Annotated in this window: 48 protein-coding genes (1 of these 48 cut by a window edge); 21 read left to right on the forward strand and 27 right to left on the reverse strand. The window is 72.4% G+C overall.

What is annotated here, in order from left to right; translation table 11 throughout:
- Positions 1–119: 119 nt before the first annotated feature.
- Positions 120–866, forward strand: coding sequence for an SDR family NAD(P)-dependent oxidoreductase (locus F0L46_RS04140; protein ID WP_149815774.1), 747 nt, complete (start codon positions 120–122; stop codon positions 864–866).
- A gap of 9 nt (positions 867–875) precedes the next feature.
- Here the strand turns inward: F0L46_RS04140 and ppc are convergent, their stop codons facing one another.
- On the reverse strand, positions 876–3,692 hold the full coding sequence (gene ppc / locus F0L46_RS04145) for a phosphoenolpyruvate carboxylase (RefSeq protein WP_149815775.1): 2,817 nt from the start codon (positions 3,690–3,692) through the stop codon (positions 876–878).
- Between the two features lie 231 nt (positions 3,693–3,923).
- Between ppc and F0L46_RS04150 the strand changes: the two genes are divergently transcribed.
- From F0L46_RS04150 to F0L46_RS04160, 3 genes are read left to right on the forward strand one after another with little or no spacing between them, the layout of a single operon-like run.
- Positions 3,924–4,946, forward strand: a complete 1,023-nt coding sequence (locus F0L46_RS04150) for a zinc-binding dehydrogenase (protein ID WP_149815776.1) — start codon at positions 3,924–3,926, stop codon at positions 4,944–4,946.
- Between the two features lie 10 nt (positions 4,947–4,956).
- Complete coding sequence (locus tag F0L46_RS04155) at positions 4,957–5,901, forward strand: lipid A biosynthesis lauroyl acyltransferase (protein ID WP_276315504.1); 945 nt, start codon at positions 4,957–4,959, stop codon at positions 5,899–5,901.
- A 36-nt stretch (positions 5,902–5,937) separates the two neighbouring features.
- Entirely contained in the window at positions 5,938–6,660 is a 723-nt protein-coding gene (locus F0L46_RS04160) for a DUF1223 domain-containing protein (RefSeq protein ID WP_188311844.1), read from the forward strand.
- Positions 6,661–6,952: 292 nt separating this feature from the next.
- On the opposite strand, the gene F0L46_RS04165 is transcribed toward F0L46_RS04160, so the two are convergent.
- From F0L46_RS04165 to F0L46_RS04175, 3 genes are read right to left on the reverse strand one after another with little or no spacing between them, the layout of a single operon-like run.
- Positions 6,953–7,561 (reverse strand): TPM domain-containing protein, encoded by a 609-nt coding sequence (locus F0L46_RS04165; RefSeq protein ID WP_149815778.1) that lies wholly within the window; start codon positions 7,559–7,561, stop codon positions 6,953–6,955.
- Between the two features lie 28 nt (positions 7,562–7,589).
- Positions 7,590–8,138 (reverse strand): lipocalin family protein, encoded by a 549-nt coding sequence (locus tag F0L46_RS04170; protein WP_149815779.1) that lies wholly within the window; start codon positions 8,136–8,138, stop codon positions 7,590–7,592.
- Between the two features lie 55 nt (positions 8,139–8,193).
- Positions 8,194–8,496 carry a 4a-hydroxytetrahydrobiopterin dehydratase gene (locus F0L46_RS04175; protein ID WP_149815780.1) on the reverse strand — a complete coding sequence of 101 codons (303 nt, stop codon included), beginning with the start codon at positions 8,494–8,496 and terminating at the stop codon, positions 8,194–8,196.
- Between the two features lie 177 nt (positions 8,497–8,673).
- On the opposite strand from F0L46_RS04175, the gene F0L46_RS04180 reads away from it, so the two are divergent.
- The 4 genes from F0L46_RS04180 (at position 8,674) to purH (ending at position 12,787) form a co-directional block, all read left to right on the forward strand.
- Positions 8,674–9,042: a hypothetical protein gene (locus F0L46_RS04180; protein ID WP_149815781.1), complete on the forward strand. Its 369-nt coding sequence runs from the start codon at positions 8,674–8,676 to the stop codon at positions 9,040–9,042.
- Positions 9,043–9,148: 106 nt separating this feature from the next.
- The gene (locus F0L46_RS04185; RefSeq protein WP_149815782.1) at positions 9,149–9,403 is read left to right on the forward strand and encodes a hypothetical protein; all 255 of its coding nucleotides are present in this window, start codon (positions 9,149–9,151) and stop codon (positions 9,401–9,403) included.
- 98 nt (positions 9,404–9,501) lie between these two features.
- A complete protein-coding gene (locus F0L46_RS04190) occupies positions 9,502–10,869 on the forward strand; it encodes an ABC1 kinase family protein (RefSeq protein ID WP_149815783.1) in 1,368 nt (455 codons plus the stop codon).
- A gap of 325 nt (positions 10,870–11,194) precedes the next feature.
- Positions 11,195–12,787, forward strand: a complete 1,593-nt coding sequence (gene purH, locus F0L46_RS04195; RefSeq protein WP_149815784.1) for a bifunctional phosphoribosylaminoimidazolecarboxamide formyltransferase/IMP cyclohydrolase — start codon at positions 11,195–11,197, stop codon at positions 12,785–12,787.
- Between the two features lie 208 nt (positions 12,788–12,995).
- Here the strand turns inward: purH and F0L46_RS04200 are convergent, their stop codons facing one another.
- The 4 genes from F0L46_RS04200 to F0L46_RS04215 all read right to left on the reverse strand — a co-directional run bounded on the left by F0L46_RS04200 (position 12,996) and on the right by F0L46_RS04215 (position 17,815).
- Positions 12,996–13,379: a response regulator gene (locus F0L46_RS04200; RefSeq protein WP_188311845.1), complete on the reverse strand. Its 384-nt coding sequence runs from the start codon at positions 13,377–13,379 to the stop codon at positions 12,996–12,998.
- Between the two features lie 142 nt (positions 13,380–13,521).
- The gene (locus tag F0L46_RS04205; RefSeq protein WP_149815786.1) at positions 13,522–14,811 is read right to left on the reverse strand and encodes a c-type cytochrome; all 1,290 of its coding nucleotides are present in this window, start codon (positions 14,809–14,811) and stop codon (positions 13,522–13,524) included.
- 14 nt (positions 14,812–14,825) lie between these two features.
- Positions 14,826–16,748 carry a molybdopterin biosynthesis protein gene (locus tag F0L46_RS04210; RefSeq protein ID WP_149815787.1) on the reverse strand — a complete coding sequence of 641 codons (1,923 nt, stop codon included), beginning with the start codon at positions 16,746–16,748 and terminating at the stop codon, positions 14,826–14,828.
- Entirely contained in the window at positions 16,745–17,815 is a 1,071-nt protein-coding gene (locus F0L46_RS04215) for a molybdopterin-binding domain-containing protein (RefSeq protein ID WP_188311846.1), read from the reverse strand. The genes F0L46_RS04210 and F0L46_RS04215 overlap by 4 nt, the downstream gene beginning before the upstream one ends.
- Before the next feature lie 68 nt (positions 17,816–17,883).
- On the opposite strand from F0L46_RS04215, the gene F0L46_RS04220 reads away from it, so the two are divergent.
- Complete coding sequence (locus F0L46_RS04220; RefSeq protein ID WP_149815789.1) at positions 17,884–18,108, forward strand: sulfurtransferase TusA family protein; 225 nt, start codon at positions 17,884–17,886, stop codon at positions 18,106–18,108.
- A 51-nt stretch (positions 18,109–18,159) separates the two neighbouring features.
- Here the strand turns inward: F0L46_RS04220 and F0L46_RS04225 are convergent, their stop codons facing one another.
- Positions 18,160–18,336, reverse strand: a complete 177-nt coding sequence (locus tag F0L46_RS04225) for a CsbD family protein (protein ID WP_149815790.1) — start codon at positions 18,334–18,336, stop codon at positions 18,160–18,162.
- A 124-nt stretch (positions 18,337–18,460) separates the two neighbouring features.
- On the opposite strand from F0L46_RS04225, the gene F0L46_RS04230 reads away from it, so the two are divergent.
- Positions 18,461–18,982 carry a 2'-5' RNA ligase family protein gene (locus F0L46_RS04230; protein WP_149815791.1) on the forward strand — a complete coding sequence of 174 codons (522 nt, stop codon included), beginning with the start codon at positions 18,461–18,463 and terminating at the stop codon, positions 18,980–18,982.
- Here the strand turns inward: F0L46_RS04230 and F0L46_RS04235 are convergent.
- Both F0L46_RS04235 and F0L46_RS04240 read right to left on the reverse strand, forming a co-directional pair.
- The gene (locus tag F0L46_RS04235; protein WP_149815792.1) at positions 18,931–22,275 is read right to left on the reverse strand and encodes a TRCF domain-containing protein; all 3,345 of its coding nucleotides are present in this window, start codon (positions 22,273–22,275) and stop codon (positions 18,931–18,933) included. The two genes, F0L46_RS04230 and F0L46_RS04235, sit on opposite strands and share 52 nt — an antisense overlap.
- A 76-nt stretch (positions 22,276–22,351) precedes the next feature.
- Positions 22,352–22,996: a hypothetical protein gene (locus tag F0L46_RS04240; RefSeq protein WP_149815793.1), complete on the reverse strand. Its 645-nt coding sequence runs from the start codon at positions 22,994–22,996 to the stop codon at positions 22,352–22,354.
- 138 nt (positions 22,997–23,134) lie between these two features.
- Between F0L46_RS04240 and F0L46_RS04245 the strand changes: the two genes are divergently transcribed.
- Positions 23,135–25,831: a DUF2339 domain-containing protein gene (locus tag F0L46_RS04245; protein WP_149815794.1), complete on the forward strand. Its 2,697-nt coding sequence runs from the start codon at positions 23,135–23,137 to the stop codon at positions 25,829–25,831.
- Positions 25,832–25,959: 128 nt separating this feature from the next.
- Positions 25,960–26,208, forward strand: coding sequence for an exodeoxyribonuclease VII small subunit (locus F0L46_RS04250; RefSeq protein ID WP_149815795.1), 249 nt, complete (start codon positions 25,960–25,962; stop codon positions 26,206–26,208).
- A 228-nt stretch (positions 26,209–26,436) separates the two neighbouring features.
- Here F0L46_RS04250 and F0L46_RS04255 read toward each other — a convergent pair whose 3' ends face one another.
- Positions 26,437–29,217 (reverse strand): [protein-PII] uridylyltransferase, encoded by a 2,781-nt coding sequence (locus tag F0L46_RS04255; protein ID WP_149815796.1) that lies wholly within the window; start codon positions 29,215–29,217, stop codon positions 26,437–26,439.
- Between the two features lie 252 nt (positions 29,218–29,469).
- On the opposite strand from F0L46_RS04255, the gene F0L46_RS04260 reads away from it, so the two are divergent.
- The 4 genes from F0L46_RS04260 to F0L46_RS04275 all read left to right on the forward strand — a co-directional run bounded on the left by F0L46_RS04260 (position 29,470) and on the right by F0L46_RS04275 (position 32,792).
- Positions 29,470–30,444, forward strand: coding sequence for an aliphatic sulfonate ABC transporter substrate-binding protein (locus tag F0L46_RS04260; protein ID WP_149815797.1), 975 nt, complete (start codon positions 29,470–29,472; stop codon positions 30,442–30,444).
- Between the two features lie 176 nt (positions 30,445–30,620).
- A complete protein-coding gene (locus tag F0L46_RS04265; RefSeq protein ID WP_149815798.1) occupies positions 30,621–31,439 on the forward strand; it encodes an ABC transporter permease in 819 nt (272 codons plus the stop codon).
- Between the two features lie 11 nt (positions 31,440–31,450).
- Complete coding sequence (locus F0L46_RS04270) at positions 31,451–32,233, forward strand: ABC transporter ATP-binding protein (RefSeq protein WP_149815799.1); 783 nt, start codon at positions 31,451–31,453, stop codon at positions 32,231–32,233.
- Between the two features lie 49 nt (positions 32,234–32,282).
- The gene (locus tag F0L46_RS04275; protein ID WP_149815800.1) at positions 32,283–32,792 is read left to right on the forward strand and encodes an OsmC family protein; all 510 of its coding nucleotides are present in this window, start codon (positions 32,283–32,285) and stop codon (positions 32,790–32,792) included.
- Positions 32,793–33,215: 423 nt separating this feature from the next.
- Here F0L46_RS04275 and ccrA read toward each other — a convergent pair whose 3' ends face one another.
- Complete coding sequence (gene ccrA, locus F0L46_RS04280) at positions 33,216–34,490, reverse strand: crotonyl-CoA carboxylase/reductase (protein ID WP_149815801.1); 1,275 nt, start codon at positions 34,488–34,490, stop codon at positions 33,216–33,218.
- Between the two features lie 249 nt (positions 34,491–34,739).
- Between ccrA and F0L46_RS04285 the strand changes: the two genes are divergently transcribed.
- Positions 34,740–36,791: a protein meaA gene (locus F0L46_RS04285; protein WP_149815802.1), complete on the forward strand. Its 2,052-nt coding sequence runs from the start codon at positions 34,740–34,742 to the stop codon at positions 36,789–36,791.
- Between the two features lie 66 nt (positions 36,792–36,857).
- On the opposite strand, the gene F0L46_RS04290 is transcribed toward F0L46_RS04285, so the two are convergent.
- The 4 genes from F0L46_RS04290 to F0L46_RS04305 all read right to left on the reverse strand — a co-directional run bounded on the left by F0L46_RS04290 (position 36,858) and on the right by F0L46_RS04305 (position 40,676).
- Complete coding sequence (locus F0L46_RS04290; RefSeq protein ID WP_149815803.1) at positions 36,858–37,439, reverse strand: DUF4142 domain-containing protein; 582 nt, start codon at positions 37,437–37,439, stop codon at positions 36,858–36,860.
- Between the two features lie 149 nt (positions 37,440–37,588).
- Positions 37,589–38,470, reverse strand: coding sequence for a DMT family transporter (locus F0L46_RS04295; protein ID WP_240539864.1), 882 nt, complete (start codon positions 38,468–38,470; stop codon positions 37,589–37,591).
- Positions 38,467–39,450 (reverse strand): Gfo/Idh/MocA family protein, encoded by a 984-nt coding sequence (locus tag F0L46_RS04300; RefSeq protein ID WP_149815804.1) that lies wholly within the window; start codon positions 39,448–39,450, stop codon positions 38,467–38,469. Before F0L46_RS04300 ends, F0L46_RS04295 begins: the two co-directional genes overlap by 4 nt.
- Before the next feature lie 98 nt (positions 39,451–39,548).
- Complete coding sequence (locus tag F0L46_RS04305) at positions 39,549–40,676, reverse strand: lytic transglycosylase domain-containing protein (RefSeq protein ID WP_149815805.1); 1,128 nt, start codon at positions 40,674–40,676, stop codon at positions 39,549–39,551.
- Between the two features lie 570 nt (positions 40,677–41,246).
- Here F0L46_RS04305 and F0L46_RS04310 point away from each other — a divergent pair.
- Positions 41,247–42,938 (forward strand): methyl-accepting chemotaxis protein, encoded by a 1,692-nt coding sequence (locus tag F0L46_RS04310; protein ID WP_188311847.1) that lies wholly within the window; start codon positions 41,247–41,249, stop codon positions 42,936–42,938.
- 9 nt (positions 42,939–42,947) lie between these two features.
- On the opposite strand, the gene F0L46_RS04315 is transcribed toward F0L46_RS04310, so the two are convergent.
- Both F0L46_RS04315 and F0L46_RS04320 read right to left on the reverse strand, forming a co-directional pair.
- A complete protein-coding gene (locus tag F0L46_RS04315; RefSeq protein WP_210247598.1) occupies positions 42,948–44,132 on the reverse strand; it encodes an amidase in 1,185 nt (394 codons plus the stop codon).
- 92 nt (positions 44,133–44,224) lie between these two features.
- Complete coding sequence (locus F0L46_RS04320) at positions 44,225–44,476, reverse strand: hypothetical protein (RefSeq protein WP_149815807.1); 252 nt, start codon at positions 44,474–44,476, stop codon at positions 44,225–44,227.
- A 182-nt stretch (positions 44,477–44,658) separates the two neighbouring features.
- On the opposite strand from F0L46_RS04320, the gene F0L46_RS04325 reads away from it, so the two are divergent.
- Positions 44,659–46,383, forward strand: a complete 1,725-nt coding sequence (locus tag F0L46_RS04325; RefSeq protein ID WP_149815808.1) for an EAL domain-containing protein — start codon at positions 44,659–44,661, stop codon at positions 46,381–46,383.
- An 8-nt stretch (positions 46,384–46,391) separates the two neighbouring features.
- On the opposite strand, the gene rcdA is transcribed toward F0L46_RS04325, so the two are convergent.
- The gene (rcdA, locus tag F0L46_RS04330) at positions 46,392–46,916 is read right to left on the reverse strand and encodes a protease adaptor protein RcdA (protein ID WP_149815809.1); all 525 of its coding nucleotides are present in this window, start codon (positions 46,914–46,916) and stop codon (positions 46,392–46,394) included.
- Between the two features lie 195 nt (positions 46,917–47,111).
- On the opposite strand from rcdA, the gene F0L46_RS04335 reads away from it, so the two are divergent.
- Complete coding sequence (locus tag F0L46_RS04335; RefSeq protein WP_149815810.1) at positions 47,112–47,309, forward strand: DUF1192 domain-containing protein; 198 nt, start codon at positions 47,112–47,114, stop codon at positions 47,307–47,309.
- 6 nt (positions 47,310–47,315) lie between these two features.
- Here the strand turns inward: F0L46_RS04335 and F0L46_RS04340 are convergent, their stop codons facing one another.
- The 5 genes from F0L46_RS04340 to F0L46_RS04360 all read right to left on the reverse strand — a co-directional run bounded on the left by F0L46_RS04340 (position 47,316) and on the right by F0L46_RS04360 (position 51,406).
- Positions 47,316–47,747: an acyl-CoA thioesterase gene (locus F0L46_RS04340; protein WP_149815811.1), complete on the reverse strand. Its 432-nt coding sequence runs from the start codon at positions 47,745–47,747 to the stop codon at positions 47,316–47,318.
- Positions 47,744–49,423, reverse strand: coding sequence for a thiamine pyrophosphate-binding protein (locus F0L46_RS04345; protein ID WP_149815812.1), 1,680 nt, complete (start codon positions 49,421–49,423; stop codon positions 47,744–47,746). Before F0L46_RS04345 ends, F0L46_RS04340 begins: the two co-directional genes overlap by 4 nt.
- 278 nt (positions 49,424–49,701) lie before the next feature.
- Positions 49,702–50,064 carry a DUF427 domain-containing protein gene (locus F0L46_RS04350; RefSeq protein WP_149815813.1) on the reverse strand — a complete coding sequence of 121 codons (363 nt, stop codon included), beginning with the start codon at positions 50,062–50,064 and terminating at the stop codon, positions 49,702–49,704.
- A 36-nt stretch (positions 50,065–50,100) separates the two neighbouring features.
- Complete coding sequence (locus tag F0L46_RS04355; protein WP_149815814.1) at positions 50,101–50,997, reverse strand: methyltransferase domain-containing protein; 897 nt, start codon at positions 50,995–50,997, stop codon at positions 50,101–50,103.
- A gap of 76 nt (positions 50,998–51,073) precedes the next feature.
- On the reverse strand, positions 51,074–51,406 hold the full coding sequence (locus F0L46_RS04360; RefSeq protein WP_149815815.1) for a hypothetical protein: 333 nt from the start codon (positions 51,404–51,406) through the stop codon (positions 51,074–51,076).
- 182 nt (positions 51,407–51,588) lie between these two features.
- Here F0L46_RS04360 and F0L46_RS04365 point away from each other — a divergent pair, with 182 nt between their 5' ends.
- Positions 51,589–53,190, forward strand: a complete 1,602-nt coding sequence (locus tag F0L46_RS04365) for a peptide chain release factor 3 (protein ID WP_149815816.1) — start codon at positions 51,589–51,591, stop codon at positions 53,188–53,190.
- Positions 53,191–53,402: 212 nt separating this feature from the next.
- On the opposite strand, the gene F0L46_RS04370 is transcribed toward F0L46_RS04365, so the two are convergent.
- Both F0L46_RS04370 and F0L46_RS04375 read right to left on the reverse strand, forming a co-directional pair.
- Positions 53,403–54,371, reverse strand: coding sequence for an alpha/beta fold hydrolase (locus tag F0L46_RS04370; RefSeq protein WP_149815817.1), 969 nt, complete (start codon positions 54,369–54,371; stop codon positions 53,403–53,405).
- A protein-coding gene (locus F0L46_RS04375) for a tetratricopeptide repeat protein (protein ID WP_149815818.1) crosses the window boundary here: on the reverse strand, positions 54,371–54,733 show its 3' portion. It continues 258 nt past the right edge of the window; 363 of the gene's 621 nt are visible here — the last part of the coding sequence; its start codon lies beyond the right edge, outside the window; the stop codon is at positions 54,371–54,373. Before F0L46_RS04375 ends, F0L46_RS04370 begins: the two co-directional genes overlap by 1 nt.

Below are 54,733 nucleotides of genomic sequence, written 5' to 3' on the forward strand. Positions count from 1 at the left end.
CCGCCCTCTCCCCGCAGGCGGGGAGAGGAGGCCACCCCACCCCGGGCCTACGGCCCGACCCTCCCCCTCCAGGGGAGGGTGGCCGCAGCGCGGCCATCCATGACACGAGGTGAAACCCCATGAGCAAACGCGTCCTTGTCACGGGTGGAGCCAAAGGCGTCGGCGCGGCGATCGTGCGGGCGCTGGCGCAGGCCGGCTACGACGTCGACTTCACCTACCGCGCCTCGGGCGAGGCGGCCCTGACGCTCGCCGACGAGCTGTCCTCCGCCTATCCCCAGGCGATCCGGGCCCATTCGGTGGATCTGTCCGAGAAGGGCTCCCTCGACATCTTCTGCGAGGCGCTCCAAGACGAGACCTTCTACGGGCTCATCCACAATGCCGGCCAGTCCTACGACGTGCTCGCCGCCATGATGGCCCAGGACAAGGCCGAGGCCGCCATGCAGGTGAACTTCTGGTCCTTCACCCGCATCGCCAAGACGATCATGCGCGGCATGATCCGGGCCCGCAACGGCCGCATCGTCGCCATCGGCTCGGTGGCCGCCATCCAAGCCAATGCCGGCAACGCGGCCTACGCCGCCTCGAAGGGCGCGCTGATCTCCTATGCCCGCACGCTCGCCATCGAGACCGCCAAGCGCGGCGTCACCGTGAACGTGATCGCGCCGGGCTTCATCGACACCGACATGATGGCGCCCTACGCCGCCTACCGGGCCACGATGGAGGGCCAGATCCCGTCGGGCCGCTTCGCCAAGCCCGAGGAGATCGCCGGCGTCGCCGCCTTCCTCATGAGCCCGCCCGCCGCCTACATCACCGGCGCGACGCTCCCCGTCGACGGGGGTCTCACCGCCATGATGGGCATCCACCGCTAGGGCGCCGCCTCAGCCGCTGTTGCGCAGGCCCGCGGCGATGCCGTTGATCGTGAGGTGGATCCCCTCCACCACGCGCTCGTCCGTGTCGCCGCCGCGGTGGCGGCGCAGGAGCTCCACCTGGAGGTGGTTCAGCGGGTCGATATAGGGGAAGCGGTTGCGGATGGAACGGGCGAGCAGCGGGTTGCGCTCCAGGAGCCGCTCCTGCCCCGTCACCGCGAGCACCGCCCGGATCGAGGCCTCCCACTCCCCGCGCAGGCGCCCGAAGATGGCCTCGCGCAGGGCCTTGTCCTCGACGAGCTCGGCGTAGCGCGAGGCGATGGCGATGTCGCTCTTGGACAGCACCATGTCCATGTTGGACAGGAGCGTGCGGAAGAACGGCCAATCGCGCGCCATCTCCTGCAGGAGCGCAAGCCCCGCCTCGCCGCGCTCCGCCTGGAACGCCTCCACCGCCGCGCCGAAGCCATACCAGCCCGGCAGCATGAGCCGGCACTGCGCCCAGCCGAACACCCAGGGGATCGCCCGCAGGTCCTCGATCCGCCGCGAGTTCGTGCGCGAGGCCGGGCGGCTGCCGATGTTGAGGTTCGCGATCTCGCTGATGACCGTGGACTGCCAGAAATATTGCTCGAAGCCCGGCGTCTCGTAGACCAAGCCCCGGAAGGCCCGGTACGCGCTCGCCGAGAGCGCCTCCATGGCTTCCAGGTAGACGGGCCGGGGCGCGGGCTCGCCCGAGTGCAGGAGCGTGGCCTCGAGGGTCGCGGCGGCGAGCGTCTCCAGGTTGCGCCGCCCGAGATCCGGATTGCCGTATTTCGCGGCGATGACCTCGCCCTGCTCCGTGATGCGGATGGCGCCCTGCACGGCCCCGCCGGGCTGCGCCAGGATCGCCTGGTAGCTCGGCCCGCCCCCGCGCCCCACCGACCCGCCGCGGCCGTGGAAGAGGCGCAGGCGAAGCCCGTGGCGGCGGAACACCTCCATGAGCCCGATCTCGGCCTTGTAGAGCTCCCAGCCCGAGGTGAGGAAGCCGCCGTCCTTGTTGCTGTCCGAATAGCCGAGCATCACCTCCTGGGTGCGCCCGCGCCCGTCCAGGAGGCGCGCGTAAACCGGCAGCCCGAAGAGCGCGTCCATGATGGCGGCGCTCGCCTGGAGGTCGGCGATGGTCTCGAACAGGGGCACCACGTCGAGGGCGAGCGCGCCCTCCTCCGGGCGCATGAGGCCGACCTCCTTGAGGAGGAGCACCACCTCCAGCACGTCGGAGACGGCGTTCGCCTTCGAGATCACGTAGGTCGGCACGGCGGCCGCGCCGTAGCGGTGGTGGGCGTCCGCCGCCTCGCGCAGGATGGCGAGCTCGGCGTCGGTCTCGGGCGAGTAGGCCAGATAGGCGGAGGCGAGCGGCCGGGGCGAGGCGAGCTCGTCCACGAGCAGCGCGACCCGCGCCGCCTCGTCGAGCCCGGCATAGCCGGTCCCGGGGCGGGCGCGCTCCAGGAGCTCCGCCACGACCCGCTCGTGCACGTCCGCGTTCTGCCGCAGGTCCACGCCCGCCAGATGGAGGCCGAACGTGTCGACGGCCCGGCGCAGGGGCCGCAGCCGCCCCCGGGCGAGCGCCTCCGAGCCGTTGGCGACGAGGGAGCGGTGGAGGGCGGTGAGGTCGGCGTGGAGGGCGGCCGCGTCCGTATAGGCGGGCGCCTCCTCGGTGGGACGGGCCGGCACGGCGAGGCCCAGCGCCCGCGCCGTGGCGGCAAGGCCGGCATAGATGCCCGACACGGCCTGGCGATAGGGCTCGTCGCGCCGGTGGGGCGAGCGGTCCGGGGAGCGGGCGGCGAGCGCCGCGACCTCGTCGGACACGCTCACGTGGCGCGCATCGAGCGACAGCTCGGCGCCGAGCGCGTGGAGCTCGCGCAGGTAATGGCCGAGCGCCCGCTCGCTCTGCATGCGCAGCGCCGCGCGCAGGGCGTCGGCCGTGACGAAGGGATTGCCGTCCCGGTCGCCGCCGATCCAGCTCCCCATGCGGAAGAACGAGGGCAGCTCCATGTCGGCCCAGGCTGGGTCCGCGGCGGCGAGCGCGTCCTCCAGCGCGGCATAGATCCCCGGCAGCTCGCCCAGGAAGGTCTGGTCGTAATAGGACAGGCCGTTCGCCACCTCGTCGATCACCTTGAGCCGGGTGCGGCGCAGGATGCCCGTCTGCCACAGGGTGAGGATCGCCCGGCGCAGGGCGGCCTCGCAGTCGCGCTCCTCGTCCGGGGTGAGGCGGGTGCGGTCGCGGAAGGCCAGCACCCGGGCGATCTGGCGCTCCTGGTCGAGGTTGCTCTTGCGCCGCACCTCCGTCGGGTGCGCCGTGAGCACGGGACACACGAGCGCGCCGTCGAAGAACGCCTGCAGGCCCGCGCGGCCGATCCCCCGCTCGCGCAGGCGGCTCAAGGAAAAGGCGAGCGTGCCCTCGCGCGGCGCCGAGCCGGCGCTGGCATGGGCCCTGGTGCGGCGCACGTGGTGCTGGTCCTCGGCGATGTTCGCGAGGTGCGAGAAATAGCTGAAGGCCCGGATGATCTGGATCGCCTGGTCGCGCGACAGGGCGTTGAGCACGCCGTCGAGCCCGCCCCGGGCGCCCTCCTCCTCGTCGCGCCGGAAGCGGATCGCGGTCTGGCGGATGCGCTCGATGAGATCGAACGTCGCCTCCCCCTCCTGCCGCCGGACCGTGTCGCCGAGCAGGCGCCCCAGCAGCCGGATGTCAGACTGGAGCTCCAGGTGCTCGGCACCCGCGCCCTCCGCCACGAGGGCCGAGAGGTTGAGGTCGACGGCGGCGGGCCTCGGGAGGGTGTCGGCGGCGGAAGACATCGGGCGGGTCCCATCCGTGAGAGGCGTGGCGGTGGGGCAGCGGACGGGCCGGGGGTTCGACGCGTCCGGGCCCGAGCCAGGCTATCGTAGTTTAACTACTAGAATATGCGCTTTCGGAGTCAACGCTTCGACGGCCAGGATCGGCCCCGGCCCGCCACAAATCCCTTGGCATCCGCGCCCATGGCCCGTAAGTCGCGCGCACGGCTCATTTCGGGACACCACAGCTCACCCATGCGCGCCCTCCAGCTCCACGGCGACCGCGACCTGCGGATCGACGACATCGACGCCCCCCCGCCCCCCGGCCCCGGCGAGGTGCAGGTCCGGGTGCGGGCGCTCGCGCTCAACTATCTCGACGTGTGGGGCTTTCGCGGCATGGCCTTCGCCAAGCGCAAGATGCCCCAGGTGGTGGGCGTCGAGGCCTCGGGCGAGATCGTCGCGGTGGGCGAGGGCGTGACCCGCTTCTCCTGCGGCGACCCGGTCGTGATGTACGGCGCCGAGACCTGCGGCCATTGCAAGGCCTGCCGCGAGGGCCGCGACAACCTGTGCGAGAACGTCGCCGGGATCATGGGCTTCCATATCGACGGCTTCGCCCGCGAGCGCGTGAACCGCCCGGAGCGGCTCGTCGTGCCGGTGCCGAAGGGCGTCTCGTTCGAGGACGCGGCCTGCGCGGCCATCGGCTTCGGCACGGTGCAGCACATGCTGTTCGACAACGCCAAGCTGGAGCCGGGCGAGAGCATCCTGGTCCATGCGGGCGGATCGGGCATCGGGACGGCGGCGATCAAGATGGCGAAGGCCATCGGCTGCACAATCTACACGACGGTGGGCGACGACGAGAAGGGCGAGAAGGCCCGGGCGCTCGGCGCCGACCACGTGATCAACTACCGCACGGAGCGCTTCGAGGGCGAGGTGAGGAAGCTCACCAAGCGCAAAGGCGTCGACGTGGTGTTCGAGCATGTGGGCGCCGAGACCTGGAACGGCTCGCTCCTGTGCCTCAAGCGCGGCGGGCGCCTCGTCACCTGCGGCTCGACGTCCGGCGTGTCGACCACCATGAACCTGATGCAGCTCTTCCAGCAGCAATACCGGATCTTCGGCTCCTTCGGCTGCTCCATGCGCAACATCGGCGAGTCCCTCGACAAGATGGCGGGGGGCATGGCGCCCGTGATCGACGCCGTGTTCCCCCTCGCCGATTTCGCGGAGGGCCTGACGCGGCTGGAATCGCGCAAGGTCTTCGGCAAGGTCGTGGTGACGTTCTAGGAACCGGACCGTGGCCCGCACCCGCATCCCCGCCTGGCTGTCGAAGGGCGGCGAGCTCACCATGGTGGGGCTCGTGCGCGGCGTGTTCCGCCTGTCGCGCTCGCTCGGCCCCACGCGCGCCTCCGACACGGGCGCGCGCATCACCCGCACCTTCGGCCCCCTCCTCCCGGCCCACCGCACCGCCATGGCCAACCTCAGGGCCGTGTATCCCGAGAAAACGGAGGAGGAGCGGCGCGCCATCGCGCTCGGCGCCTGGGACAATCTCGGGCGCACGGCGGCGGAATACGCCCATCTCGACACCCTGTTCGACTTCGACGTGGAGCGCCCCAACGAGGGCCGCGTCGAGGTGCAGGGCATCGAGGACTTCGTAAGGCTGCGCGACGACGGCAAGCCGGGCCTGATCTTCTCGGCCCACCTCGCCAATTGGGAGCTGCCCGCGATCTGCGCCCACCGCTACGGGCTCGCCGCCACCGCCGTGTTCCGGGCGCCCAACGATCCAGGCGTGGCGCGGGTGGTCATGGAGGTGCGCTCCCAGACCATGGGCGGGCTGGAGGCGGCGCGCCAGGGCGCGGCCTTCGCCATGCAGGGGGTGCTGGAGCGGGGCGGGCATCTGGGCCAGCTCATCGACCAGCATTTCACCCGGGGCGTGGTGGTGGACTTCATGGGCCGGCCGGCGCTCACCAACCCCATCCTCGCGAAGTTCGCCCGGCGCTTCGACTGCCCGGTCCACGGGGTGCGGGTGGTGCGCCTGCCCGACCACCGCTTCAAGCTGGAGCTCACCCCCGCCCTCGACCTGCCGCGCGACGCGGGCGGCGAGATCGACGTGACCGGCGCCATGCAGGCCATGTCGCGGGTGGTGGAGGGCTGGGTGCGCGAGCACCCGGAGCAATGGCTGTGGATGCACCGCCGCTGGCGCGTGCCCGCCGCCCGGCCGGAGCCGCTCAAGGCAACGTGACTTCTCCCTGAGCCGGCTTTCGTGGTTGATAGGAGCATGACCCGCTGGCTCCTCATCGCCCTCGCCGCCCTCGGCGCCGCCGCAGCTCCGGCCGCCGCCGAGACGCCCCTGAAGGCCGTCGTCGAGCTGTTCACGAGCCAGGGCTGCTCGTCCTGCCCGCCGGCGGACGCGCGCCTCGCCGAGCTGGCGCGCCGGCCGGACGTGGTCGCGCTCACCCTGCCCGTCGATTACTGGGACTATCTGGGCTGGAAGGACACCCTCGCCCGGCCCGAGTTCAGCGCCCGCCAGCGGGCCTATTCCCACGGCCGGGGCGACCGGGCCGTGTTCACGCCGCAGATGGTGGTGAACGGCGCCCTCGCCTGCATCGGCTCGGACGGCGGCGCCGTGGACCGCACCCTCGACCAGGCGGCGGGCGAGGGCTCGGCCCTGCCGGTCCAGGTCCGGGCGCGGCTCGAGGGCGGCAGCGTGCGCATCGAGATCGAGGGCTCGGAGGCAACGCCGTCGGGGGTCTGGCTGCTTCCCGTGCTGCGCAGCCGGGACGTCGCGATCGGGCGCGGCGAGAACCGCGGCCGGGCGGTCACCTACGTCAACGTGGTGCGGGGCGTCCTGCGCGTCGGCGAATGGTCCGGCGGTTCGATGAAACTCGACGCGGCCCTGCCACCGGGCGAGGAGGCCGACGCCTACGTCGTGCTGGTCCAGGCGATGCGCGGCACCAAGCCCGCCCGAATTCTTGGGGCCGCGAAGGTGGGCGCGTTCTGACGCCCTGGGGTGGGCCGTCTTGAGGCATGCAACACAGGCGTGAGCCGGAGGGAGATCCGTGGAGCGCCCTTCCCGCCTCCCCTCTCCTATGGGGAGAGGGGCCGGGGGTGAGGGGGTACCACGCCAATCCAGCGGTCTCCCACCCCCCTCATGCTGAGGTGCCCTGCGCAGCAGGGCCTCGAAGCACGCACTACGGTTCCACAGCCGTCCCGAGACCTCTGGAACGCCCTTCGAGGCTCGCTCCGCTCGCGCCTCAGGACGAGGGCGCAGAGTGGGGGAGCAGCCCCCCGCCCTAGATCACCACCACCTTGTTGGGCAGCTCGTCCCAGTCGTCGGGCTGGGGCGGGGCGTGGGCGGCGAGCACGCGGCCCACTTCCCGCACGGCCTCGACCAACCCCTCGGCGGCCCGTCCGGCAGCCACGGCCTTGGACAGCCGGGCGCGGATCGCCTCGAAGGCCTCGCCGTCCACCCGGTCGGCGAGGCCCGTGTCGGCGATGATCTCCACGTGCCGCTCGGCGCCCGCCACGTAGATCAAGACGCCGAGCCGCTCGCGGGTGCGGGTGAGGCCCCGGCCGACGAACTCGCGCATGGCGGCCTCCCGGGCGCGCCGCCGCTTCACGAGACCCGGCACGAGGGCGTAGCGCCGCCCGGGCCAGGCGAGGAGCGGGATCGCCACGAGGGCGACGAGGAGCTGGACGATGTAGATCGTGCCCGGCGCGAAGGTGGTGAAGGCCACGAGCGGCCAGGGCACGAGGAGCGCGAGCACCAGCCCCCACAGGAGCGGCACGCTGTGATAGCCCGCCGCCTGGCCCGCGAGCACCACGGCGATCTCGCCCGCCGTGTCGCGCTCCGCTTCGCGGACGGCGTCGGCCACCCGCTCGCGTTCCTCCGCGTTCAGCATCGCGTCCCGCTCCTCCCGCCGCCGGGCCCTACGAGCCCTGCTCCACCATCATGAGCTTGTCCAGGGAGAAGCCCGCGCTCAAGGCCCGCGCCTTGAGCTCGTCCACGGTCGAGGCGTCGAGGGTGGGCTTGCGGGAGAAGATCCACAGCGCGGAGCGGTCCGTGGAGCCCACGAGGGCATGCGAGCCGTCGGGCGCCATGAGGAGGACGTCGTAGGTGTGCTTGCCGCCCGCGGCGCCGTAATCGATCTCGACGGTGGGGCGGCCGGCGCTCTCGAGGAGGCGGCCCTTGGCGCGGCTCTCGCGCTCCTGGCCGCTCGCCTTGTCGACGCCCCGGTTCACGACGTCGAAGGTCCCGTCCGGCGCCTTCGTGCGCGTGGACGTGACGCGGACCAGGCCGCGCTCGAAGGGATGGTCCAGGCGTGCGATCTCGTGCCACTGGCCCATATAGGCGTCGATGCTGAAATTGGGCGTCTGAGGCGCGGTGACCTCGTTGCCCACGGTCTGGGCGGCGGCAGGGGCGGCGGCGGCCAGCATGAGGGCCGCTGCGAACCAGCGAAGGCGGATGGATGCGGTCATGGGCGGCTCCCGGGGGTTGCCCCGACCAAACGACCCGCGGGCGCCGCGGTTCCGCTCAAGCTTGGCCGGCGCCCGCGGCGATCTGGTCCATGCGCCGGGCAAGCTCCACGTCGCGCCGGCTCAGGCCGTCGGCGTCGTGGGTGGACAGGGTCACGTCCACGGTGCCGTAGACGTTGAACCATTCGGGGTGGTGGTTCATCGCCTCCGCCACGAGCGCCACCTGCGCCATGAAGCCGAAGGCCTGGATGAAGCTGTCGAACGCGTAGCGCTTCTGGATCGCGTCGCGGCCCTCCACCATGGTCCAGCCGTCGAGGCCGGGCAGGAGCTCGGCCCGGTCCGAATCGCTCAAGCGCTCCATCGATCTCTCCTTAAGGCTTGCAGGCCGGGACCGGCCCCGAGGGGACAGATGGGGCGCCGCGCGCTCGTGTCACCCCCATCAGGGCCCGAACCAGCCCGTGGCGCTCGGAACCGGGCTCTCCCGGCGGTGGTTTCCCGGAGGACCGCCGACGCCGAGCCCGCCGGCCTGGAGACCGTCATGCAGACCGACCGCGACATGCCGCCGACCCATACGATCAAGCCCATCGACCAGCCGCCGGACTCGCGCGCGCCGACCGCGGCGATGCTCAAGGCCGACATCGATTCGGGCGCGAGCGGCGACAAGACGGAGGTGTTCGACCCCGGCATGGCGATGCTCGGCACCTGCGAGGAGGCCGGCGGCCATCCGCTCACCCCCGAGCAGCTCGCCATCGCCCGGCGCGAGGAGACGAAGATCCGCTGGTCCATGGGCGCGGGCAAGAAGAGCTACGCCCACCACCACTCGAACCTGGCGCTGTACGGCTTCGTCGGGCTCATCGCCGTGGTGGCCATCCTCGTCGTCGGCGCGCTGCTCCTCGACTGGGCATAACCGCCTCACGAGCCCCGGAACCACCTTGGCCATAACGGGGTTCTGTCAGACGTTCCCGTTCCCTGCGGTCGGCGGCCCGACCGAAACCCTCCACCCGGAGCGCCCGATGACGAGCGAAAGCCCCCGCCCCGCCGCCCCCGTGACGCCCAGGACCACGCCGCAGCACGGGCCCCGGACGGCCGCGCGCCCGAACGGCCGGCCGCACCTCTACCTCGTCTACAGCCGCGACGACGACGCGCCAGGCACCAGGCGCCCGGCGCCGGCGCCGGCTCCCGCCGCGGATCGCAAGACGTCGCTCGTGGCCTTCGCGGCGCTGGTTTGCGCGGCCGCCGGCCTCGCGGCGGTGCTGCTGACGCTCTAATCCGGGTGTCCCGCGCAGGGCGTGACGCCGCAGCCCCTGGCGGGGCGGCGACGGACGCCTAGCTTTCAGGGGCCCGCCCCTCGCACGACGAGCGCCCCATGGTCCAGGACGACAGCGAAGCCAACCGTTTCTCCGCCCGCGCGGCCCGCTATGCCCGCGTCGGCGCCAACATGAGCGGGGTGGCGGCGCGCATGGCGGGCAACCGCCTGTTCGGCGGGGACGGGAGCTCGGCGGGGAACGCCGCGGCCCTCGCCCAGGCGCTCGGCGGCCTCAAGGGGCCGATCATGAAGGTGGCGCAGCTGCTCGCCACCATCCCCGACGTGGTGCCCCCCGAATACGCCGCCGAGCTGCAGAAGCTCCAGAGCGAGGCGCCTCCCATGGGCGCCGCCTTCGTGCGCCGGCGCATGCAGGCCGAGCTCGGGCCCGGCTGGCAGACCCGCTTCGGCTCCTTCGACCTCCAGCCCGCGGCGGCCGCGTCGCTCGGCCAGGTGCACCGGGCCACGACGGCGGACGGGCGCCCGCTCGCCTGCAAGCTCCAGTACCCCGACATGCAGTCCGCCGTGGAGGCGGACCTGCGCCAGCTCGAGATCGTGTTCGCCCTGCACCGGCGCCTCGACCCCGCCATCGACACCCGCGAGATCGCCACCGAGATCGGCGAGCGGGTGCGCGAGGAGCTCGACTACCAGCGCGAGGCGAGGAACGTCGCCCTCTATCGGGCCGTGCTCGACGGCATCCCGCAGGTCCGGGTGCCCGACGTCCACCTCGACCTCTCGACCCGCCGCCTGCTCACGCTGGGCTGGCTGGAGGGGTCCAAGATCCTCGGCTTCAAGGACGAGCCCCTGGAGATCCGCAACCGCCTCGCCATCGCGATGTTCAAGGCCTGGTGGCACCCCTTCGCCGATGCCGGCGTGATCCACGGCGACCCGCATCTGGGCAACTACACGGTGTTCTCCGAGGGCGGCGAGGCGCAGGGCATCAACCTGCTCGATTACGGCTGCATCCGCATCTTCCATCCCCGCTTCGTCGGCGGCGTCGTGGACCTCTATCACGGGCTCCTCAACGACGAGCGCGACCGGATCGTGCATGCCTACGAGACCTGGGGCTTCAAGCGGCTCAACACGGAGCTCATCGAGATCCTCAACATCTGGGCCCGCTTCATCTACGGCCCCCTCCTCGACGACCGGGTCCGCTCCATCGCGGACGGGGTCGCCCCCGCCGAGTACGGCCGCCGCCAGGCCTTCCAGGTCCACAAGGCGCTGAAGGAGAAGGGCCCCGTGACGGTGCCGCGCGAGTTCGTGTTCATGGACCGCGCCGCGATCGGCCTCGGGGGCGTGTTCCTGCACCTCAAGGCGGAGCTCAACTACCACCAGCTCTTCGAGGCCGAGATCGAGCGCTTCTCCCTCGACGCGCTTGCGAGCCGCCAGACGGCGGCGCTGCAGGCCGCGGGGCTGCCGTTGCCGGTGTGAGGAGCGAGGCTTTCTCGGTCAGAGGTCCATCCGGTTGTCATCCCCGGCCGGAGCGCGCTTGTCGCGCGCAGGGGAAGGGGATCCAGCGCAAGCGATGCTGCCGCGCAGCGGCTCCTTAGGGCCTGCAAAGGAGCCCTCGTCGGGCATAAAGCGTCGCTACGCGACAGGAGTCGTGCTGGATCCCCTTCCCCTCCGGCGGACAAGCCGCCTCCGGCCGGGGATGACCGGGGAGAGCGCAAGGGCCCCCATGCCCCTGCGGCATTTGCCGGGGCGCCCATCCGTGCTATCGCGCCGCACAAAAGACCGTTGCCGCCCGGAGCCCCCGATGCCCCACGACCTCAAGCGCGTGACGCGCGCCCTCCTGTCCGTGTCCGACAAGGCCGGGCTCGTGGACTTCGCCCGCGCGCTGCACGAGCGGGGTGTCGAGCTGCTCTCCACCGGCGGCACGCGCGCCGCGCTCGCCGCCGCGGGACTCCCGGTGCGGGACGTCTCCGACGTGACGGGCTTTCCCGAAATGATGGACGGCCGGGTCAAGACCCTGCATCCGAAGGTGCATGGCGGGCTCCTCGCCATCCGCGAGAACCCGGAGCACCAGGCCGCGATGCTCGCCCACGGCATCGCTCCCATCGATCTCCTCGTGGTGAACCTCTACCCCTTCGAGGCGACCGTCGCGGCCGGCCACGGCGAGGACGAGTGCATCGAGAACATCGACATCGGCGGCCCGGCCATGATCCGCGCGGCGGCGAAGAACCATGCGGACGTGGCCGTGGTGGTGGACGTCGCCGATTACGGGGCGGTGCTCGCCGATCTCGAGGCCCATGGGGGCGCGGTGACCCGCACCCTGCGCCGCCGCCTCGCCCACAAGGCCTATGCCCGCACCGCCGCCTACGACGCGGCGATCTCCAACTGGTTCGGGGGCAGGCTCGGGGACGACACCCCCGTGATCCGCGCGCTCGGCGGCACGCTGGCCGAGCCCATGCGCTACGGCGAGAATCCGCACCAGGCGGCGGGCTTCTACCGCACGGCCGAGAGCCGGCCCGGCGTCGCCACGGCGCGGCAGGTCCAGGGCAAGCAGCTCTCCTACAACAACATCAACGACACCGACGCCGCCTTCGAGTGCGTGGCCGAGTTCGATCCCGCCCGCACGGCCGCCGTGGTGATCGTGAAGCACGCCAACCCTTGCGGCGTCGCCGAGGGCGAGAGCCTCATCGACGCCTACGAGCGGGCGCTGCGCTGCGATCCGGTCTCCGCCTTCGGCGGCATCGTCGCGGTCAACCGGACCCTCGACGGCGACGCGGCGCGGCGGATCGTGGAGATCTTCACCGAGGTGATCATCGCCCCCGACGCGACGGAGGAGGCCATCGGCCTCGTCGGCGCCAAGAAGAACCTGCGCCTTCTCCTCACCGGCGGCCTGCCCGACCCGCGCCAGGGCGGGCTCGCCTTGCGCACGGTGGCGGGCGGCTTCCTGGCGCAAAACCGCGACAACGCGGTGGTCGACGACATGGACCTGCGGGTCGTGACGAAGCGGCCCCCCGACGCGCGCGAGCTCGCCGACCTGCGCTTCGCCTTCCGGGTCGCAAAGCACGTGAAGTCGAACGCCATCGTCTATGCCCGGGACGGGGCGACGGTGGGGATCGGGGCGGGCCAGATGTCGCGGGTGGATTCCTCCCGCATCGCGGCCTGGAAGGCCGCCGAGGCGGCGAAGGCGGCGGGCCTGGGCGACAGCCTTGCGGTAGGCTCCGTCGTGGCCTCCGACGCGTTCTTCCCCTTCGCCGACGGGCTTCTCGCCGCGGCGGAAGCCGGCGCCACCGCCGTGATCCAGCCGGGCGGCTCCATGCGCGACGACGAGGTCATCCGGGCTGCCGACGAGGCGGGGCTGGCCATGGTCTTCACGGGGCACCGGCACTTCCGGCATTGAGCGGAGGCTGGCCCCGAGCAGGGTCCCCGCTCTCTCCAACCCCCTCATGCTGAGGAGCGCTCGAAGAGCGCGTCTCGAAGCACGCAGCACCTTCGCGAGCCGGAGGGAGATTCCTGGAGCGCCCTTCGAGGCCCGCCTGCGGCGGGCACCTCAGGACGAGGGTAGAGAGTGGAATGAGCGGCCTGGGCGTTTTAGCCGGGCGCGGCCCTCAGCGGGCGGCGCTCTTCTCTAGGCTCGCGGAGAGCGCGCGCACGAGATCGTCGATCTGGAAGGGCTTCTGCACCACGTCGTGGCTGACATAGGCGCCCTGGAGGCCCGACTCGCCATAGCCCGTGGTGAACACGATCGGCACGCCGCGGGCCGAGAGGGCGTCGGCCACGGGCCAGATCGCCTGGCCGGCGACGTTCACGTCGAGCACGGCGGCGTCGATCTCGGCGCTCGACGCCAGATCGAGAGCGGCCGGAATCCGCGCGGCCGGGCCGACGATCTCGCAGCCCAGGTCGAGGAGCATGTCCTCGACGAGCATCGACACCATCGCCTCGTCCTCGACGACGAGGACCCGCAGGCCGTTCCAGTCTTTTGTTTCGATCATGGTCACGTCGATTCGGTTAAACCCGAGCGGGGCCGAGAGCAAGGGAATTTCCGTGCGGAAAGCGGGGCTCCGTCAATCCGTACACATAGGTTAAGCTCGTTCCGCCGGGACGGACAAAGGCGCAAGGTGCCGCACCGTTCGCTCAACGCCCGGTAGTGGCATCGGCGAGGAATCGCACGAGCGCTTCCCGGTCGGCGGGGTCCGAGATCGTCTGCTCGGGCATCTTGGTGCCGGGCGTGTAGCGGGAGGGGCCGATCTCGAACAGGGCCGACACCGTCTCGGGCGTCCACACGATGTCCATTCCCTGAAGGGCGGGCGAGAAATTGTAGCCCTTCACCGACGCGATCCGGCGGCCGAAGATCCCGTGCAGGGTCGGCCCCGCCCGGTTGCCGCCGTCCGGCGTCAGGGTGTGGCAGGCGGCGCAGGCCCGGAACACCTGCGCGCCCCGGCTTCCCTGGAGGCCTGCCAGGAGATCGGGCACCGCGGCGATCACCACGGGGCCGAGATGCTCGCCCGTGCGCGCGTTCCAGCGGCGCACCAGCCGGTCCGAGCCGCCGGTGAGGAGCTCCGACCCGTCGGGGCTGAACGCCACGGACCAGACCGGGAGTCCGGGCCCGACGAGGGTGAGCGCGATCCGGGCGGCCGCCCGGTCGATCAGCGACACCGATCCGCGCACGTTCGCGGCGGCAAGGCGGGTGCCGTCGGGGGCCAGCGCGAGGGCGATCACGGGCGTACCCTGCGTCTCGACCTCGGCGCGGACCCGCAGGCCCGGGTCGAGGAGGCGCACGATCCCGTCGGCCCCCGCCGCCGCGATCTCGCCGTCCGGCGCCGCAGCGACCGCGTTCACGGGCGAGGGCAGCGTGACGCTCACGGCCTCGGTGCCCGGCTCCTCCGGCCAGACCCGGAGGGTGAGGTCGTAGCCGCCGGTCACGGCGCGTCCGTCGGGCAGGAACCCCACCGCGTTGACGTTGCCCTGGTGGCCCGCGAGCACGCGGGCCTCGCCGCCCGCAAGCGGGTGGACGCGCGCCGTGCCGTCCCACGCCGCCGAGCCGAGGCGCGTGCCGTCGGGGGAGACCGCGAGCGCCACCACCGGGCCGGTATGCCCCTCGATGACCCGCTCGGGGTCAGGCGCCGCGCCGCGCCACAGGGCGATGCGCCCGTCCTCGCCGCCCGTAGCGAAGCGGCCGTCGGGCAGCGCCGCGACCGCGTTGACCGCGCCCTCGTGGAAGCGCAGCACCGCGAGCGCCGCCCCTTCGCCCAAGGCCCACAGGATGGCCGACTGGTCGAAGGAGCCCGACATGGCGAGGCGCCCGTCGGGCGAGATCGCGAGCGCCCGCACCGGGCCGCCATGGCCCCGCATCTCGGCGGGGGCGGGGGTGACGAGAAGCATCCCGGCGAGGCCTAGGATGAGGGCGCGACAACGGACGGGCATGACGGATCCGGCGGTCAGGCGGGGCGGAAGCCGAGACCCTCGAGGGCGTCGCGGACGGCCCGGTCGGCCAGGGCTTCCAGGAACGCCGCCACGGGGGGCCGGTTTCGCCGCGCCGCGACGAGGGCGAAGTCGAAATGCTCCTCGCCGACGGGGATGAAGGAGAGCCCATAGGCCGACGCCACGGGGGCGATGGCAATCCCCCAATCGGCGCGGCCTTGCGCCACCCCCGCGGCGACGGCGTTGTGCGAGCGGGGCTGGTTCCAGTAGCCCTCGGGCCGGGCGCCGCCGAGGAGCCGGTCGATGAGGAGGCGCGTGCCGGCACCGGAATTGCGGTTGACCATGAGGCAGGCGGGGTCGGCCAAAGCCGCGGCGACGGCCGCCTCGGCGGTCCGGCCCTCGAAGCGCGTGTCGCCCGCGCGGAACACGATGCCCTGCATGCGCCGCCAGCCGGGCACCAGCTCCAGGCCGGCCTGGAGATAGCCCTCGTTGTAGAGGCCCGTCTTCGGGTCCATGAGGTGGATCGGGGCGAGATCGCACTCGCCGCGCCGTGCCGCCGCGAGCCCCCCGAGGCTGCCCACCGCGAGCACCCGCGACGACACGCCGCGCTCGGCAAGATGCCCCGTGACGGCGTCGAGCCCCGGATCGTGGCTGCCCACGATCACAAGGTCGGGCACCCGCAGATGCGGGGTGAACAGGGTCACGGGCGCGGTCGCCCCGGCGGGCAGGGAGTCGGCGAGGGCCTCGACGGTGAGGAAGCCGTCGGCCTGGGCGAAGCTCGTGACGGCACCCGAGCCCTTGCCCGTCGGGTAGGCGGCCGGGCCGTCCGGGGTGTCGACGAGGGAGACCATCACGAACTCGGTGCGGCCGAGCTCGGACGCCACCCGGACGGGGACGCGCGCCGGCATGCTCGCCTCGGTGCGCTCCGGCAGGCCGCTCAGGCGCCGCAGGACGGGGGCGACGATGTCGTGGAAGGTGAACATCGCCGAGGTGGGGAAGCCCGGCAGCACCACCACGGGCTTACCGTCGCAGACCGCGAGGCAGAGCGGCTTGCCGGGCTTCAGGGCGACCCCGTGGGCCACGATGCCGGGGGCCCCGAGATCGGCCACGAGGCGGTAGGTCAGGTCGCCCGCCCCCTTGGAGGTGCCCCCCGACAGGACCACCATGTCGCATTCGGCGAAGGCGCGGCGGATGGCGGCCTCCAGGAGCGCCGCGTCGTCGGGGAAGGCCCCGAAAGCCACGGGATCGCCGCCGTTCTCGGCCACTGCCGCCGCCACGATGGGCCCGTTGGAATCGTAGATCGCGGCGGGCCGCAGCGGCTGCCCCGGCGCCACGAGCTCGTCCCCCGTCGACAAGATGCCGACCCGGGGGCGGCGGATTGCAGATACCTCGGCGAGGCCGCAGGCGGCCAGCATCCCGATCTCCCGCGAGCCGATCAGGGTGCCCCGCCGCAGCAGGACCTCGCCCCGGGCGATGTCGGACCCCGCGAAGCCGATGAAGGCGCCGGGGCTCGGGGCGCGGCGCACCGCGATGCCCTCGGCTACGGGCTCCGTGTGCTCGATCATCACCACCGCGTCGGCGCCGCGGGGGATCGGGCCGCCGGTGGCGATGGGGGTCGCGGTGCCGGGCGCAAGCGCGATCCCTGGGCTGACCCCGCAGGCGATGGTCTCGGGGTTGAGCCGCAGGGTCACGGGCACCGGCTCGGAGGCCGCCGCGAGGTCGGCAGCCCGCACCGCGAAGCCGTCGACGCCGGAGCGGTCGAAGGGCGGCACGTCGATCGGCGAGGCGACGTCTGCCGAGAGGACGCGCCCGAGGGCTTGGCCCAGCGGCACGGTCTCGATGCCGCGCGGCGAGAGGTCGAGGGCCTCGCGGAACCGGCGCACCGCCTCATCGCGGGAGAGGACGGTGAGGAACTGGTCCTGGACGGGCGGGGAGCTCATGGACCCCAATCTAGCGCGAAGGCGGCGATCGTTTCACCCGGCGCGTGGCCCTCCAGGGCGGGTGGCACCACGGTCCAGGCATCGGCAGCGGCCAGCGCCGACCAGGCGAGGTCGCCCACGGCGATCGGGCGCAAGCCCTCGGGCTCGCGCCGCAGCAAGGCGATCTCGGCCAAGCCGATGGCGGAGGCGAGCTTCGCGACGAGCGGTCCCGTGAGGTCGGGGCGTCGGGGCGGCGCGCCGCGCAGCCGGTCGAGGCAGGGGCGCACCAGGAGGTGATAGGCCGCGAAGGCGTCCTCCAGGCGCGAGGGCAGGAGGATCACGGGGCGCCCGCACAGGATGCCGCAGGCCGCGGCTTCGCCGGGCGCGATGGCGACGCCGTGCGCGAGAAGCCCGCCCCGGTCGCACAGCCGCTCGATGCCGAGCGCCGTGGCGTCGTCCCCGACGCCCACCACGATGTCGCCCTCGTCGGGCGGCGTCGGCCCTCCCGCCGCGATCACGGAGGCAAGGCCCGACAGCTCCCCGGCCACGAGAGCCCCGGCAGGTCCCCCGTCCGGCGCCCACAGGACGGCGACGGGGCGGCGCACGGGCAGGTCCGCCCGGCCGATCGCCCGCGCGAGCGCGAGGTCGAGGGGCCGCAGCGGCTCGCCCGCGGCGCGCAGCACCGCGCCGGCGCCCATGTCCTCCCCGGGCCGGCGCACGCCCTCGCCCGGCGCCACGGCGGCGAGGATCTCGGGGACCGCTCCCTCGAAGGACAGGTCGGCGGGGCCGAGCACGGCGTCGAGGCCGGGGGGAAGCGAGGCGCCAGGTACGACGGCGACGGGAGAGGCCGTGGCGAAGGCGGGGGCGTAGCTCGATGCCCCGACCGTATCGTGCGAGGCGACCGCCCAGCCGGAGCGCCGGGCGAGCGCGGTGCCCGGGACGGGCTCCGGGGCAACGATGCTCTCGGCGCAGGCATGGCCGAGCGCACGGTCCAGGGGCACGCGCACGGGCGCCACGGGGCGCAGCTCCGCGAGGAGCCTGCCGAGAAGCAGATCGAGGGGGGTGAGGGAGCGCGCGGGGCGCGTCATCGTCTCGGGTTGTCGTGGGCCATGGCGGGGCATAGTTGAAGGGCTACGACACCCCTGTCCAGTGACGCATGTCTGAAACCCATCTGAACCTGCGCGGGCTCAAGTGCCCGCTTCCCGCCCTCAAGACCCGCAAGGCGCTCCAGGGCGTGCCCTCGGGCGGGCTGCTCGTGGTGGCCTGCACCGACCCGCTCGCCGTGATCGACATCCCGGCGCTGGTCAACGAGACGGGGCACAGCCTGGAGGGCCAGACGGAGGAGGCGGGCGCGCTCCTGTTCCGGATCCGCAAGGCCTGACGCGAGAAGACCCGGCCGGGGCCGGGTCTTCGCAGGCGATCGGCTGCGGGCTTACTTGTTGCCGCGCAGGGTGTCCTTGATGCCGCCGATGGTGTTCTGGATCTTGCCCTCGGCCTGGTCCATCTGACCCTCGGTCTTCGTCTTGGAATCGCCGGTCAGGTTGCCGACGCCTTCCTTGATCTTGCCCTTCAGGTTCTTCATGCTGCCTTCGGTGCGATCGTTGTCCATGTGTCTCTCCTGGGGTCACGTCATGAAATCGTACCAGGATAACGTCTGCCCGGAATCGGGGTTCCGAGTTGTGGCGCTGTATTGGCCGCTCTCCTTTACGTTTTCGCACAACCGGTGACGCCCCTTGCCCAGCCCGGACAGAACCGACCCGCTGATCCTCACCCTGGGCTTCGACGCGGAGACCTTCAGCCTGCTCAACGGCTTGCGGCAGGCGCACTTCCCTCCCGAGCGCAATTTCATCCCGGCGCACCTGACGCTGTTCCACCATCTGCCGGGGCCGGAGCTCGCCGGCATCGTCCCGGCGCTGCGGCGCGCCTGCGCCGGCCGGGGCGCGATCCCGCTCCGGGTCACGGGCCTGCGCTCGCTCGGGCGCGGGGTCGCCTTCACGGTGGAGGCCCCTGAGCTCGCGGCCCTGCGCCGGGAGCTCGCCGCGCTCTGGTCGGGCTGGCTCGGCCCCCAGGACCGGCAGGGCTTCAGGCCGCACGTGACGATCCAGAACAAGGTCGCGCCCTCGCAAGCCGCGGCGCTCCTGGCCCGCCTCCAGGCGGGCTTCGTGCCGTTCGAGGGCAGCGGCGAGGCGCTGCTCCTGTGGCACTATCGCGGCGGTCCCTGGGAGCCCGCCGGCGTCTTCCCGTTCGCCCCATAGGCCTCGATCCGGTCGAGGAGGTCCACGGCCAGCGCCCGGCGCGCCGCCTCGTCCCCGGCCGCCCGCGCCAGGATGAGGCGCTCCCCCTTCCAGGCGAGATCGGGGCCGGCCTCGGCGAGGCCCGGTCCCGCGCCCGCCTCGGGCCGGAAGGTGAGCGCGATGGCGGCCGGGCCGGCATCGATGCGGGCCACCCGCAAGCGGCGGCAGAGCACCCGGAGCCGGGTGAGATCGAACAGGCCCGCCATGGGATCGGGCAGCGCCCCGAAGCGGTCCGCGATCTCGTCGGCCAGGGCCTCGACCTCCTCGGCGGCCTCCGCCCGGCTCAGGCGCGCATAGAGGTTGAGCCGCACCTCCGGCTCGGGGATGTAATCGTCGGGGATGCTCCCCGCGAAGCCGAGGTTCAGCTCCGGGGTCCAGTCCTCCACCGCCTCGCCGCGCGCGGCCCGAAGCGCCCGCTCCAGGAGGTGCTGGTAGAGGCCCGTCCCCACGAGGGTGACGTGGCCGGCCTGCTCCTCGCCCAGAAGCTCGCCCGCGCCGCGCAGGTCGAGGTCGCGCGCGCTCACCGCGAAGCCCGCGCCGAGCCGGTCGAGCGCTTCGAGCGTCTGGAGGCGCTTGCGGGTGGCCTCCGGCAGCTCGGTGCCGGGCTCCGTGAGCAGGTAGCAGATCCCGCGCGCCCGCCCCCGCCCGACCCGGCCGCGCAGCTGATGCAGCTGGGCGAGGCCGAACCGGTCGGCGCGCCAGACCAGCATCGTGTTGGCCCGGGGCACGTCGAGGCCGCTCTCGATGATGCTCGTGGAGAGCAGGACGTCGCCGTCCCCGTCGGCGAAGCGCACCATCGCCTCGTCCATGGCGGCGGCAGGCATCTTGCCGTGCGCCACCACGAGGCGCAGGTCGGGCGCGACCTCCGCGAGCCGCGCCTCGATGGGCCCGATGTCCTCGATCCGGGGGCAGACCACGAAGCTCTGGCCGCCGCGCCGCCGCTCGCGCAGCAGCGCCTCGCGGAACGACAGGGGATCGAAGGGCGCGAGGAACGTGCGGATCGGCTGGCGCCGGGCCGGCGGCGTGGTGATGAGGCTGAGATCCTGGAGGCCGACGAGCGCCGCCTGGAGGGTGCGGGGGATCGGCGTCGCCGTGAGGGTCAGCACGTTGGCCCGCCGGCCCAGATCCCGCAGGCGCCCCTTCACGGCGGCGCCGAAGCGCTGCTCCTCGTCGATGACCACGAGGCCGAGATCCGCGAAGGTCACCCCCTCGGCCGCAAGCGCATGGGTGCCCACGACCACGCGGATCGAGCCGTCGGCGAGCCCCGCCTTCACGGCTTTCGCCTCCGCTGCCGAGACGAGGCGCGAGAGGTGCCCCACCGTGACGCCGAGATCCGCGAAGCGCCGCTCCACGGTCTGGAGATGCTGGCGCACGAGCACCGTGGTGGGCGCGACGAGAGCGACCTGGCGTCCCGACAGGGCCACGGCGGCGGCGGCGCGCAGGGCCACCTCCGTCTTGCCGTAGCCCACGTCGCCGCAGACCAGGCGGTCCATCGGCGTTCCCGAGGCGAGGTCGTCGAGGACGGCCGCGATGGCGCGGGCCTGGTCGCGGGTCTCGGGGTAGGGAAAGCGCGCGACGAAGCGCTCATAAGGCGCAGCAGGCGGGCGGATCGGCTCGACCCGGGCCTCTCCCCGCTCCCGGGCGAGCGTCACGAGGCGGGCGGCCGTGTCGGCGAGCTCCTCGTCGAGGGCCGCTCGGCGCTTCGCCCAGGCTTCCCCGTCGAGGCGGTCGAGGGTGACGGCCTCTGCATCCGCGCCGTAGCGCCAGATGCGGTCCATGGCGGTAGCCGGTGTGAGCAGGGTGGCGTCCCGGGCGAATCCGAGGCGCACCGCGTCGCCCGCGCCTGCCGCGCCCGCCTCCAGGGCCTCGATCCCCTGGAGCACGGCCATCCCGTGATCCACGTGGATGACCGCATCGCCCAGGTGCAGGTCGGGATCGGCGAGGGGCAGGATCGGGGCCGAGCCGTCGTCGGCGCCCGTCTCGGCGCGGCTGCCGAGGAGATCGGCCGCCGCCACGACGGTCACGCCCCCCGCCTCGTCGCGAAAGCCCGCTTCGAGATCGATGGAGAGAGCCAGCAGCGCCCCCTTCGGCGCAGCCGTGACGGCGGCCCAGCCGACCGCGGGTTCGGGGGCGTCGTCGAGCGGGCGGGCGAGCCGCCCGGCGTCGCGCTTCGTCGCGGCGGCGAGAACGACCCGGCGCCCGGCCTCGCGCTCGGCCGCGACGAAGCGGGCGAGCGCCCCGCCCGCCCGCCGCTCCAGGACGAAGCGCGGCACGCCGAGGTCATCACCCGCTTCGGGCAGGCGCTCGACCGGGCGCGCGGCGGTGCACGCGCTCCAGGCGGCCTCGTCGAGATAGAGCCGGTCGGGGGCCGGGACCGGGCGGGCGGTCTCGCCGGCTGCCTGCGGCAGGCCCGCGCGGCCCTCATGGGCGTCGCGGACCTGCATTAGGCCCGCCATGCGGCGCGTCTCCGCCTTGGGCTCCACCACGAGGGCCGCCCCGGGCAGGAGGTCGAGCACCGTCTGCAGGCCCGGCACGAAGTCGGGAAGCCAGTGCTCCAGGCCGGGCCCCCGCTCCAGGGGCTCCTCGCCCTCGGCGGGTGGGGGCAGGATCAGCTCGGAGACGGGGAGGATCGCGAGTGTCTCCTGCTCGGCCTCCGTGCGCTGGCTGACGGGATCGTAGGACCGGATGGCGGTCACGCGGCCGTCCTCGTGCTCGATCCGGTACGGCCTGGCCGCTCCCCCGGGAAACACGTCGATCACGTGGCCGCGGATCGCCACCTCGCCGGGCTCGTCGACGCGCTCGTCGATGACGTAGCCGGGTCGATGAAGGAGCGCCCCGAGCTCGTCCGGGTCGACGCTCCCGCCGACGCGGATATCGACGGTGGCTTCCCCGAGGAGCGCCGCGGGCGGCACCCGCTGGAGCAGGGCGTCTGGGGTCGCGACGAGGAGGCGGGGCGCGCCGCCGGCCTCGTCGAGACGCCGCAGCGCGGCGACGCGCCGCCCCATGGCCTCGCGGGAGGGCGACGCCCGGTCGAAGGGCAAGCAATCCCAGGGCGGCAGGACGACGACGGGCAGATCGGGCGCGAGCGCCGCCGCGATCGCCCCGAGGCGCTCGGCCCGGCTCTCGCCCGCCGCCATGTGGACGAGGCCGCCCGCCCCGGCGGCGCGGGCGCGCTCGATCAGGCGCACGGCGAGGAGCCCCAAGGGGGCGTCGGCGGGAGGCAGCGGCGCGGGGGCCGGCTTTGTCTTGGGCATGTCGGGATGGCTCGGGCCGCCCATGCGGCCGGGCCGGGTCAACGCCGCGGGGACGGGGGCGGTTCAGGCCCGCGCCTCAATCCTCGCCGTCGTCGCGGGCGGGCTCGGCGGCCGCGACCGCCGCCTCCGCCGCGCCCTTGGGCATCTTCGGGATGAGGGACGGGGGCGGCGCGTCGCGGCCCTGGAGGGTGAGGCCGCACAGGCCCTGGGTGCCCGCCGCGTCCGGGGGCAGGCCGAGCTTACCCGGCGCCTCGCGGCAGGTCACCCAATCGGGGCGCAGGCCGAGGAGATAGTCGATCCGGGCATAGAACAGGCGGAACGTGCCCACCTGCTGCCGGTTGGCGTTCACCTGGCGCGCGCCGCCCGTGCCGTGAACCCGCGCCCGCTCGGTGAGGAAGACGCTCGCCCGCACCGCCCGTCCGCTCTGGCTCGCGTTGAAGGTCCAGCGGTCCTCCCCCTCGGCGGCGGCGAGCACGGCATAGACGAGAAACTTGCGCTCGGCCCGGAAGCCGCCGAGGCGGTAATCGAAGGTCACGTCCCCGGGATCCGCGTGCCGCAGGACCGCCTCGGCGGCGGCGATGACGCGCGGGGCGGTCTCGCCCGCATAGGTCCGTGTCGCCTCGGCGAGCCATTGGCCATGGCTCTCCACCTTCGGCGCCCCGACGCAGCCGCCGAGCGCCACCACCATGGCAAGAGCCGACCCCACTGACACTGCACGCATCCCATCACCCCCGACGCAACCACGATCACAGCTTAGCCGTGAGATCGACCCCAGGTCGAGAGCCCCGTGCGCGCGGCCGCACATCGGGATCGCGGGAATCCGCTAGGGTGCGCTCCTCGACAAGAGGTCTCGCCGTCCATGGAAATCGTCGCCATCGTGCTGCTCGCGCTCGCCCTGCCGGCCATGGCCGTCGCGGGGTTCGTCATGGCGCTTGGCCTGAGAGCCCGCACCGCCGCCCTGGAGCTGCGGCTCGCGGGCGCCGAGGCGGAGCTGACCCGCCTGCGCGGCAGCGCTCCCGCGGCGCCCTTCGTCCCGCCGGTCGTCGAGACCCCGCCCGCGACGGAGCCGGCGCCCGAGGTCATGGCGGCCCCGAGCGAGGCGCCGACCCCGTCGACCGTCCCGCCGCCCTTCCCCGAGGAGGTCGCCCCGCCGCCCATGCCGCCCCCGGCAGCCCCCCGGCCCGGTTTCGAGGAGCGCCTGGGGGCGCGCTGGGCCGTATGGGTCGGCGGCGTGGCGCTGGCGCTCGGCGGCGTGTTCCTGGTCCGCTATTCCATCGAGCAGGGCCTGCTCGGGCCGACCGCCCGCACCTTCATCGGCGCCCTCTTCGCCCTGGCGCTCCTCGCCGCGGGCGAGATCATGCGCCGTCGCGACGGCGATGCCGGCATCCCTGCCCTGCCGAGCGCCCACATCCCGGCCGTCCTGACGGGCGCCGGCGTCACCTCGGCATTCGCCACGGCCTACGCGGCCCATGCCCTCTATGGGTTGGTGGGGCCGGGCACCGCCTTCGTGCTGCTCGGTGCCATCGCGGTTCTCACCATGCTGGCCGCGGCGCTGCATGGGCCCGCCCTCGCGGCGCTCGGCCTCGTGGGCGCGCTGGCAAGCCCGCTCCTGGTCGATTCGGACGCGCCGCAGGTCTGGCCGCTCGTGATCTACCTCGCCTTCGTGGGCACCGCCGCCTATGGCGTGGCACGGCTTCGCCTGTGGCGCTGGCTTGCCGTGGCGTCCGCGGCGGGCGGCGCCCTGTGGGGGCTGGCGCTCGGCGCGATCGGCGGGCCGGAGATCGGCCCCGTCATGGGGCACGTTCTGCTCCAGGCGGCGCTCGCCGGATTCTTCCTCCTCGCCGACCCCTACCGCCATGCCACGGACGCGGAGTCCCGGCCCGATCCCCTCGCCGCGGGTGCGCTTCTCGCCTTCGCGGCGCTCGGCGTCCTCGTCGCGGCCGAGATGGGCCCGGGCTCCGGGCGCGCAGGGTTCGCGGCGGCCCTCATGGCGCTCTTCCTGACGCTGGCCGCGCGGATCCCGGCGGGCGCCCCGGCGGCGGCCTGGGCGGCGCTCATGGGGGTCGGCACCCTGGCCCTTTGGCCGGTGGCGGCCGAGATCGCGGCGGAGCCCGTCCGCGTGCTGCCCCAGCTCTTCGGCCCGGACGCCCTCCCCGACGCCGTGGACGCCTATCTGGGCTTTGCAACCCTCGCGGGGCTCGCCGTCGCGGCGGCGAGCCTCTGGCGCGTGGCGCGCGGCCGGAGCCTGCCCCTGTCGACGGCGGCCTGGTTCGCGGGCGCCGCCACCTTGGGGCCGCTCGCGATCCTCACGATCGCCTGGGCGCGGGTCTCGGGGCTTGCCCACAGCATCCCCTTCGCCCTCGCGGCGGGCGGGCTGGCGCTCGCCTTCACCCTCGTGACGGGCGCCTTGCGCCGGATCGACACCGGGGCCGAGCACGGCGTGCGGCTCACCCTCGGCGCCACGGCCTGCGCCGCCTTCGCGGCGCTGGCGCTCGGGCTCACCATCGCCCTCGACCGGGGCATGCTCACCGTGGCCCTGTCCCTCTCGGCCTTCGGGGCCGCCTGGGTCGCCGGCCGCACGGACATCGCCCCCTTGCGCTGGGTGGTGGGCGCCGCCGGCCTCGTGGTGCTCGGGCGCCTCGCCTGGGATCCGACCATCGTCGGCGCCGATCTCGGCCGCACCCCGATCCTCAACTGGCTCCTGTGGGGCTACGGCGTCCCGGCGCTCGCCTTCCTCGGCGCGAGCCGGATCCTGGAGCGGGGCGGACGCGACGGCATCGTGCGGCTCGCCGAGAGCCTCGCCATCGTCTTTGCGGCCCTGCTGGTCTTCTTCCAGATCCGCCACGCCGCGACGGGGGGCGACGTGTTCCGGGCCGGGTGGAGCCACCTGGAGGCGGGCCTCGTGGCCTGCGCGAGCCTGGCCTTCGGCATCCTCATGGTGCGGGTCGAGGCCGTGCGGCCCGATCCCGTGAGCCGGATCGCGGGGCTGGTCTTCGGCGCCGTGAGCCTCGGGGTCGGGGCCGTCGCGCTCGGCGTCCTGGAGAACCCGTTCTTCACGGGCGATCCCGTCATCGGCGGCGTGCTGGTGAACTCCCTGCTCGCGGCCTATCTCCTGCCCGCCGTCCTTGCCGGCGCTCTCGCGCTGGCGGCGCGCGGGACGCGGCCGCGCTGGTACGTGGGCGGGGCGGAGGTGCTCTCGCTGGGGCTCGTCATGCTCTACGCCGTGCTGGAGCTGCGCCGGGTGTTCCAGGGTCCGGTCGTCGACCTCTTCCGGGCCACGGGCCAAGGCGAGATGTGGTCCTATTCCGTGGCGCTCCTCGCGATCGGGGCGGGGCTCCTCGCCTTCGGCCTGCGGCGGGACGTGCGGGAGGCGCGCCTCGCCTCGGGGCTCCTGATCGGGGCCGCCGTGGTGAAGGTGTTCGTGGTCGACCTCTCCCACCTGGAGGGCGCCCTGCGGGCCTTCTCCTTCATGGGGCTCGGCCTCGCGCTGGTGGGGATCGGGCTCGCCTATCAGCGGCTTCTCGGCCGCGCGGCGGCCGGGGGCGCCGTCCCCTGACGCCCCTGGTGCGGGCGCGCCACACCCCTCCTGTGGACAGCGGGGGATGAGTACGTTTCGCGAACGGCAAGGCTTGCCAGCCCCGCAGGCCACGCGCATAAACGCAACGACTCACACGGTAGAGCCTCATGACCCAGCCCGCCGACATCGCGAGCCTGCCTTTCGAGAAGGCGCTCCACGAGCTCGAGGAGATCGTCCGCCGCCTGGAGACGGGCAACGTCCCCCTCGAGGACTCGATCACGATCTACGAGCGCGGCGAGGCCCTGAAGAAGCATTGCGAGGCGCTGCTCCGGCGCGCCGAGGCCCGGATCGAGAAGATCAACACGGGCCCGGGCGGCGAGGCCCTGAACCTCGCGGCCCTCGACGTCGAGGCCTGAGGGGGCGTTCCCCTTTCCACGCCCCTCCTACTTTCTCCGACGCCCTCACGCTGAGGAGCCCGCGCCAGTGGGCGTCTCGAAGCACGCACCACGCCGCCAACGCCGTTCGGAAACCTCTGGAACGCCCTTCGAGGCTCCCCCGGATCAAGTCCGGGGTCGCACCTCAGGACGAGGGTGGCGAAGGCGGGGGACGAGGTTGGAGGGGAGAAGAGACCCCGTCCCAACCCCCTATCGAGCCGCCCCGTGCGCCGCCGTCCGCGGCGGCTCGGCGCCTGCGTCGATCACCTCGTGGAGGGCGCGCCGGATGGCGCCCTGGCGGCTCGGGTGGGTCACCTTCCCGCCCGTGAGATCGCAGACGTAGAACACGTCCACCACCTTCTCGCCGAAGGTCGAGATGTGGGCCGAGGTGATGTTGAGGTTGAGCTTTCCCAGCACCGTCGTGAGGTCGTAGAGCAGGCCCGGACGGTCGAGGCCGGAGATCTCCACCACCGTGTGGCGCGTCGACAGGGTGTTGTCGATCACCACGTCGGGCACGACCTCGAAGGGCTTGGCGCGCCCGCGCTCCTGGCGCCGGCCCTCCACGAGGTCGGCGATCCGCACCTCGCCCTTGAGCGCGCGCTCGATGGCGCCCGCCACCCGCTCGGCCCGGCGCAGCTCGTCGTCGTCCCGCTCGAAGGCGCGAGAGAGGAAGATCGTGTCGAGGGCGAAGCCGTCGGCGGTGGTGAAGATCTGCGCGTCGACGATGTTGCCGCCCGCCGCCGCGCAGGCGCCCGTGATGATCGCGAGCAGGCGCGGATGGTCGGGGGAGAGCACGGTGAGCTCCGTCACGCCGCGAAAGCCGTCCGTCTCCACCGCCGTCGAGACGGTCTGACCGGCTTCCTCGGCGGCGTGCATGAAGCGGGCGTGGCGCACCCGCCGGGCATGGTCCACCTTCAGCCAATAGGCCGGGTAGTGGCGGGCCGCGTAGGCCGCGAAGGCGTCCGCGTCCCACTCCGGCAGATCGGCGCGCAACCGCTCCTGGGCTTGGCGGACCCGGTCCATGCGCGCGACATCGGGGGTCTGGTCCCCGAGCAGCACCTCGGTCTCGTAATAGAGCGTGCGCAGGAGCTCGCCCTTCCAGCCCGTCCACACGCCGGGCCCCACCGCGCGGATGTCGGCGATGGTGAGGATCAGGAGGAGCCGCAGGCGCTCCATGGTCTGCACCACCTTGGCGAAGCTCTCGATGGTGCGCGGGTCGGAGAGGTCGCGGCTTTGCGCCGTCGTCGACATCACGAGATGGTTCTCGACGAGCCAGGCGGCGGTGTCGGTCTCGACGGCGTCGAGGCCGAAGCGGGGGCCGAGCGTGCGGGCGATGCGGGCGCCCGCCACGGAATGGTCCTCGGGCCGGCCCTTGGCGATGTCGTGCAGGAAGAGCGCCACGTAGAGCGCGCGGCGGTGGCGGAGCGCCGGGATCACCTGCTGGGAGAGCGGATGGGCATCGGCGAGGCGCCCCGCCTCGAGATCCGCGAGCTGGCCGATGGAGCGCAGCAGATGCTCGTCCACCGTGTAGTGGTGGTACATGTTGAACTGCATCATCGCCACGACGCGGCCGAAATCCGGCACGAAGCGGCCGAGCACCCCGGCCTCGTTCATGAGCCGCAGCACGGCCTCGGGGGCGTTGCGCGAGGTCAGGATGTCGAGGAAGAGGCGGTTCGCCTCCGGGTCGGCGCGCAGGCTGGGCCCGATAAGCTTGAGCGATCGCGTGGCGAGCCGGCTCGCGTCCGGGTGGATCGGCAGGTTGTGGCGGTCGGCGAACCAGTAGAGGCGGATGAGGTTGACGGGATCGCGCTCGAAGGCGTCGTCGCCCCGGATGGTGAGGCGGTTGTTCTCGATGACGAACTCGTCCGAGTCGAGGGCCTGGCTCCGGCTGCGGCGGAACCGGCCGAGGAAGCGGTCGAGCATCGGCCGGGGCTTGGCCTGGCGCGCCTCCAGCTCGGCGCACACGATCGCCGTGAGGTCGCCGACATCCTTGGCGGCCGTGAAATAGGCCTTCATGAAGCGCTCGACCCCCGAGAGGCCGGCCCGCGGGGCATAGCCGATCCGCTCCGCGACCTGCCGCTGGAGATCGAAGGCGAGGCGCTCCTCGGCGCGGCCCGTGACGAAGTGCAGGTGGCAGCGCACCCGCCACAGGAACTCCTCGCAGCGCTCGAACTGGCGGAACTCCTCGGGCGTGAACAGGCCCGCCCGCACGAGGTCCTTGGGGTCGCGGACCCGGTAGACGTACTTGGCGATCCAGAACAGGGTGTTGAGGTCGCGAAGCCCCCCCTTCCCGTCCTTGACGTTGGGCTCGACGCGGTAGCGCGAGGCGCCCGCCTTCGCCACCCGCGCATCCCGCTCCTTGAGCTTCGCGTCGACGAATTCCGGCGCCGTACCCGTCACGATCTCCTTGTCGAAGCGGCGCACGAGCTCGTCGTAGAGGGCCGCGTCGCCTAAGAGCAGACGGGTCTCCAGGAGGGCGGTGCGGATCGTCATGTCGGCCCGGCCCTCGCGCAGGCACTCGTCCACCGAGCGCGTGGCGTGGCCCACCTTCAGCTTGAGGTCCCACAGGACGTAGAGGACCGACTCGACGACGCTCTCGCCCCAGGCGGTCTGCTTGTAGGGCAGGAGGAAGAGGAGATCGACGTCGGAGCCCGGCGCCAGGGTGCCGCGCCCGTAGCCCCCCGTGGCCACGATCGCGAGGCGCTCGCCGGTGGAGGGATTGTCGGAGGGGTAGAGGTGGTGGATCACCGCCGCGTGGACGGTGCGGATCACCTCGTCCATGAGGTCGGACAGGTGGCGCGCGCAGGCGAGCCCGTCGCGCTCCGCGAGAAGGCGTTCCTGCGCCGCGGCGCGGCCCCGGTCGAGGATGGCGCGCAGCTCCGGCACGAGGCGGGCGCGGAACGCGGTGGGATCCCGCAGGCTCTCGTCCGCCATGTGCTGGAGCAGCTGGCGGAGCTCGCTTTCCGGGGCGGCGGGATCGGGTCGGTCCATCGCCCGGCTCTAGCACACAAGCGCGCGGGCGCGGAAGGCGGCCGAGGCGCCGCGGCGGGCGCCCGGGCGCGACGTGGACCGACAGGGCGGACGAAGGTTCTTTTTTGCATTTTCGTTTGACATAACGAACGACCTTCCGCATGGTTGGCCTGCGCCGATTTGAGCTTGCAGCTTGCGGGCGCGAAACAAATGCAGCTAAAGCGCGAAGCGGGTCCATCTCAGGCCCGCGATGCGCGACCAAGAGGACGTTCCATGCTCCCCTCCCGTCGCAATCTCTTCTCACTCCTCGCCGCCGGCCTGATTTCGTTCGGTATGGCGGACGCCGCCCGGGCCCAGGCGCCCCGCGAGATCCGGATCGATTACGCCACCTACAACCCCGTGAGCCTCGTCCTGAAGGAGCGCGGCATCCTCGAGCGCGCGCTCGCGGGGGACGGGATCGGCGTGCGCTGGGTGCAGTCGCTGGGCTCCAACAAGGCCCTGGAGTTCCTGAACGCGGGCTCCCTCGATTTCGGCTCCACAGCCGGCGCCGCCGCCCTCATCGGGCGCATCAACGGCAACCCGATCAAGTCGGTCTACGTCTATTCGCGCCCGGAATGGACCGCCCTCGTCACCCGCAAGGACAGCCCGGTCGCCTCCGTGGCCGACCTCAAGGGCAAGCGCATCGCCGTGACGCGCGGCACGGACCCCCACATCTTCCTCGTACGCTCGCTGCGCGAGGCGGGCCTCACCGAGCGCGACGTGCGCCTCGTCCTGCTCCAGCACCCCGACGGGCGCACGGCCCTGGAGCGGGGCGACGTCGATGCCTGGGCAGGCCTCGACCCGCTCATGGCGGCGGCCGAGATCGAGAGCGGCGCGCGCCTGTTCCACCGCAACGCGGCCGCCAACACCTGGGGCATCCTCAACGTCCGCGAGGCCTTCGCGCGGGAGAACCCCGCCCTCGTGAACCGGGTCCTGGCGGCCTACGAGGAGGCCCGCGCCTGGGCCCTCGCCAACCCGGCGGAGCTGAAGGCGCTGCTGGTCGGCTTCACGAAGCTGCCCGAGCCCGTGGTGGCGCGCCAGCTGGAGCGCACCGAGCTCACCCACTCGGCGATCGGCCCGGCCCAGATCGACACCATCCTCCAGGCGGGCCTCGCCCTCCAGGAGGCCGGCGTCCTGCCCGCCGGCACGGACGTCCACGCCGCCCTCGACGCCCTCGTCGACCGCCGCTTCGCCACCGCGGCGCGGTAGCGCTCTTCCCCCTCCCCCTTGCGGGGAGGGGCCGGGGGTGGGGGTGGTCCCGCTGGGCTGGCCGGCGCAAGGCCTGCCTGTACCGGCCTGGAGCCCTCCTTCCCCACCTCCAGCTCCGACTTTACGCCCCCCACCCCTGCCCCCTCCCCGCAAGGGGGGGGGACCGGATCACCCCCATGACCGCAACCGACACCCTCGCGCCCTCGCCCGCCCCGGCCCGCACCGCCCTTCGCGTGCCCGCCGCGGCGCTCGGGCTCGCGCTGCCGGTGGTGATGGCGCTCGCCTGGGAGGGCGCGGTGCGCATGGGGATCGCCGAGGGGCGCCTGATGCCGCCGCCGAGCCGGATCGGCGCCATGCTCCTCGACCTCGCGCGCTCAGGCGACCTCGTGCTCCACGGCGGCGCGACCCTGGGGCGGGTCGCGGCAGGGTTCGCGCTCGGCGCCGTCGCGGGCATCGGGTTCGGCGCCCTGTCGGGGGCGAGCCCCCCCGCGCGCCGGCTCCTCGACCCGACCCTGCAGGCCCTGCGGGCGATCCCCTCCATCGCCTGGGTGCCCCTCTTCATCCTGTGGCTCGGGATCTTCGAGGCGTCCAAGGTGGCGCTGATCGCGGTGGGCGTGTTCTTCCCCGTCTATCTCGGGGTCGTGGGCGCGATCCTCGGCGTCGACCGCAAGCTCGTGGAGGTCGGCCGGGTGTTTCGCCTCAACCGCAGCCAGCTCGCCCGGCGCATCCTGCTCCCGGCCGTCCTGCCCGACACGGTCACGGCCCTGCGCTCCGGCCTCGGTCTCGGCTTCATGTTCGTCGTGGCGGCCGAGTTCATGGGCGCCTCGGAGGGCCTGGGCTACCTCCTCGTCGACGGGCAGCAGATGGGCAAGCCCGACCAGATCCTCGCCGCCATCATCGCCTTCGCGCTCCTCGGCAAGGCCGCCGACACCCTGCTCGTGGCGGCGACCGCGCCGCTCCTGCGCTGGCAGGACACGGCCCGCGAGCGCCTCTGACGGACACCGCCATGCTCGCCCTCGCCCATCTCTCCAAGACCTACGCCGACGGAACCCGGGCGCTCGCCGACGTGAACCTGGAGGTGCGCGCGGGCGAGATCGTCGCGCTCATCGGCGGCTCGGGCTGCGGCAAGACCACCCTCATGCGCCTCGTCGCGGGGCTCGACCGGCCGAGCGCGGGGGCCATCCGGGTCGACGGCGAGGCGGTCGAGGGGCCGCATCCGGCGGTGGGCGTGGTGTTCCAGGAGCCCCGCCTCCTGCCCTGGCTCGACATCGCCGACAATGTGGGCTTCGGCCTCCTCGACCGGCCGGCTCCGGAGCGCCGCGCCCGGGTCGCGGCGGCGCTAGAGCGGGTGGGGCTTGCCGAGCATGCCCGGCGCCGGCCCCGGGACCTGTCGGGCGGGCAGCAGCAGCGCGTCGCCATCGCCCGCGCCTTCGTGACCCGCCCCCGCGTGCTCCTTCTCGACGAGCCGTTCTCCGCCCTCGACGCCCTCACCCGGGCGAGCCTGCACGAGGGGCTGCTCGCGCTTTGGGGCCAGGACCGGCCGACCATCGTGCTCGTCACCCACGACGTCGGCGAGGCGGTGGCCCTGGCCGACCGGGCCGTGGTGATGCGGCCCAAGCCCGGGCGGGTCGACGACGAGGTGCCGCTGCGCCTCGCCCGGCCCCGCGACCGCGCCTCCCCCGCCTTCGAGGCCGCGAGCCGCCGGGTGATGGCGGCCCTCGACCGCTCGCTCACCCCCGACGAGTCCCGCCCCGCGCGCGAGCCGCAGGGCGCGGCCCTGTGGTGGTAGGCGCCGGGTTCCGCTAAACCAAGACCGCCCTCTCGATTCCGGAGACGACATGGACGCCACGGCTCTTCGCGCCATCCAGGCGCCGATCAAGGACAAGTACCGCAACGACCCCGACGCCGCCCTGATCACGCTCAAGGCGCAGGGGACGCTGGAGGACGGCGCCATCGCCTGCAAGGTCGAGACCGGGCGGGCGCTGGCCGTCGCCGGCCTCCACCCCGCCTCCGGCGGCTCGGGGGCCGACCTGTGCTCCGGCGACATGCTGCTGGAGGCCCTCGTCGCCTGCGCGGGCGTGACCCTCAAGGCGGTCGCGACCGCGCTGCAGATCGAGCTGCGCCACGGGGTGGTGCGCGCCGAGGGCGATCTCGACTTCCGCGGCACGCTCGGCGTCGACAAGGGCGCCCCCGTGGGCTTCCGCGAGATCCGCCTCGCCTTCGACCTCGACACCGACGCCCACGAGGACCAGGTCGCCCAGCTCATCAAGCTCACCGAGCGCTATTGCGTGATCTTCCAGACCCTGAACCACCGGCCCGAGCTGACCGTGGCGGTGAACCGGGGGTAAGCGGGCGCCGCTACGCTGCCGTCTGCTCGCGCTGCGCCAACGCTTCAGTGGATCGCCTTTCCCTAGAGAGCGAGGCAACGGGTCCGGCCCTGAGCCCGGCAACGGCGTTGAGCCGCCCGCGCTGGCGCGCGGTACCCCGCTCGTCGCCCTCACGGGCGACACTCTCCCCTGAGGGGAGAGAGGGCGCGGCGGCTCGCGACCGTCTGACCTTGGGAAGCGCAGTCAGGCGGCACCACCTCCCTCCCCTCAGGGGAGGGGCAGGGGTGGGGTAAGCCGCGCCAGCGGCTGCCTCCAGGGATCGTGACGCTTCCAGGACAGAGCGGTGCAGCGGGCCGAGACCTGAGCCCCGGCGGCACTCCCCGGGAGCGGAGGGCGGTGGGCGAATCTCGCGGCCTCCACGGGAGGGAGCCGGCCCCCTCCCCTTCAGCCGCCCGTCGCCTCGATCACGTCCTCGAGCGTGCGCAAGCCGGTGCGGGGCGCGTTGACGAGCACGGCCATGTTGCCCGGGGCGTGCTGGTTCTTCCACATCTTGGTGTGGGCCTGGGGGATCTTCTCCCAGGGGAACACCTCGGAGAGGCAGGGGTCGATGCGCCGGTCGATGACGAACTGGTTCGCGGCGGCCGCCTGCTTGAGGTGGGCGAAGTGCGAGCCCTGGATCCGCTTCTGCCGCATCCAGACGTAGCGGGCGTCGAAGGTGATGTTGAAGCCCGTGGTGCCGGCGCAGAACACCACCATGCCGCCGCGCTTCACCACCAGCGCCGAGACCGGGAAGGTCTGCTCGCCGGGGTGCTCGAAGACGATGTCGACGTCGCGCTTGCCCGTGATGTCCCAGATCGCCTTGCCGAACTTGCGCGCCTCCTTCACCCAGGTGGCGTATTCGGGCGTGTTGACGACCGGCATCTGGCCCCAGCAGGCGAAGTCCTTGCGGTTGATGACGCCCTTGGCGCCCAGGCTCATCACGTAGTCGCGCTTCGTCTCGTCGGAGATCACGCCGATGGCGTTGGCGCCCGACGCCGCGCAGAGCTGCACGCCGAAGACGCCCAAGCCCCCCGAGGCGCCCCAGACCAGCACGTTGTCGCCGGGCTTGAGGGTGTGGGGCGCGTGGCCGAAGAGCATGCGATAGGCGGTGGCCAGCGTCAGCGTATAGCAGGCCGCCTCCTCCCAGGTGAGGTGGGGCGGCTTGATCATGAGCTGGCGCGACTGCACGCGGCAGAACTGGCCGAAGGAGCCGTCCGGGGTCTCGTAGCCCCAGATGCGCTGGGACGACGAGAACATCGGGTCGCCGCCATTGCACTCCTCGTCGTCGCCGTCGTCCTGGTTGCAATGGACGATGACGGCGTCGCCGACCTTCCAGCGCTTCACCTTGGCGCCCACCGCCCAGACGATGCCTGAGGCGTCCGAGCCCGCCACGTGGAAGTCGGCCTTGTGGCCGTCGAAGGGGGAGATGGGCTGGCCCAAGGCCGCCCAGATGCCGTTGTAGTTCACGCCCGCCGCCATCACGAGGACGAGCACCTCATCGTCGCCGATCGCCCAGGTGGGCACCTCCTCCAGCTGCATCGCCTCGTCGGGCGGGCCGTGCCGCTCGTGCCGGATGGCCCAGGCCGTCATCGTTGAGGGCACGTAGCCGAGGGGCGGGATCTCGCCGATGCGATAGCTCGCCTTGGGGCCGGGGTCCTTGCGCAACGCCTGAACCGTCATGGCACGCCCTCTCAAGTTTGGTTTCGTAAGGGGAGGTTAACCGGCACGTTGATGCGCCGCAACATGGACGAAAGGCTCCATGCCGTGTGGACTGCAACGCTTGGGCGCTCTCGCCGGTTTCGCTCTCAAATCCCGGTTTTTTAGTCAGGATTGCTGACCTCTTCTTTGAACTTTCAGTGGCTGGCGCGGATGGAACGAAGCTGTACGATAGTGCATTGCACCTAAAACAATGACGCCAAGGGACGGGACATGAGCGACGACGCGAAGCCGACCTCCCGCCGCGAGCGCGACAAGCCCTGGATCATCCGCACCTATGCGGGGCACTCCACCGCCGCGGAGTCCAACGCCCTCTACCGACGCAACCTCGGCCGGGGCCAGACGGGCCTCTCCGTCGCCTTCGATCTCCCGACGCAAACGGGCTACGACCCCGACCACGAGCTCGCCCGGGGCGAGGTCGGCAAGGTGGGGGTCTCGATCGCGCATATCGGCGACATGCGGGCGCTCTTCGAGGGCATCCCGCTGGAGACGATGAACACCTCGATGACCATCAACGCCACGGCGGCCTGGCTGCTCGCGCTCTACGCGGCGGTGGCCGAGGAACAGGGCGCGCCCCGCGCCGCCCTCCAGGGCACCACGCAGAACGACCTCATCAAGGAATATCTCTCGCGCGGCACCTACGTGTTCCCGCCCGCGCCCTCCATGCGGCTCACCCGCGACGTGATCCTGTTCACGACCGCCGAGATGCCGAAATGGAACCCCATGAACGTCTGCTCCTACCACCTCCAGGAGGCGGGCGCGACGCCGGTCCAGGAGCTGTCCTTCGCCCTTGCCACGGCCTGCGCGGTGCTCGACACGGTGCGCGAGGGCGGCGTGGACGAGGCGATGTTCGAGGACGTGGTCGGGCGGATCTCGTTCTTCGTCAACGCAGGGATGCGCTTCGTCACCGAGCTGTGCAAGATGCGCGCCTTCGCGGAATTGTGGGACGAGATCACCCGCGACCGCTATGGCATCGCGGATCCGAAGAAGCGCATCTTCCGCTACGGCGTGCAGGTGAACTCGCTCGGCCTCACCGAGCAGCAGCCCGAGAACAACGTCTACCGCATCATGATCGAGATGCTGGCGGTCACGCTCTCCAAGCGCGCCCGCGCCCGCGCCGTGCAGCTCCCGGCCTGGAACGAGGCCTTGGGCCTGCCCCGTCCCTGGGACCAGCAATGGTCCCTGCGCATGCAGCAGATCCTCGCCTTCGAGACCGACCTCCTCGACCATGACGACATCTTCGACGGATCGCGGGTGATCGAGGCGAAGGTGGCGGACCTCAAGGAGGCCGCCCGCGCGGAGCTTGCCCGCATCGAGGCCTTGGGGGGCGCGATCGCCGGGGTGGAGTCGGGCTATCTCAAGCGGGCGCTGGTCGAATCGAACGCCCGTCGCCTCACGGCCATCGAGACGGGCGACCAGGTCGTGGTGGGCGTGAACCGCTTCACGGAAGGCGAGCCCTCCCCGCTGACCGCCGGCGAGGGCGCGATCATGACCGTGCCCGAGACGGTGGAGATGGAGGCCGTGACCCGCATCCGTGCCTGGCGCTCCGCCCGCGACGCGGCCGCCGTCGAGGCGGCCCTGGACGAGCTGGAGGCCGCCGCCCGCGAGGGCCGCAACGTGATGCCCGCCTCCATCGCCTGCGCTAAGGCGGGCGTCACCACAGGGGAATGGGGCGAGCGCCTGCGGATCCTCTTCGGCGAGTACCGCGCCCCGACCGGCGTGACCCCTGAGACCCGCGTCGAGGAAGCGGACCGCGAGGTGCGCCTCCTCGTGGCGGACCTCGCCCGCAAGCTCGACGCCGCTCCGCGCCTCCTCGTCGGCAAGCCCGGCCTCGACGGGCACTCGAACGGCGCCGAGCAGATCGCCCTGCGGGCCCGGGACGTCGGGATGGAGGCGTTCTACGACGGCATCCGCCAGACGCCCTCCGAGATCGTGGCCCGCGCCGCCGAGACGGAGGCCCACGTGATCGGCCTGTCGATCCTGTCGGGGTCGCACGTGCCCCTCGTGCGCGAGGTCATGGCGCGCCTGCGCCTGGAGGGGCTCGACCACATCCCCGTGGTGGTGGGCGGCATCATCTCGGGCGACGACGCCCTCGTCCTCAACAATCTCGGCGTCGCGGCGGTCTACACTCCGAAGGACTTCGCGCTCGACCGCATCATGGCCGACATCGTCGGCGTGGCGGAGCGCTCGCTGGCGCGCCGGGCCGACGCCTCGCCCCCGCCCGCCCCGCAGCCGACGCGGCAGCGGCGCAACGCGGCGACGTAGGCCTCGAACGGGAAACGCTCCGGCCGCGGGGCCGGAGCGTTCCACGGGACGGGTCTGGCCTGGGGCTCAGCCCTTGCGCTTCTGCAGGTCCTGCAGATCCTCGATGTGCTCGCGGATGCGGCCCGCCGCCAGCATGGCGATGTGCTTCACATGCATGTTCTGGCCGCCGCGGATGTACTCCTCCTGGACCTTCAGGAGCTCCTGGTGGCCCTGGATCTGGCCCATGACGTACATGCGGTCGAACTCGGCGCCGGCCTGGGTGCCGCGCAGCTTCTCGACCATCTGGGCCATGTCGCCCTGGGGCATGCTCTGGGTCGAGGCGGTCGAGGACGGGTCGCCCATGGAGCGGATGATCTCGGCGACCGTCTGCTGCTCCTCGGCCTCGAACTTCGCGAACTGCTTCACGTCGTCGTTGCGGGCCTTCTCGAGGGCGATCTTGCTCGTCTCGAGGGCGACCGAGCCCACCATCATGGTGCGCTGCATATATTGCTGCTCGGCCTGGCCCATGGGCATCATGCCGCCCGACATCTGGCTTGAGGTACCCGACATGGCGGCGCCGGAGGAGCCCGACCCCATGGTCTGCTGGGCCAAGGCGGGACCCGCGGCGACGGCGGCCGCGAGGGTGGCGAGAACGTGACGGCGATCCATGGATGTCTCTCCTGTTCTGACCCCAGCCGGGGATTTCGGACGACCGGCGGAACGCCGCCCGTCGCGTCGGCCCAACGTCAGGTGGTTGGCGCGGTTTCAGCTTGGCCGGTTCCGGCGCCGCGCCTGCGACGAAATGAGCGGGAGAGAGATCAGGCGCGCGCCGCCCGGCGCTCGTGCCACAGGAGGGCGAGGCCCGCCGCCACGATGATCGCGGCGCCGGCGACGACCCGCCCGGTCGGCACGTCAGAGAAGACGAGATAGCCCAACACCACGGCCCAGACGATGAGCGTGTACTGGAAGGGCACCACGGCCGAGGCGGGGGCGAGCTTCAGGGCGCGGTTCACGCACATATGCGCCCCCATGGCGACGATGCCGAGCAGCGAGAGCAGGAGGAAGTCGACCCCTGTGGGCGCGACCCAGGCGAAGGGCGCGAGCACCAGCCCGAGCAGGAGCGCCCCCAGGGTCTGGCCCGTGACGAGCACGGTGTCGCCCGTGCCTCGTAGCAGCCGCGTGGTGACCATGAGAAGCGCGAAGGAGAAGCTGCCGGCGAGGGCCACGAGGGCGGGCCCCGTGAGCGTCGCCGTCGAGGGATCGAGCGCCACGAGCACGCCGACGAAGCCGGCACCCACGCAGAGCATCTGCACCCGGTCGATCCGCTCCTTGAGGAGGAGCGCCGCGAGCCCCGCGACATAGAGGGGCCCCGCGAGATAGTAGGTCATCACGTCGGCGAGCGGCATATAGGCCACCGCCCAGTAGAAGCAGGCCACCTCCAGTGTCGACAGGACCACCCGCGCCACCTGGAGCCCCGGGCGCGGCGCGCGGCGAAAACCGCCCAGGCCCTCGCCCCGCAGGAGGACGAGGAGCACCACGAGGGCCGCGAAGCTGCGCAGGAGCAGCACCTGGCCGACCGAGTAGGTCGCGACGAGCCACTTGCCCATGGCGTCGTTGAGCGAGAACAGGAAGATGCCGCCCGTCATCAAGGCGATGCCCGTGAGCACCGCCCCCCGGGAGGGCGGGACGGCAGCGCTCACGCGGGGTCGCCCGCGAGGATGCTTTCCACGATCGCCTGGACCTCGAGGGCCTCGCGCAAGGTCGCGAGGTCCTGCGGCCGCCCCTCCGTCAGCGCCGCCACCTTGTCGAGCTGGCGGCGCAGCACCAGGGGACGGGCGCGCTCGTTGGGCAGGGCGTCGAGCGTTTCCCGCCAGGTCCCGTCGGAATCGTGCCGCTCGGCGAAGGACCAGTCGCGCAGGCGCACCGTCCCCTCCGTGCCCTCCAGGGTCCAGAGGTTGTGGTCGGCCGCGCTCGTGCCGCCGACCCGGCCCTCGAACCGGACGGGCAGCGCGCCCACGAGAAGGTCGGCCGACGCCGAGCGCTCGCTCGCGCCCGCCTCGGGGAAGTCCGCCCCGCGGCGGCGCAGCTCCATGGGGCCGATGAGGCGGCGGGTGAGGAAGAGGAAGTGCGACGCGACCTCGCGGGTGAAGCCGCCCTGCTCCGGCCGGTCGAGCCAGGCCTTCGCGTCCGCCTGCCAGGGGCGTGGCCATTCGGCGAAGGCGATCTCGATCGTGACGCGCCGGGGCGCCCCCACGGTGCCGTCCGCCATCCATTCCCGGATCTGGTCGACGGCGAAGGAGGACGCGAAGGGGAAGTTCACGGCGGCCCGCGCGCCGGCCGCCTCGGCCTCGCGCACGAAGGCCTCGGTCTCCGCCCCGTCGACCGCGAGAGGCTTCTCGCAGAACAGGGCGCGGCCGGCCGCGAGCGCGGCCCTGGCATGCTCGATGTGGCTTGCGGGCGGCGAGGCGACGTAGACGCAGTCGCTCGCCTCGATCAGCGCCTCGCGGGAGGCCGCGACGGGCGCCTCGGGCAGGTCGCGGCGCAGACGCTCGATCGCGGCAGGCGCGGGATCGAGGACGCCGGACAGGGTGATCTTGTCGGGATCGTGGGCGAGGATCGCGCGGGCGAGGCGCTCCCCCATGATCCCGAAGGCGATGATGCCGATGCGGACGGGCGCCATGGTGATCCTGGTGCGGGGTTTTGGTCACCCGCTTCCTGTCACGCCCGCCGCGGGGCGGCAAGGGCCGAGGGAGGGCGTCCCCGCGCGGCGCGCCCGCGTCAGAACCCGGCGCTCATCTTCACGCCGGCGGTCAGCTCCTTGGCGACCTTGATGTCGCTGTAGCGGTCGAGGCGCTTGTCGATCATCTGGTCGAGGCGGGTATAGACCTCCGCCACGGTGAGCTGGCGGTTCTTCTTGCCCTGGCGGGCGAAGAACAGGTTCTTGTTGGCCCGCGCCGCGGCCGGGAACGCCTTGGGGGCGCGGGACTTCGGCTTCTCGTCGAGGATCTTCAGGAACTTGCCCGCGCTCTGGGCGCCGAAGAAGTGCGCCAGATAATACTCGGAGCGGGTCATCTCGCGGCCGATCTGGCGCTCGATGAGCTGCTTGTCGCGCTTCTTCATCTCGGCGGCCATCACGGCGGAGATGTAGGGATCGTTGCGCAGCGCCATGATGCGCTCGCGCATGGCCTCGTCGGCCACGGTGAAGCCGCTGTCGCCGTCGCCGATGGCGGCCGCCTCCGTGATGAGGCCGTGGCGGGGCCCGAAGGTGCGGATCACCTCGAGCCAGGTCTTCGTGATGAACTGGTAGAGGCCCTCAGCCGAGGAGGTGCCGGCCTTGCTCTCCAGGCGCAGGCTCGATTCCTTGTCGGCGAGCGCCATCATGTAGACGGGGTCCACGTCCACGGCGGCGGCGGCGCGCATGATCGCCTCGACGATCCAGCGCTTCACCCGCATGGCGCCGAACTGGAGGACCTCGTTGGGGTCGCTCGCCTGGTCGGCGCGCAGGGACTCGGTGCGGCGGAAGCTGTCGAAGTCGGCTTCGATCGCGTCGTAGTCCTCCGGAACAGACGCCGTGATCGGAGCGTTGAGTGCATTGGGAGCGACGAAACCCTCGCTCCACACGGAGGCCGGCAGGCTCGGCCCCGCCAGCGGCTTCGCGGTCTCGTGGGCATCGCCCGCGGCAAGGTCGGCGGCCGCATGGGCGGACGGGCCGAAGGCGGTGTTCGCCGAGGAGGCGAGCAGGAGAACGCCGACGGCGGCCGTGGCCGACACGCGGGCGAAGGTCGCTGCCGCCAGACGGCGCACGCGGCCCGTTCTCACGTGGCTGGGCTCCAGCCAGATCACGTCGTCGTGGCCGAGTTCATCGGTCGCGGTGGCGTTGTGCGACGCCGCGTGGCGCAGATCCATAGTGCCCCCTTGTGCATGGCCGGCAAGCGGCCGGGTGTGCCTTGGACGAGTCGTTTCTGTCGCCTACCTGGCCGGAGGATGGGGCAAGAATGGGTCAGCTTGGCCATAATCCAGGCTATATTGGGCGCGGCCGCAGGCCAGAGAGGGGATTTCGGGCCTGAACGAGCGTTTTTGCGCCCCATCCCGACAGATCACGATCCGATGTCACGCGAAAGAGCGGCAGCTCTTGGCCGGCTTCAACCGAGCAAGACGATGCCGGGCGACATGGAAATTCGCGTTATGGATTTATTAACCATGTTGTCCTGGAGAATGCCGTAAGGCTAGGCGGGCTATCCTCACCCCTGAGGCCCGCCGAGCACTTGGCCTTCCACAGCGGCAAGGGGCTTTCCCGCGCCGGTAACCGCTGCCCCGCACGGCTTTACAGCGCGTGCGCTTGCGCACAGCATTTTTTGTGGAGTGTGACCGAGAAAGCACGCGAAATCGCGATTCGGCCTCCTCCGCCTTCCCTAGGGCAAGGGGATCTTAAGCGCGGGGGCTGAAGCTGCGGGCATTCTCGACGGGATGCCCACCATGCGCCTGATGCCCGCGTTCGCCGCCTCGATCAAAGCCCGCCTCCTCCTCGCGCTGGCGGGATTGAGCGTTCTCCTCGTGGTCTGTTCCGGAGCCGGCTGGTTCGCGGCATCCTCCTCGAACGCGAGCCTCGAGGCCGTCTACGAGAGCCGGGTCGTCCCGCTGCGCGAGCTGAAGATCGTGGCGGACCTCTATGCGGTGAGCATCGTCGACGCCTCCCACAAGGTGCGCAACGGCAACGTCTCCTCGGCCCAGGGGCTGAACGCGATCGAGACCGCCCGCACCGGCATCGCGGAAGGGTGGAAGCGCTATCTCGCCGGGGTGACCGATCCGGCCGAGCGCAAGCAGGCGGAGGCGACCGCGGCCCTCATGCAGACCGCCGACGCCACCATCGCGAAGCTCGCCGAGGCCCTGAAGCGGGGCGAGCGGCCCCGCCTCGCGACCCTCATCAACGAGGAGCTCTACGAGACCATCGACCCGGTGAGCGAGGGCGTGGGCAAGCTCGTCGATCTCCAGCTCGACCAGTCGCGGGCCGAATATGCCCGCTCGCAGGCCACGGCCGCGACGGCGAAGGCCGTGATGAGCGCGGGCGTCGTGCTCGGCGGGCTCGCCATCGTGTTCGCCCTCTACACCGTGATCGCCCAGGTGATCCGGCCGCTCAACGCGCTCACGGGCCTCACGAGCCGCCTCGCCCAGGGCGACCTCTCGGTCGAGGTGGCCGGCGCCGAGCGGCGCGACGAGATCGGCACGCTCGCCCGCGCGCTCCAGGTCTTCAAGGACAATGCCCTCGACGCGCGCCAGCGGGCCGCAGCCGAGGAGGCCGAGCGGGGCGGGCGCGAGCGCCGGGCCGCGATGATCGACTCGGCCGCCAAGGCCTTCGAGCACAAGGCTAACGCGCTGACCCAGGCCCTCGCCGCCGCCGCGGGGCGCCTCGAGGGTACGGCCCGGAGCATGGCCGACACCGCCGACCGCGCCACGCACCAGGCCGTCGCGGTCGCGGGCGCCGCGCAGCAGACCTCCGCCAACGTCCAGACGGTGGCGGCGGCCACGGAGGAGTTCTCCATCACCATGCGCGAGATCGGCCGCAACGTGGACGGCTCGGCCCGCATCGCCGTGAAGGCGGTGGAGGACGTGAACCGCACGGACGCCACCGTGCAGGCCATGGCGGCGAGCGCCGCGCGGATCGGCGAGATCGTCACCCTCATCCAGGCGATCGCGGCGCAGACCAACCTTCTCGCCCTCAACGCCACGATCGAGGCGGCGCGCGCAGGGGAAGCGGGCCGGGGCTTCGCGGTCGTGGCCTCGGAGGTGAAGACGCTCGCGGGCCAGACCTCGAAGGCGACGGAGGAGATCTCCGCCCAGATCGCCGAGATCCAGTCCGTGACCTCGAACGCGGTCGCGGCGATCCAGAACATCGGCCGCACGGTGGGCGAGATCGACGACCTGGCCCGCGCCGTCGCCTCCTCCATCGAGCAGCAGCAGAGCGCCACCGCCGACATCGCCCGCAACGTCCAGCAGGCGGCCTCGGGCACCGAGGAGGTCACGGTGAGCATCATCGACGTGCGCGACGGCGCCGGCGAGACGGGCAAGGCCGCCCAGCAGGTTCTCACGGCTGCCGGCGACCTGTCCCGCCACTCCGCCGACCTCTCGCAGGAGGTCGAGGCCTTCCTGCGCAGCGTGCGGGCCGCCTGACGGCCCGGTTCACGCCCCGGCCGCGATCCGCTCCGCGAGGCGCACGAGGGAGAGATCGGAGCCCGGCGGGCCGATGAGCGACAGCCCGAGCGGCGCGCCAAGGCGCCGGGCGAGCGGCATCGAGATCTGCGGGAAACCCGAGAGGCCCGACAGGCAGAGCAGGTTGAGCGCGGCGTTGCGGTAGCGGTCGAGGGCGGCCTCGGGCTCGTCGAGCCGGGGCGCCACGTCCGGCATGGTCGGGAGCACGAGAACCGCGTCGCCCCGCAGGAGCCCCCTCAGGCGCTCGCGATAGGCGGCCCGCACGGCGCGGGCGTTCTCCACCTGGGCGTCGTCGATCTCGCGGGCGAAGGCGAAGCGCTCGGCGACCCCGGGCCCGAGCGGCGGGCGGTGGCGCTCGATCATGGCGCCGTCGACCTCCCACGCCTCTCGCCCCTGCACGTAGCGGAACGCCCAGTAGAGCGCCTCGAAATCGCCCGCGGCCTCCACCGCGTCCCCCGTGCCGAGCACGGCCTCCACCTGATGGACCGCTTCGTCCAGGGCCTCCACCACCTCGCCGTCGAGGAGGCCGAAGCCGTCGGCGGCGAGCAGAAGGCGCGGCGTCTGCGGCAGGGCCGCGGCGTCCTCGTCCATCAGCACCTCGGCCACCCGCCGGAACGTGACGGCATCCCGGGTGAAGAAGCCGCAGGTGTCGAGGGAGGGCGAGAGGTCGTGCGCGCCCTCCAGCGAGATGCGCCCGTGGGTCGGGCGGATGCCGAACAGTCCGCAATGGCTCGCGGGGCCCCGCACCGAGCCGCCCGTATCGGTGCCGAGCGCCACGTCGCATAGCCCGTTCGAGACGGCGGAGGCCGAGCCCGAGGACGAGCCGCCGGGGATGCGCTCGGGCGCGCCGCCGTTCAGCGGCGTCCCGAAATGCGCGTTACGCCCGTTGAGCGAGAAGGCGAGCTCGTCCGTGATCGTCTTGCCTACGAAGCGCGCGCCCGCGTCGAGGAGGCGTTGCACGGTTGGAGCGGTGCGGGTCTTGATCCCAGACATCGCGAGCATCGTCGGCGAGCCGGCGCTCGTCGGATAGCCCGCGATGTCGAAGAGGTCCTTCACCCCGAGGGTGAGGCCCGCAAGCGGCCCCTCGGGGGCGTTCGGCACCGGCACGGCCGGATAGGGCATGAAGGCGCGGGCGGGATCGTCGGGCAGAAGCATCGGTCACCTGCGGCAGGAGCGGCACGCGATCTTAGAGCATTTCGCCGCGGCGCGGCTGCATCGTCTTCCGAGAATCGGGCGCCATCCCCCGCTCACAGCACCCGCTCGAAGCGCCCGCGCGGGGGAACGGCGCGGTCGGCGGCGTCGTAGCGCCGGCGGGCCTCGTCGGGCTCGCCGCGGCGGCGCTCGCGATAGGCGGGCAGGCGGCGGTCGCAGGCGATGAGCTGGGTGACGAAGCTTGCCAGCGGACGGGGCGCCGGGCCCGGCCGCGGGGCGCCGCCCTCGAGCGGGACGAGGGCCCGGGCCTCGGCGCGATCCGGCTCCGTGCAAGCTTTGTTATTCATGATCCGGTGCCCGCCCCTGCAATGCGCGGTTCGGAGCAATTTCGGGGCCCGGATTTACCCCGGATTAACCTCGTGATCCGCATCATTTCGGAACAGGACTGCCACCGGTCCGGTTCCGCGCGTTCCGCCGTGACGCACGGGCCCGGCGCCCGCCCACGAAAACGAGTGCAAGAGGACATCCCATGTCGCTGCGGGGCGCAACGAGCGCGCGCAAGTCGCCGCTCGGCGGCTTCGGGTCGGACGGCGATCGCGGGCCGCTCGACCCGCGCGCGATCCTGACCTCCATCGGCGAGGTGGTCTATGACTGGGACCTCGCGAGCGACGTGATCTCCTGGGGCCTCAACGCCGCCGACGTGCTCGGCATGTCGGATCTCGCGACGCTCTCCTCCGGCCGCGCCTTCGCGCTCGCCGTGGAGCCGGGCTCCGGCCCCACCCGCTACGACGCGATCTTCGGGCCGAAGGGCAGCGACGGCGGCAGCGGCGTGTCGTTCCGCGCCCGCTACGGCATCCGCCTGCCCAACGGGCGCCTGATGATGGTGGAGGACACGGGGCGCTGGTACGCGGACGCCGAGGGGCGTCCCGCCTTCGCCCACGGGGTGGTGCGCATCGACCGCAATGCGGCCGACGAGCCCCCGGCGGGCCTGAACGACACCCTTCGCGAGCGCTCCGGCTTCATCACCGCCATTGCGCCCGAGGTGGCCGAGGCCACGCGCCAGCGCCGGTCCGTCACCGTGTTCGTGGCGGCCGTCGACGATCTGGGCCGCATCAACGACGAGATCGGCTACGAATGCGCCGACGCGGTCATCGCGGAGGTGCTGCGCCGCCTGGGCAGCGTGATGCGCCGCCGGGACAAGCTCTCGCGCTACGCGGGCAACCGCTTCGCCATGGCGCTGCTGGCCTGCACGGGCGAGCAGGCCGAGATCGCGGCCCGGCGCATGGCCGGCGCCGTCGAGTCCGCTCCCGTCATGACGCCCCGGGGTCCCATGGGGGTGCGCCTTCGCATCGGCGCGGCCGCGGCGCCCGAGCACGCGGTGGACGCGCCGCGCCTCCTGCGCCGGGCCGAGGAGGCCCTCGGCGCCCTCAAGAAGGTGCCCGGCGGCCCCTCCTACCGCCTCTACGACGCGACCCTCGCGGCCGAGGTGCGCACCGCGACGCGCGGAACGCCGGCCCTCGACGTGCTCGACGCGCTCAACGACCGCCGCGTGGTGTTCGCCCGCCAGCCCATCGTCGACGCCGCCACCCGGCAGCCCGCGTTCCACGAGGCGCTGGTGCGCATCCGCAACGCCGACGGCACGCTCGTCGGCGCGGGCGACATCATGGGCGTGGTGGAGCGCAGCGGCATCGTGCCCCTCGTCGACACCCGCATGGTCGAGCTCACCACGGACTGGCTCGCCGCCCATCCCGACGAGCGCCTGTCCATCAACGTCTCGCCCCTGACTCTCGAGGGCCCCGACTGGCTCAACGCGCTCGCGGCGCATCTGGGCGCGAAGCCCGGGGTCGCCTCGCGCCTCATCGTGGAGATCACGGAGACGGCGGCGGTGCGCAACGTGGAGGCCACCCGCGGGCGCCTCGACGCCCTCAAGGCGCTCGGCGTGGCGCTCGCCATCGACGATTTCGGCTCGGGCCACACCTCGTTCAAGCACCTGCGTAACTTCCCCGTCGACATCCTCAAGATCGACGGCGCCTTCATCCAGAACCTCAGCCGCTCCACCGACGACCGCTTCTTCGTGCGCACCCTCGTCGACCTCGCCCATCACCTGGGCATCGCGACGGTGGCCGAATGGGTCGAGGACGAGGAGACGGCCCTCATGCTCGCGGATTGGGGCATCGACTACCTCCAGGGCGACCATTGCGGCCGCCCGGCGGTGGACGCGGACGGTAATGAGCCCCGCATGAAGGTGGCCTGACCGCGCTCTTAGCGGCCGAACGCCGAGCGCAGCAGGAGGCGCTGGGCCTCGACGGGGCTCGCGCGCGGCGCGGGCGGGGGCAGGTCGTCGCTGATCAGCCGGTCGAGGTGCAGGATGCGGGCGTGCAGGCGCATGGAATGCGCGACGAGCTCCTTGAGGCGCTCGGGCAGCAGGTCCGTGTCGAAGGGCGAGCCCGTCGCGTCCGAGGCCGCGAGCCGCACCCGGTTCTTCTCGGCGAGCGCTTGATCGGGGGAGATCTCCCCCTCCGCCACGGCGCGCTGGACGAGAAGCCAGGAGGCGATCTGCATCAGGCGGGTGGTGAGGCGCATGCTCTCGCTGGCATAGGAGAGCGCGCCCTGCCGCGGCAGGTCCCTCGCCTCCTCCCGCCCGGCCCCGTCGAGATAGGCTGCCGTGTCCTCCACGAGCGCCATGCCCTCGCGAAACAGGGCCCGGAACCCGTCGGAGGCCACGAAGGTGCGGCCGAAGGGCACCGGATCGCCCTCTTCGCGGAAGGTGATGTCGAGATCGTTCATGGGCCGCCTCCTGACGCTGCTCGGGTCCGCCCCGTCCCGATGCGGGACCGCGGGGCGCTTCAGCCATCCTTCACGCAACATTAACGCCGTCAGCGTCGAAGCGCTTGCGAAAGGGAATTTTAACCTTAACGCCCGCCTTCACCATGCCGCGATTGCGTGCCAGAGGCCGGGGGTCGCATCGATCGGGAGGTTTCCATGGCGTTGGATTTCGGCACCGAGGATCGTCCACGGCCCAAGCTCGCCCACGAGATCGGCCAGGAGCTGAGCCTCCTCTCCGTTCACGAGCTGGACGAGCGCATGGCCGCGCTCCAGGCCGAGATCGAGCGTCTCCAGGCCGCCAAGGAGGCCAAGGAGGCCTCGCGCCAGGCGGCCGATTCGTTCTTCAAGAGCTGAAGGCCCCTACCCGCCCCGCAGCATGCCCTCGACGACGGCGCGCGCGGCCTCCGGGATCGGGGTCGGGCGGCGGGTCGCCGCGTCCATGACGACGCAGACCCCCTCCGAGGTCGCGGCGAGCGTACCCCCGCCGAACAAGGCCTGCTCGACGCTCATCGAGGTCCGCCCCACCCGCGACAGCCAGGTCGCGGTGCGCACCGTGCCGGGATAGAACAGCTCCGCCTTGAACTCGATGGAGAGCCGCACGATCACGAAGTAGTGCCCCTCCGGCATCAGGGGCACGAGGCGGGTCTGGAACAGGTTCACCCGGCCCGATTCGCACAGGACCGAATAGGTCGAGTTGTTGATGTGGCCGTTGGCGTCCGTGTCGCCGTAGCGCAGCACGTCCTCGGTCCAGACGACCCTCTGATCGGCCTCGAGCGCGGATTGGTCGATCATGCCTGGGCCGCCCTCGCCTTGTCGCGGATCGCGGTGAGCGTGGTGGTGGGGGTGATGGTCTCGGGGTCGATGAGGCAGTGCAGGATGGCGGGCTTGCCCGACGCCAGGGCCCGCTCCAGGGCCGGCGCGAACTCCTCCGTGCGCTCCACCCGCTCGCCATGGCCGCCGAAGGCGCGGGCATAGGCCGCGAAATCGGGGTTCTTGAGGGCCGTCGCCGAGACGCGGCCGGGATAAGCGCGCTCCTGGTGCATGCGGATCGTGCCGTACATGCCGTTGTCGAGGAGCACGACGAGAACCGGCAGGTCGTATTGGACGGCGGTGGCGAATTCCTGCCCGTTCATGAGGAAGTCGCCGTCACCGGCGAACACCACGACCGTGCTCTCCGGCCGGATCCGCTTGGCGCCGATGGCGGCCGGCACGCCGTAGCCCATCGACCCGGAGGTCGGGGCGAGCTGGGTGCCGTAATGCCGGAAGGGCCAGAAGCGGTGGATCCAGGTGGCGAAGTTACCCGCCCCGTTGCACAGGATCGCGTCGGAGGGGAGCGTCTCGCGCAGATGCGCCATGACCTGCCCCATCTGGAGGGCGCCGGGGGTGCGGATCCGGGTGGGATCGCTCCAGGCCCGGTAGCTCTCGTGCGCCGCGCGGGTGCCCCCCGCCCAGGGGAGCTCGGCCGGAGGCTGGACGCCCTCCAGGGCCGCCGTGAAGGCGTTCGGGGCGGCGTTGATCGGCAGATGCGCCCGGTAGACCCGGCCGAGCTCGTCCGGGTCGGGATGGACGTGGACCAGGGTCTGGCGCGGGGCCGGGATGCCGAGAAGCTCGTAGCCCTGCGAGGGCACCTCGGAGAGGCGTCCGCCCACGAGGAGGACGAGGTCCGATTCCTCGACGAGCTTCAGGATCGCCGGGTTGACCCCAAGCCCCAGGTCGCCCGCGTAGCACCGGTGGTCGTGGGAGAAGAGCATCTGGCGGCGGAACGAGCACAGGACGGGCAGCTCGAAGCGCTCGGCGAAGCGCGTGAAGCGCTCGACCGCGCGCGGCGACCAGCGGCTGCCGCCGAGCACCGCCACGGGCCGGCGGGCGCCCCAGAGCAGCTTCTGTAGCTCCGCCATCTGGGTGAGGCCCGGATGGGTCTCGACGGGGGCGAAGGGCGGCGCGTCCTCGGCCACCGCCATCTCGACGAGCATGTCCTCGGGCAGCGCGATCACCACGGGACCCGGGCGCCCCGACGTCGCCACCTGGAAGGCGCGCGACACGATCTCGGGGATGCGGGCGGGATCGTCGATCTCCGTGGCCCACTTGGCGATGGAGCCGAACACGGCCCGGTAGTCGAGCTCCTGGAAGGCCTCGCGCTCGCGGGCGCCCCGCTCGATCTGGCCCACGAACAGGATCATCGGCGTGGAATCCTGGCGGGCGATGTGGACCCCGGGCGAGGCGTTGGTGGCGCCGGGCCCCCGGGTCACGAAGCAGATGCCGGGCCGCCCGGTGAGCTTGCCCGCCGCCTCCGCCATCATGGCGGCGCCCCCCTCCTGCCGGCACACGGTGACCGCGATCGCGGCGTCGTGCAGGGCGTCAAGCACGGCGAGGAAGCTCTCGCCGGGCACGCAGAACAGGTGGTCCGCGCCGTGCCGCACGAGCTGGTCGACGAGGATCTGGCCGCCGGTACGGGCATGGGAGGACATGGGGGGCGCTCGCGGGCTGACACGAAGGGGCATTCGCCCCCTGGTTAGCCCCGCCACGCGGGGCTGTCATCACCCGCGACGCTCTCGGGTCTCCCCCCTCATGCTGAGGAGCGCTCGTAGAGCGCGTCTCGAAGCACGCACCACGCGCGTGAGCCGGAGGGATTCCCCCGGAGCGCCCTTCGAGGCTCGCGCCGCGGAGCCTGCCCCCGCGAGGGCGGGGGACGAGGGTTACGCAGCAAAGAACGGCTCTGCTCCAAGCCTCCCCCGTCCGCAGCGCCTCACTTCAGCTCCTCGATGGCGTCCACCTTGTTGGGATAGAACGCCAGGTGGTCCTTGATCCGCGCCACCCCGGGCAACGGGGTCTCGTAGGACCAGGCGACGTCGGGCGTCTCGATGCCGTGGGCCATGACCCCGAAATAGGACGCGTCGCCCTTGTGGGGGCAGCGCGTGGTGCGCTCCGTGCGCTCGAAGAAGTCCATGTGGACGTCCTCGCGGGGGATGTAGAGCACCGGCGGGTAGGACGCCTCCTTCAGCGACAGGGCGCGGGTGGTCTCGGCGACGATGGCGCCGCCCACGAGCACGCGCACCCGGTTCGGGTTGTCGGTGATCGTGATGGGGTGGTCGGACGCGGGCTCGGTCATGGCAGGTCTCCTCAACCCCTCAATTCGCGGCGCGGCTTATCGTTCTCCCGGCTCGACGGCGCCCCCGGGGCCGTGCTCGACCACCTTCAGGGCGTCGGCGAGGCGCGCCTTGGCGGAGCCCGGGCGCAGGGGCTGCTGCTGGCTCTCGTGGGGCGACCAGCCGGACAGCCAGACGAGCTCGAAGGTGGCGCGGACCCGCCCGTCCGGATCGGCGAAGCGCTCGGCGTAGATCTGGAGCGCCCGCAGGAGCGTCGCGCGGCGCAGGGGCGCCCGGCGGCGCTCGACGAGGGCGCTGGTGAGCCCCATGGCGCGCAGGTCGCGCAGGAGCCCGAGGGGATCGGCGTAGCGCACCACCACGGAATCGACGTCGGTGACGGGGAGCGCGAAGCCCGCGCGCTGGAGGAGCGCGCCGAGATCGCGCACCTCGGCGAAGGGCGCCACGCGCGGGCTCACCCCGCCCTCCAGCTCGGCCTCAGCCTGGGTGAAGGACTGGCGCAGCTCGGTGAGCGTCGCGCCGCCGAACAGGCAAGCGAGGAAGAACCCGTCGGGCTTGAGCGCCCGCCGGATCTGGAAGAGGCAGCCCGGGAGATCGTTGACGCTCTGGAGCGCCAGCAGCGAGACGGCGAGCGCGAAGGCGTTCGCGGGCACAGGCAGCGCCTCCTCGTCGGCGACCGCCGTGAGCGGGCCGGCCTCGGGGGTGGGGGCAAGCCGCAGCACCGCCCCCGCCCGGCCGCTCGCGCGCAGGCGCTCGGCAAGGAGCGGGGTCGGCGTGCCGACGTCGAGGGCCAGCGGGAACTCGCGCAGGACGGCCGCCAGCCGGTCCTCCATGTCGTCCGCCGCGCGGGCGAGCAGGAACTCGGCGAAGCCGCCCGCCCGCGCCCGGGCGAGGCGGCGGCGGGCGAGCGGGCGATCGAAGACGAGGGGAGCGCTCATGGGAGCGATATGGCGCCTCAGATGAGCAGCGCCAAGGCGGCGCGTCGGATCGCCTCCTGCCCCTAGCGTGCAGCGCTCAGTTCACGGTGCAGAAGCCCGCGCCCTTGCCGACGACCCGCTCGGCCGGGCAGCCGGGGTTCGCTTCCCGCTCGGCGGGCCTAAAGGTCGCGACGGCCGCAGGCGGCTCGGGGGCCGTCGCAGGCGCGGCGACGGGCGGGGGCGCGGCCGGCGCCGGGGCGGGACGCTCGCCGCGAGGGGCGACGAAAGCGACCGGGCCACCGGCGCGGGGCGTGGCGACGGGCTTCACGGCCGGAACTGAGGAGAACGAGATGCCGCGGCGGCGCGCCTCGGCGGGTGTGACGGCGAGCGCCGTCAGCGTGACGGCGGCGAGCATGACGGCGATGCGCATCGGGACCTCCCCTCGATGCGCAACCTTAAGCCCGCGTGGGTTTCCGTGCGGTTGCCAAGAACGCTGAACGAGCGCTTGCCGGGATCGGCGCAATGCGTCCGGTTGAACTTTCGGGCGTTCGCGGTCATGTGAGAGGCTATCCCCGGCACCGTCCCGCCGCCCCGCCCTGCAATCGAGCCGCCATGACCGCCCCTGCCCCAGACCAGGCCGCCGATCCGGTCGCCCGCCGCCGGACCTTCGCGATCATCTCGCACCCGGACGCCGGCAAGACCACGCTGACCGAGAAGCTCCTCCTGTTCGGGGGCGCGATCCAGCTCGCGGGCGAGGTCAAGGCGAAGAAGAACCGGCAATCGACCCGCTCCGACTGGATGGGGATCGAGAAGGAACGCGGCATCTCCGTCGTCACCTCGGTCATGACGTTCGAGTACGCCGACCGGGTGTTCAACCTCCTCGACACGCCGGGCCACGAGGACTTCTCGGAGGACACGTACCGGACGCTGACCGCGGTGGATTCCGCCGTGATGGTGATCGACGCGGCGAAGGGCATCGAGGCGCGCACGCGCAAGCTCTTCGAGGTCTGCCGCATGCGCGACATCCCCATCGTCACCTTCATCAACAAGATGGACCGGGAGACGCGGGACCCCTTCGACCTCCTAGACGAGATCGAGAAGACGCTCGCCCTCGACACCGCCCCCGTGACCTGGCCCATTGGCCGGGGCCGCTCGTTCGCGGGCACCTTCGATCTTCGCCGCAACCTCGTGCGCCGCCTCGACGACGAGGTCACGCCGACCCCCGTCAACGGGCCGCAGAGCGCGCTGTTCGACCAGCTCCTGCCCGCCGACGAGGTGGGGCCCTGGCGCGAGGAGGTCGAGCTCGCCATGGACGCGTGCAAGCCCTTCGATCTCCAGTCCTTCCGCGAGGGCCACCTCACGCCGGTGTTCTTCGGCAGCGCCTTGCGCAATTTCGGGGTGCGCGACCTCATCGACGCGCTCGCCGCCAACGCGCCGCCGCCCCGCTCCCAGGACGCCGACCGGCGCACCGTGGTGGCGAACGAGAACCGGATGACGGGCTTCGTCTTCAAGATCCAGGCCAACATGGACCCGAACCATCGGGACCGGATGGCCTTCATCCGGGTCTGCTCCGGCAAGCTCACCCGCGGCATGAAGGCCAAGCTCGTGCGCACGGGCAAGAGCATCCCCATCAACACGCCGCAATTCTTCTTCGCCCAGGACCGCTCCATCGCCGACGAGGCCTGGGCCGGCGACGTGGTGGGGCTGCCCAACCACGGGACGCTTCGCATCGGCGACACGCTCACCGAGGGCGAGGACCTCGTGTTCCGCGGCGTGCCGAGCTTCGCCCCCGAGATCCTGCGCCGCATCAAGCTCACCGACGCCATGAAGGCCAAGAAGCTGCGCGAGGCGCTCCAGCAGATGGCGGAGGAGGGCGTGGTCCAGCTCTTCGTGCCCCAGGACGGCTCGGCGGCGATCGTCGGCGTGGTCGGGGCGCTGCAGCTCGACGTGCTGAAGGAACGGCTCCTGGCGGAATACGGCCTGCCGATCGACTACGACACCACGCGCTTCTCGGTCTGCCGCTGGGTCGAGGCTGCGGATTCCCGCGAGCTCGACCGCTTCGTGAGCGCCAACCTGTCCTCCATGGCCTCCGACCTCGACGGCGCCCCCGTCTTCATGGCGCCCTCGCCGTTCTCGCTGAAATACGACCAGGAACGCTGGCCCGACATCAGGTTCAGCGACGTGAAGGACTACCAGAAGCGCGAGGCGGCGTAGAGCATGTCACCTCTCCCCGCGTGTGGGGAGAGGGCCGAAGCCCCCCTCGCCGGGGGCTGAGGCAAGGGCGGCAGCCCGGGGGTGAGGGGGCCTGGACGGACGAGCTCCATCCTGAAACACCCCCTCACCCTCGCTCACTGCGTTCGCTTGCTCCGGCTGCCGGTCCGCAGCCGGAGCCCTCTCCCCGCCCGCGGGGAGAGGTGACCGCAGCCTCACCGCCGCGCCATCGCGCCCGTCAGCCGGTCGATCTCCGCCACGATCGTGTCCACCGCCGTCCAGTGGGGCATGTGGCCCATACCGGGGATCACCACGAGGCGGGCGCCGGGGATCTCGCGTTCGAGGGAGCGGGAGTGGAGGTCGGTCCAGACGATCCGGTCGGCGTCGCCGGCGATGATGGCGGTCGGCGCCTTGATCGCGCCGTAGCGGCCGCTCTGGCGCTTCACGAAATCGTAGAGGCCGGCCACGTCGCCGGCATTGGCCTCGAAGGCGGACGGGCGCAGCACCAGGGCGGCCTGGGCGCGCTTCACGTAGTCGGGCGGCGCGGCCTGGGGCCGGAACACGGCGTTCGCCGCCCCGTCGATGATGAAGGCACCGATCGGCGTCGTGACGGTGCGGGTGAACAGCGGGCCGAGCCAGGGCGAGGTCGCCGGGCCGTAATACCAGGTGATCTCGCCGCCGGGCCAGGGGTGGCTCACGGGCGAGAGCAGCACGAGGCCCGAGAGCGCGTCCGGATGGTCGAGGGCGAAAGCGGTTGCGACGGCGCCGGCGAAGGAATGCCCCACCACGATCGGGCGCTCGACGCCCATCGCCCGCAAGCCCTCGCGGACGAGGCGCGCCTGCACGGCGGGCGAGGCGGCCTCGGGCGTGATGCGGTCGCTCCAGCCGTGGCCCGGGCGATCGAAGGCCAGCACCCTGTAGCGCTCGGCAAGCCGCCGCCCCAGCGCGCCCATGGAATCGGACGCCGAGCCCGAGGCACCGTGCAGGAGCACGATCGGAGGCGCGTCGGGGGCGCCCGCCTCGATCACGTGGAGGCGCCCGCCCGGGATCTCGACGAAGCGCCCGAGAGGCGGATTGTCGGCCGCCACGCGCGCCGCGATGACGCGGGTCGCGACCGCGCCCGCGAGCAGCACGGCCACGACGAGGCAGACGAGGCCGAGCAGGCCCCACTTCACGAAGCCCATCAAAGATCGACGCCGTCCACGTCGGGCTTGAGCCGATCGATGAGGTCCTTCAGCTTTTCCATGTGGGGATGGATGGCGAAGGCGCGCCGATAGGCCTCGAGCGCGCGCTTCTTGTCGTCGTTGGCCATGAGGATGTGGCCGAGGCCCGCCAAGGCGCCGAAATGGCGGGGCTCGCGGGCGATGGCCTGCTGGAGGTCCGACATGGCGCGGACGGGATCGTCGAGGAGGTAGAACGCGGTGGCGCGCCGGTGCCAGGCCTCGGCCCAGGCGGGTCGAAGGGTCAGCACCCGGTCGAGGAGCTCGATGGCGAGGCCGTATTCCTTGTCGCGGAACGCCTCGCCGGCGCGGCTCATCAGCAGGTC

The sequence above is a fragment of the Salinarimonas soli genome (assembly GCF_008386575.1).
GTDB classification, from domain to species: domain Bacteria; phylum Pseudomonadota; class Alphaproteobacteria; order Rhizobiales; family Beijerinckiaceae; genus Salinarimonas_A; species Salinarimonas_A soli.

What these genes read in the sequence shown, in the direction of transcription:
- F0L46_RS04140 (WP_149815774.1), top strand. Translation starts at nt 120, where the DNA reads ATGAGCAAACGCGTCCTTGTCACGGGTGGAGCCAAAGGCGTCGGCGCG.
- ppc (WP_149815775.1), bottom strand. Translation starts at nt 3,692, where the DNA reads ATGTCTTCCGCCGCCGACACCCTCCCGAGGCCCGCCGCCGTCGACCTC.
- F0L46_RS04150 (WP_149815776.1), top strand. Translation starts at nt 3,924, where the DNA reads ATGCGCGCCCTCCAGCTCCACGGCGACCGCGACCTGCGGATCGACGAC.
- F0L46_RS04160 (WP_188311844.1), top strand. Translation starts at nt 5,938, where the DNA reads ATGACCCGCTGGCTCCTCATCGCCCTCGCCGCCCTCGGCGCCGCCGCA.
- F0L46_RS04165 (WP_149815778.1), bottom strand. Translation starts at nt 7,561, where the DNA reads ATGCTGAACGCGGAGGAACGCGAGCGGGTGGCCGACGCCGTCCGCGAA.
- F0L46_RS04170 (WP_149815779.1), bottom strand. Translation starts at nt 8,138, where the DNA reads ATGACCGCATCCATCCGCCTTCGCTGGTTCGCAGCGGCCCTCATGCTG.
- F0L46_RS04175 (WP_149815780.1), bottom strand. Translation starts at nt 8,496, where the DNA reads ATGGAGCGCTTGAGCGATTCGGACCGGGCCGAGCTCCTGCCCGGCCTC.
- F0L46_RS04180 (WP_149815781.1), top strand. Translation starts at nt 8,674, where the DNA reads ATGCAGACCGACCGCGACATGCCGCCGACCCATACGATCAAGCCCATC.
- F0L46_RS04185 (WP_149815782.1), top strand. Translation starts at nt 9,149, where the DNA reads ATGACGAGCGAAAGCCCCCGCCCCGCCGCCCCCGTGACGCCCAGGACC.
- F0L46_RS04190 (WP_149815783.1), top strand. Translation starts at nt 9,502, where the DNA reads ATGGTCCAGGACGACAGCGAAGCCAACCGTTTCTCCGCCCGCGCGGCC.
- purH (WP_149815784.1), top strand. Translation starts at nt 11,195, where the DNA reads ATGCCCCACGACCTCAAGCGCGTGACGCGCGCCCTCCTGTCCGTGTCC.
- F0L46_RS04200 (WP_188311845.1), bottom strand. Translation starts at nt 13,379, where the DNA reads ATGATCGAAACAAAAGACTGGAACGGCCTGCGGGTCCTCGTCGTCGAG.
- F0L46_RS04205 (WP_149815786.1), bottom strand. Translation starts at nt 14,811, where the DNA reads ATGCCCGTCCGTTGTCGCGCCCTCATCCTAGGCCTCGCCGGGATGCTT.
- F0L46_RS04210 (WP_149815787.1), bottom strand. Translation starts at nt 16,748, where the DNA reads ATGAGCTCCCCGCCCGTCCAGGACCAGTTCCTCACCGTCCTCTCCCGC.
- F0L46_RS04215 (WP_188311846.1), bottom strand. Translation starts at nt 17,815, where the DNA reads ATGACGCGCCCCGCGCGCTCCCTCACCCCCCTCGATCTGCTTCTCGGC.
- F0L46_RS04220 (WP_149815789.1), top strand. Translation starts at nt 17,884, where the DNA reads ATGTCTGAAACCCATCTGAACCTGCGCGGGCTCAAGTGCCCGCTTCCC.
- F0L46_RS04225 (WP_149815790.1), bottom strand. Translation starts at nt 18,336, where the DNA reads ATGGACAACGATCGCACCGAAGGCAGCATGAAGAACCTGAAGGGCAAG.
- F0L46_RS04235 (WP_149815792.1), bottom strand. Translation starts at nt 22,275, where the DNA reads ATGCCCAAGACAAAGCCGGCCCCCGCGCCGCTGCCTCCCGCCGACGCC.
- F0L46_RS04240 (WP_149815793.1), bottom strand. Translation starts at nt 22,996, where the DNA reads ATGCGTGCAGTGTCAGTGGGGTCGGCTCTTGCCATGGTGGTGGCGCTC.
- F0L46_RS04245 (WP_149815794.1), top strand. Translation starts at nt 23,135, where the DNA reads ATGGAAATCGTCGCCATCGTGCTGCTCGCGCTCGCCCTGCCGGCCATG.
- F0L46_RS04250 (WP_149815795.1), top strand. Translation starts at nt 25,960, where the DNA reads ATGACCCAGCCCGCCGACATCGCGAGCCTGCCTTTCGAGAAGGCGCTC.
- F0L46_RS04255 (WP_149815796.1), bottom strand. Translation starts at nt 29,217, where the DNA reads ATGGACCGACCCGATCCCGCCGCCCCGGAAAGCGAGCTCCGCCAGCTG.
- F0L46_RS04260 (WP_149815797.1), top strand. Translation starts at nt 29,470, where the DNA reads ATGCTCCCCTCCCGTCGCAATCTCTTCTCACTCCTCGCCGCCGGCCTG.
- F0L46_RS04265 (WP_149815798.1), top strand. Translation starts at nt 30,621, where the DNA reads ATGACCGCAACCGACACCCTCGCGCCCTCGCCCGCCCCGGCCCGCACC.
- F0L46_RS04270 (WP_149815799.1), top strand. Translation starts at nt 31,451, where the DNA reads ATGCTCGCCCTCGCCCATCTCTCCAAGACCTACGCCGACGGAACCCGG.
- F0L46_RS04275 (WP_149815800.1), top strand. Translation starts at nt 32,283, where the DNA reads ATGGACGCCACGGCTCTTCGCGCCATCCAGGCGCCGATCAAGGACAAG.
- ccrA (WP_149815801.1), bottom strand. Translation starts at nt 34,490, where the DNA reads ATGACGGTTCAGGCGTTGCGCAAGGACCCCGGCCCCAAGGCGAGCTAT.
- F0L46_RS04285 (WP_149815802.1), top strand. Translation starts at nt 34,740, where the DNA reads ATGAGCGACGACGCGAAGCCGACCTCCCGCCGCGAGCGCGACAAGCCC.
- F0L46_RS04290 (WP_149815803.1), bottom strand. Translation starts at nt 37,439, where the DNA reads ATGGATCGCCGTCACGTTCTCGCCACCCTCGCGGCCGCCGTCGCCGCG.
- F0L46_RS04300 (WP_149815804.1), bottom strand. Translation starts at nt 39,450, where the DNA reads ATGGCGCCCGTCCGCATCGGCATCATCGCCTTCGGGATCATGGGGGAG.
- F0L46_RS04305 (WP_149815805.1), bottom strand. Translation starts at nt 40,676, where the DNA reads ATGGATCTGCGCCACGCGGCGTCGCACAACGCCACCGCGACCGATGAA.
- F0L46_RS04310 (WP_188311847.1), top strand. Translation starts at nt 41,247, where the DNA reads ATGCGCCTGATGCCCGCGTTCGCCGCCTCGATCAAAGCCCGCCTCCTC.
- F0L46_RS04315 (WP_210247598.1), bottom strand. Translation starts at nt 44,132, where the DNA reads ATGCTTCTGCCCGACGATCCCGCCCGCGCCTTCATGCCCTATCCGGCC.
- F0L46_RS04320 (WP_149815807.1), bottom strand. Translation starts at nt 44,476, where the DNA reads ATGAATAACAAAGCTTGCACGGAGCCGGATCGCGCCGAGGCCCGGGCC.
- F0L46_RS04325 (WP_149815808.1), top strand. Translation starts at nt 44,659, where the DNA reads ATGTCGCTGCGGGGCGCAACGAGCGCGCGCAAGTCGCCGCTCGGCGGC.
- rcdA (WP_149815809.1), bottom strand. Translation starts at nt 46,916, where the DNA reads ATGAACGATCTCGACATCACCTTCCGCGAAGAGGGCGATCCGGTGCCC.
- F0L46_RS04335 (WP_149815810.1), top strand. Translation starts at nt 47,112, where the DNA reads ATGGCGTTGGATTTCGGCACCGAGGATCGTCCACGGCCCAAGCTCGCC.
- F0L46_RS04340 (WP_149815811.1), bottom strand. Translation starts at nt 47,747, where the DNA reads ATGATCGACCAATCCGCGCTCGAGGCCGATCAGAGGGTCGTCTGGACC.
- F0L46_RS04345 (WP_149815812.1), bottom strand. Translation starts at nt 49,423, where the DNA reads ATGTCCTCCCATGCCCGTACCGGCGGCCAGATCCTCGTCGACCAGCTC.
- F0L46_RS04350 (WP_149815813.1), bottom strand. Translation starts at nt 50,064, where the DNA reads ATGACCGAGCCCGCGTCCGACCACCCCATCACGATCACCGACAACCCG.
- F0L46_RS04355 (WP_149815814.1), bottom strand. Translation starts at nt 50,997, where the DNA reads ATGAGCGCTCCCCTCGTCTTCGATCGCCCGCTCGCCCGCCGCCGCCTC.
- F0L46_RS04360 (WP_149815815.1), bottom strand. Translation starts at nt 51,406, where the DNA reads ATGCGCATCGCCGTCATGCTCGCCGCCGTCACGCTGACGGCGCTCGCC.
- F0L46_RS04365 (WP_149815816.1), top strand. Translation starts at nt 51,589, where the DNA reads ATGACCGCCCCTGCCCCAGACCAGGCCGCCGATCCGGTCGCCCGCCGC.
- F0L46_RS04370 (WP_149815817.1), bottom strand. Translation starts at nt 54,371, where the DNA reads ATGGGCTTCGTGAAGTGGGGCCTGCTCGGCCTCGTCTGCCTCGTCGTG.